This window comes from Aeromonas sp. SE22 (assembly GCF_038739755.1).
In the GTDB taxonomy this organism is placed as follows: Bacteria; Pseudomonadota; Gammaproteobacteria; order Enterobacterales; family Aeromonadaceae; genus Aeromonas; species Aeromonas jandaei.
In genome coordinates, this window is the sequence record NZ_JBCGFD010000001.1 from 572,102 (window position 1) to 629,634 (window position 57,533).

Here is a 57,533-nt window from a genome sequence, read left to right on the forward strand (position 1 = left end):
CAGGGTGGCCATATTGAGCAGCACCTTCTGCTGGCGCACGGTGGCGATGACCGGCACCGGCAGTTCGCGCAAATCATCGAGCAGCTGCTGGGCCGGACGCGGGTCGGTGCACTCCAGCGCAGGGGCCGGGTAAAACTCGTCCGGCAAGGTGCCACCGCCCACCACCAGCTGGGCTGGGACGGGCACAAAACAGCCGGGCAGGGCTTCCATCAGCTGGGAGGCTCTCGCCTGCATGGCGGCCGGGTTGCTCAAGGTGCGCTGGGCGATACCCTCGCCGACGGGAGATTTGTTGAGCTTGTGGATGAGCAGGCGTTCCAGCAGGGAGTAGATGATGCGGCTCGGGCGGAAGGTGCGCATCATGGGGTGTTTTTCCAGCCGCTTGATAAGGTCGCTGCGGCCACTGATGATGCCCGATTGCGGGCCACCCAGCAGCTTGTCGCCTGAGTAGCAGACCAGATCCGCCCCCGCCTTGATGTACTGGCGCACCGAGGTTTCATCCGGTGCAAACTCTTCGCTGGTCAAGCCCGACCCCTGATCCACCGCCAGCACTACGTGCTCGGGCAGGGCGCGGGCCACCTCGCCGATATCGGGGGACTCGGTAAAGCCGCGAATGGCGAAATTGGATCTGTGCACCATCAGTACCAGCGCGGTCTGATCGGTGATGGCATCGAGGTAATCTTTGGCGGTAGTGATATTGGTAGTGCCCACCTCCACCAGTTTGGCACCGGAGAGCGCCAGAATATCGGGAATGCGAAAGCCGCCGCCAATCTGGATCTGCTCGCCGCGCGAGACGATCACCTCGCGCCCCTTGGCCACCTCCTGCAGCAGCAAAAAGAGCGACGCGGCGTTGTTGTTGACCACCAGCGAATCCTCGGCCTGGGTGAGGCAACGGAGCAGGGGGGCGATCAACCCCTTGCGCCCGCCGCGCTTGCCGGTGGCGAGATCCAGCTCCAGATTGTTGTAGCCGGTGTTGAGGTCACGCACCTCGTCCCACAGATCGGCACTTAATGGCGAACGCCCCAGATTGGTATGCACCAGGGTGCCGGTGGCGTTGATCACCCGGGTTTGACGCTGGCGCAACTGCTGTCGGCAGCGCTTGGCAATCAGCGCCTCGATCTGCTCGGGGGCAACGCCATGCTGGCGAAAATCATCGCTCTGGCGCAGTTCGCTCAGGGTGTCGCGCACCGCCTGAGTCACCAGCGGGCGGCTCAGCGTTTCGATAAAACCGGCGAGAAAGGGTTGCTGCAGCAGCTGTTCCACTTGTGGCAGACGGCGGGTTTGTTGCTGTGAATCTGGCAGTGAATCGTCGGCAGCCGTACCTGATGCGGGCTGGCGGTGGGGGATGGCTGGCGCGTGAGACGAGTTCGGCATGGGATTACCAGTGCAGTGCGTGGGTTCGGGATGCGCACCGGTTTGCCGATAGAGAGGCCGAGCTGACGGGTTATGGCACTGCTGGCGATTTGCGGATGACTGCAAACTGGGTGCATCAATGAGCGGGTATAAATTAATGCTGCATCGATGCTGATAAATTAATTTTTGGCCAGCGAGATAACCTGAGTTCGGATTATATTGGCAAGCGGCAAGCACCTTTTTTAAGGTATTACTTCAAACATATTGAACAAACAATGGAAATAACATCCAGGCCGAAAAATTCAGCGGGAGAGTATTTGTTCAATAGATGAATTTGGCGGAAGAGGCAGGAATCGAACCTGCCAAAGCCTTCTCGGCTCACATCGGTTTTGAAGACCGAGGAGGCCACCAGACCCCATCAACTTCCATAACGGTCGCCATTTTGTGGCAAATTTCTGTGACTGGCAACGCTTTTTTTGTCATAAAAAAGCGAGAGTTAGCGATTTTTTGAAAAAATCAAAGAACCTTGTTTTATATCAAGTTCAGCACAATTAGCCCGATGTTTTTAATTTAACATCGGGCCTCGATCACATTGCCGTAACCGTTGGTCAATAACGGTCGTTAACAACTCGATAAATAATCACCGGTTGGCGTTGGCAATATTCCACTGATCCAGTTTATCTATTAACAGACTGGTGTCACTGGCGGCATCAAGATGCTGATAAAGATAATCCATCGCCTCGCTCACCATCTCGGTCATCGGGAAGGAGAACGCCACGATGGCCGGTTGTACCCCGACAAAGATCACCTCGGGGACAAAGGTCTTGAGCTCGTCGATCAGGAAATTGAGCGGCATATTGTGGGTCGAGAAGATAAACATCTCGGCGATGGTCTCGGGAGGGATCACCTGCAGGGTTCCCGCCTTCTCGCCGATCTCGGCGGCATCCACCAGCACCACCCGCTCAGGTTGCAGCTCCCGCACCTTGTAGACCACATTTTCCGGCGCGATGCCGCCGTCGATATGGATCCAGCCGGGCAGGGGGGCGGCCTGCAGTTTGTCGGCAAGATAGGGGCCGGCACCGTCGTCCCCCATCATGGCATTGCCCACGGTCAACACGAGATTGCAGCCCATCAGCGGCTCCTTACCATCAGGTACATATGGGGGTCGTTAAAGAGGGCGGTGAGCTGATCCATAAAGGTGTTGGTCCAGCCCAGCTCCTGCTCATCGAGTAGATTGTCGGCTTTGCGCAGTCGGTCGAAGGCGCAGGCCAGCATGTGGCAGTGCTCGCGATAGATGGTGATCTCGCCAAAGGTGAGAAACCCCTCCATCTTGCGGCGTGCTTCGCTCCCCTCTGGCAGCTTGGCTACCCAGTCGCGATAACCGGTCAGCGAGCAGACCAGGTCTGCTCGCAGGCAATCGACAATGCCGAGGTGGTGGCCGATGGCGAGGCTGTAGTACATCACCTCTTTGGCTTCCTCGGGGACGTTGAACTGCTCGTCGACGAACTTGCGCGAGAGGCGGTAGAAAAAAACCTCGTCAGCCATGCACCGCCTCTCCCTTGCCGGCCGCCCGGTTGAGGCAGGCGTTTGCGAGGTTGTTGACGATCTCCGAGAGGCGCGGATCGTCGTGCTGATCGAGGTAGCTCTGGATGCGCAGATCCACATCCTGCTGGGTCGCACCTTCGAGCAGGGCCATGAATTCGTCGGCGATGATCCGCCCCTGCCGGTAACCGGCCATGCGGCGCGCTTCGCGTTCGATCATCACCCGGATTTCATTGGGGATGCCGGTGTGGCGCAGTTCGACCCGCTCACCCGGTTGCACCTCGTGGCTGGTGGTTTTGAGTTTCTGCTCAAGCAGACCGAGCGCCACGGCAAAGCCATAAATGGTAGCCGCCGGTGTCGGAGGGCAGCCCGGGATATAGACATCCACTGGCACGATTTTGTCGGTGCCGCCCCAGACGCAGTAGAGGTCGTGGAAGATGCCGCCGTCACAGCCGCAGGCGCCGTAGGCGATGCAGATCTTGGGATCGGGCGCCGCCTCGTAGGCGCGCAGGGCCGGTACCCGCATTGCCCGGGTCACAGCGCCGGTAAAGAGCAGGATGTCGGCGTGGCGGGGGGAGGCGACCACCTTGATGCCGAAACGCTCGGCATCGAACAGTGGGGTGATGGTGGCGAAGATCTCTATTTCGCAGGCGTTGCAGCCGCCGCAATCGACCCGGTAGACATAGGCCGAGCGGCGAATGTCCTTGAGCAGGGTCTTCTTGAGTTTGGTGATCTCGGGATCCTGTGCCAGCGGCACGGCACGGGTATGGGCATGCCCGACAACCGGTTCTATGCCTTTGATCTTGCTCATCACATCCACTCCTTTTGTGCGGCCATCGGTGTGGCTATCGGTGTGATCAGGGCCGAGTCAGGCTGGCTCAGCATGCTCTGTTTTCGTTTGCAGTCGGGGCAGTGGTGCAGTCGCTCCGGGGTGGCCAGCGGTGTGCCCGCCTGCTTGAGGGTATCCTCCACCAGCGCCACCAGCTTGCTCGGGGCAAAGTAGGTGCCGCAAAGGGTGCAGGGGGCCAGCGCGAAGCGGGCCTCCTCATAGAGATCCGCCTTGTTGGTCACCGCCAGCTCGAACTCGGTGGAGAGGGCGATGGCGCGGGTCGGGCAGACCTCCTCGCAGCGGCCGCAGAAGATGCAGCGCGCCATGGAGATCTCCCAGCGCCGTTCGCCGGTCTCCATGTCCACTTCCATCACCAGCGCGTTGGCCGGGCAGGCCTTGGTGCAGGCGGCGCAGGCGATGCACTGATCCGCCTGATATTTGGGTTTGCCGCGAAAATCCCGGTTCACCTCGTAAGGGGCGAAGGGGTACTTGGCGGTCGGGGTGCCAGCCTTGAGGATGGTCTTGAACAGCTTGATCATGATGACCCCTTATTTCAGCGGAGAGTTTTTGCGATCGATGCCGTAGCGCTCGATCTCCTTGTAGGAGACCACGGTGGATTTGCCCTTCTTGGGGTCGACCAGGGTGACCCGGTCGGTACAGGAGTAGCAGGGATCCAGACTGCCGATGATGAGCGGCGCATCCGCCACGGTATTGCCGCGCAGCATGTAGCGCAGGGCGGGCCAGTTGGCGTAGGTAGCGGCGCGGCAGCGCCAGCGGAACAGCTTCTGGTTGTCTCCGGTCATGCTCCAGTGGACGTTCTCGCCGCGGGGCGCCTCGGTAAAGCCCAGCGCAAACTTGCCCGGCTGGTAGGTGAAGCCTTCGGTCAACAGCGGCCCCTCCGGCAGGTGCTCCAGGCCGAACTCAATCATGTCGAGGGAGTCGTAGAGCTCGTGGATGCGCACCAGCACCCGGGATTGCACATCGCAACCCGCCTTGGTCTGGATCTCCATCGGCAGCTCGCGGTAGCCGGCAAAGTCGTGGACCCGGCGCACGTCGCGCTTGAAGCCGCTCGCCCGCACCATGGGGCCGACGCAGCTGAAATCGCGGGCAATTTGCGGGTCGAGCTTGCCGATACCGATGAGGCGGGAGGAGATGTTGGCGGTATCCAGCAGCATGGCCACCAGGGGTTTGAGCTCATCACGCAACTCCCGTACCAGCTGAGCACCCTTGATGCGATCTTCCTTGAAGATATCGCGGCGTACCCCGCCAATCAGGTTGAGGCCGTAGGTCTTGCGGGCGCCGGTCAGCAGCTCGGCCAGGGTCATGGATTTCTCCCGCACCCGGAAGAACTGCATAAAGCCGGTGTCGAAACCGGTGAAGTGGCTCGACAGGCCGATGTTGAGGATATGGCTGTGCAGGCGCTCCACCTCCAGCAGCACGGCGCGGATCATCTTGGCCCGCTCCGGCACCGGAATACCCATGGCGTTCTCCACCGAGGTGGTGTAGGCGACGCTGTGGGTAAAGCCGCAGATGCCGCAGACCCGGTCGGTCAGAAACGCCACTTCGTTGTAGCCCATCCGGGTTTCCGCCAGCTTCTCCATGCCGCGATGGACATAGAAGAGGCGGTAGTCGGCATCGATGATGTCTTCGCCATCGACGAACAGACGAAAGTGGCCCGGTTCATCGGAGGTGATGTGCAGCGGGCCGACCGGCACGATGCGGTTGGCATCACTGCCCAGCTCGTTGACGAAGGGGTAGGTCTCGGTGTCGGTGGTGGGCATAGGGCGCTGGCGATAATCCATGGCGTCCTTGCGTAGCGGGTGGATATCCTCCGGCCAGTCGTCCGGCAGTACCAGACGGCGTTCGTCCGGCAAACCGATGGCGCGCAGGCCGTACATGTCGCGGATCTCCCGCTCGCCCCACACTGCCGCCGGAATGGTCGGGGTGATGGAGGGGTACTCCTGGGTATCGGCATCCACCAGCACCTTGACGGTGATCCAGCACTTGGTGTCGCCCTCCATGGAGAAGACGTGGTAGACGGCGAAGTGGCCGTTGAGGCTGCGCTCGTCATTGGCAAAGGAGAGAGGAAGCCAGCCCCCCAGCTGATGGAAGATCAGGCTGGCCGTCTCGACCAGACTGGTGGGTTTGACGGTGATGGTGGCCTGATCGGCGGTTTGCCACTCCTCGTCGACGATGGCGTGGGGCAGTTGGGCTCGCACCTGCTGGATGTAGTCGCAGCCGATGCGATCCGAAATGGCGATGGTCATGCAGTTCTCACTTTAATGTTCGGGAATGAGCATTCACAAATGATGAAATCGAAAAAAGGTGCTGTGCTGGCGGGCATGGTTCAGACCCCGACCAGATAGGCGAGCAGCGCCAGCAGGGCCAGCCCCAACCCGTAGCGGGTGAGCTTGTGGGTGCGCACGAACTGGGTACGGGCCATGGCGTTTTCGATGATGCCGGCTAGCAAAAATGCCACCAGCAGCTTGCAGGCGAGGATCAGCGCCGCGCCGATGAGCGCAGGCAGACTCCAGTTGGCCGCCTTGCCGAAGGGGAGGAAAATCACCAGAAAGAGCTGCACCACCACCAGTTGCTTGAGGCCGATGGAGAGCTTGAGCAGGGCCAGCCCCGCACCGGAATACTCGGTGAGCGGCCCCTCCTGCAGCTCCTGCTCGGCTTCGGCGCAGTCAAAGGGCAGCTTGCCCATCTCGACAAACACCGCAAAGGCACAGGCGGCGCCGGCCAGCAGGGTGGCGATGGGGGCGGCCAGTGGCTGGGTCGCCACATAGCTGCTGATGTTGCCCAGATCCGAGCTGCCCACCATCATCGCCATGATGAAGCAGGCGAGCACCAGAATGGGCTCTACCAGAATGCCGAGGGTCAGTTCGCGGCGGGCACCGATCCCTGCAAACATGCTGCCGCTGTCGAGCCCCGAGAGGGAGAAGAAGAAGCGGAAGATGGCGAACAGATAGATGTCGGTGATGAGATCCCCGGCGATGGGGAAGGGGGACTCGTGAGTCAGGGTCGGCAGCGCCATCCCTACCAGCAAGAGGGCGGCGATGAGCAGCGCAGGCATCAGGTTGAAGATGATGCCAGCAGGCTCGGGAGTTACCTCCTGACGGCGCAGGAGCTTGGCGATATCCCGGTAATCCTGCAGCAGGCCCGGCCCCTGACGGGAGTGCATCTTGGCCCGCAGCACCCGGTTGAAACCGGTGGCGAGCGGCGCCAGCGCCAGCATGGCGATGGCCTGGGTCAGGGCGAGGGCAACCATGCCCCAGCTCGGCATTTCAAGAACAGGCATATCAGACTCCTACAGCCATCAGGATAAAGAGCGCCAGCACAACACCGTGCAGCAGCCAGCCGGTTGTCCCGCTGGTATCGCTCACCCCGTGCAGGGCGCTGGCCAGATCGAGCTGCGGCTGCTTGCGATAGAGTGGCGCGCAGAGTTGGCGCAAGGTGTGGGTGACACCGCCGGAGGTGAGGCTCATGCGCTCCTCGTAGGCGTAACCACAAGCCCACGGGGTGCCAGCGTGACGACGACCGAGCTTAGGTCCCTTGAAGATGGCGAGTACCAGCAGCGGAATCAGGAACAGCCCCAGCAGGGTGATGGCGATAACGGGCGGGGAGAGGATCGCTTGTGAGCTGTCGAGTGGCAGCAGGGTGGCGCCGGTGGCGACACTCATTTGGCTGGCAACCAAGGCTTGGCCATAGCTGGCGATATGGGGGGCAATCCAGGGGGCGCCCAGACCCAGCACCAGACAGACCGCGGCCAGCAGCAGGGTGCCTGCCACCATGGCGCCCGGCACTTCGCGGGCGTGGCTCGCGTGTTCGCTGCGCGGGGCGCCGCAGAAGCAGATGCCGTAGACCTTGACGAAACACATCACCGCCATGGCGCCGGTCACCGCCAGCATCACTACCGCGAGCGGCGCGACGACAGAGGTGCCGAGTTTGGTCATGGAGAGCAAGGATTGATAGATAAACCACTCGCTGACAAAGCCGTTGAGCGGCGGCAGCGCCGAGATGGCCATGGCACCGATGAGGAACGCCAGCGCAGTCCAGGGCATCAGTTTGGCGAGGCCCCCCATCTTGTCCATGTCACGGGTGTGCAGACGGAACATCACAGAGCCGGTGCCCATAAAGAGCAGGCTCTTGAAGATGGCGTGGTTGAGCAGGTGATAGAGCGCGCCGAGCAGCCCCAGCACCACCAGTGCCGGTTGCTGGTTGGCGATGCCGATCATGCCGATCCCCATCCCCATCAGGATGATGCCGATGTTCTCCACCGTGTGGTAGGCGAGCAGCCGTTTGAGATCATGCTCGGCCAGCGCAAACAGCACCCCGAGCACTGCCGAGCAGGCGCCGAAGATCAGTACCACATAGCCCCACCAGAGCTGGCTGGCGCCGAGAAAATCGATGCTGATCCGCAAGATGCCAAAGAGACCCAGCTTCACCATCACGCCGGACATCAGCGCCGAGATATGGGAGGGTGCAACGGGCTCGGCCACCGGCAGCCAGCCGTGCAGCGGCACGAAACCGGCGCGCAGGCCAAAACCGCAGAAGCTGAGCAGGAACACCAGAGAGGCCAGGGCGCCCGCCAGATGGTGCTCGCGCAGCGCGGCGAACTCCAGCGAGCCGCTTTCGCGGCAGAGCAGCCAGAAGGCGATCAGCACCAGAGCCATGCCGATATGGTTCATCACCAGATAGAGGCGGCTCTGTTTGGCGGCCTCGGGGTTGGTCTTGACCAGCCAGTAGGTGGTGAGGGTCACCAGCTCGTAGCAGAGCAAGAAACCGAGCGCATTGTCGGCCAGTACCATGCCCACCATGGCAAAGAGGAAGAGGTTCATCAGCGCGCCGATGGCCACATCCCCCTTGCCCTGATATTCGCGGATATAGGCAAAGGAGTAGAGGGCGACGGCGACGCCGACGGTGCTAATCACCAGCAGCATCAGTGCGGCCAGCATGTCGAGGTGCACCGAGCCCAGCAGCCAGAGCTGGCCGTCGACGGGGGCGCCCTGGGCAAAGATCTGGATGGCGGCGACCAGACCCGCGAGTGAGCCCAACAGGGCAAAGCCGCTATTGAGGCGGTTGGCCAGTGCGGGCAGCTTTTGCAGGAGCAAACCGGCGGCAGCGCCCAGCAAAAAGAGCAGGAGCGTGGCCATAACAAGGGGGGACAACATCAGCGAACTCCCTCTGTGGTGGATAAATCGGATGCAGGGAGCGCCGTGGCAGGCGCCGAGAAGGCAGAGGCCCCTTGCGGGTTGGTGTCGGCCGCTTGCTGACGACGGATACGGGCGGCGCGTTCGGTGTCGCCGTCATTGACCAGCTTCAGTGCCTGGGAGGGGCAGGCACCGACACAGGCCGGGCCATCGGCGCGAAACTCGCACAGGTCACATTTGACGGCGATGCTGCGCACCCCCGGCTCCCAGCTCAGCAGATCCTCGCCAAAGCAGCGCAGGCCGGCGGAGGTGGAGGGGTTGCTGGAGCGGATGGAGCAGGGGATATAGGTGTCGTAACTGGTGGCCACGGCCACCGGACGGCTGCCGCCGCTCTGGATAGCGCCAAAGGGGCAGGCCACGGCGCAGAGATTGCAGCCGATGCAGAGCGACTCATTGAGTTGCACGCAATCGCCGGTCTGGCGAATTGCCTCGACCGGGCACACCTTGATGCAGGGGGCATCGTCACAGTGACGGCACTGAACCGGCATGGTCGCCTGCTCGTGTCGCATAACGGTTAAACGGGGGGCTTGCTGCAAACCTTGCGCCTTGTGTACCTCGCTGCAGGCCGCCATACAGGTGCCACAGCCGATACAAAGCTTGGGGTCAGCGATAACGAAGCGGTTCATAGCCTACCTTGTCGTGTCGCGAACGGAGAAAGTAGGGGCAGGTTGGCAAGATACGGGCCAAAATGGTTTTTGCAGATAAATTGGTTTTAAGTGGCTGTTTTTAAATGAATAAAAATATTGATGTGGTTGGGTGAAAGGGCTGGCATGGCTGTCGAACTGTGACGTTCGTCACTTGTGACGAAGCCATCGGGAGGGTTCGTCACCTTGGAAAACGCAGCATGAGTAGGGTGCAAAGAACGCAGTGAATTGCACCGTTTGCAGCATATGGTCGCCGTGGTTTGCCCCCTTCTCCCCTTGCGGGAGAAGGGCTGGGGATGAGGGGCCGGTAATGGGGGTTAACGGAAACAAGAGAGGGAGGCCAATGCCTCCCTCTCTCTTGCTGACGTTTTCTATGCCATTAAAGGCCATCAACCCGCCATCAGATATCCACCTGCGAACCCAGTTCGATGACCCGGTTGGGCGGGATCTCGAATTGATCCGGGGCCCGCAGGGCGTTGCGCTGCAGCAGCATAAAGAGCTTGCCGCGCAGATAGAGATACCAGGGGCGGTCTTTCATGATGAGCGACTCGTGGGCCATAAAGAACGAGGTCTCCATCATCCGGCAGCTCAGCCCCTCGGCGTTGCAGCGGTGGAAGATCTCCTCCACGTTCGGAGTCTCGCGCCAGCCGTAGCTGGCCACCACCCGCCAGAAGGTAGGGGAGAGCTGCTCGATGCAGACCCGGCGCACATTGTGGACGTAGGGCACATCCTCCACCCGCAGGGTGAGCAGGATGATCCGCTCGTGCAGCACCTTGTTGTGCTTGAGGTTGTGCAGGAGCGCATGGGGGATCACATTGACCACCCGTGACATATAGACGGCAGTGCCGGCCACCCGAGTCGGCGGGGACTTTTCCAGCGAGGCGATCATCGGCTCAAGGGAGTTGCCGTGCTCGTTCAGGCGACGAATAAGCTGGAAACGCTCGCTCTTCCAGCTGGTCATCACGGTGAACATCACCGCGCCCAGAGTGAGCGGCAGCCAGCCGCCGGAGAAGATCTTGGCGAGGTTGGCGGCAAACAGCGGCACGTCGATACAGAGCAGTGCGGCAAACAGGATGGCCACCAGATACTTGTTCCAGTGCCAGCTGTTCTTGGCCACCGAGCAAGAGAGGATGGAGGTGAGCACCATGGTGCCGGTCACAGCGATGCCGTAGGCCGCCGCCAGATTGCTGGAGTGCTCGAAGCTCATGATGACGATCACCACTGAGATATAGAGCATCCAGTTGATGACCGGAATATAGATCTGGCCGGACTCCTGCTCGGAGGTGTGAACGATGCGAATGGGTGAGAGGTAACCGAGGCGCACCGCCTGTCGGGTCAGCGAAAAGACCCCGGAGATCACCGCCTGGGAGGCGATCACCGTCGCCATGGTTGCCAGCAGCAGCAGCGGCACCAGCGCCCATTTCGGCGCGAGCAGGAAGAAGGGGTTGGCAATGGCGGCAGGATTGCTCAGCAGCAGCGCCCCCTGACCGAAGTAGTTGAGCACCAGCGACGGCAACACCACGAAAAACCAGGCGAGGCGAATGGGATTTTTGCCAAAGTGGCCCATATCCGCGTAGAGCGCCTCCACCCCGGTGATGGCCAGCACCACGGCGCCGAGGGCAAAGAAGGAGGTGGTCTGGTACTGGATAAAGAATCGCACCGCCCAGATGGGGTTGAGTGCCCCCAGCACCTCGGGGTTGTGGATGATGCCGCGCAGCCCCAGCACCGCCAGCGTCATAAACCAGATCAGCATGATGGGGGCAAACAGCTTGCCCACCATGGCGGTGCCATGTTTCTGGATGGCGAACAGCAGGGTCAGCACCAGCACCGAAAGGGTGACGATATAGGGGTCGAGGGCGGGTGTGAGAATGCTCAGACCCTCGATGGCCGACATCACCGACATCGCCGGGGTGATCACCACCTCGCCATAGAAGAAGCTGCCACCAATCAGGCCGAGGATGATCAGCAGCGGCGTCCAGCGGGTGGAGGCGTTGCGGGTCGCCAGCGACATCAGGGTGAGAATGCCGCCCTCGCCGGCGTTGTCGGCCCGCATCACAAAGGAGAGGTACTTGACCGACACCACCAGGATCAGCAGCCAGAAGATCAGCGAGAGAAAGCCGAGAATGGAGGCCGGCTCGACGCCGAACCCGAATTGACCTGACAGGCACTCGCGCAAGGTATAGAGCGGGCTGGTGCCGATATCGCCATAGACTACGCCAATCGCCGCCAGCATGACGCCGGACATGGCTTGTTGTTTATCACAGTTCATGAGTTCATCTTGTCAGTTTGATGTTTACACGTTTGCCACAGCAGATCGCCCCGAACACATCAGGTATGTGTGGATACAACATCGGGGGAAATCAAAGGATTGCGATGGGAAGGGAGCTAATCGGATATAAAGATGCGTTTCATGGGACACAGTCTGTTCATCTGTCGTTAAGCTTATAATGACACACACTCTGCGGGTTCATGCTCAGGTATAAATAATCAAAACGCCCTTTTGAGTAAGGTTATTAATTGGCCATTGATTGAAATATTCACGCGCTCTGCGGGCAACCGTTTGTTTTATCTGGGGAAGTGGTTTGGCCACTATTTTTTATCGGGTTGAGTGAAAAACAGACGATAAAATAATGACTAATTAATTGCTGGCAGGGTGGCAAAGATGAGGAGCTTGGGTAGCAATGGAGTCTTTATTTGGGGAGGAGGGTGCAATGAACGAAGTGAATTGCACCAAGTATTAAAAGAGGCAAGAGGTGCAATGCGCTGCGCTTATTGCACCCTACGGAACTACATTAATATGTAGCGGCGTAGATTTTAATTATTTAGCTTTGCAGGCTTTATATTCGCGACATTGATTTTTGTAATCATAGAAACTAATTACAGCATCAAAGTAACTTGCGATGTAATATGAATATACTTCCACTGGTAGTTTTACATTATTTTCTACTGCTTTGGTATTGTGGTTATTAGAGAGGACATTTAGCAATTTCTCCAATGAAAAAGTTACTTCAGTCCAATATCTTGCTAAAGACTTATCTGCTGAATAGGTTACAGGTAAAAGTGATTTATATATCTCATAATGATTGGTAAGAGTTTTGCTCAAACTTGGATAGAAATCCATTGTGTCAATAATTTGCTGCTTGTTTAATGGCGGACGATAATAATCTCTGATTTTTATCGTAGTTTCATAGCTTACTGAGTGTAATGATTTAGCTGTTCCCCTGTAAGATGTAAAATCTACACCAGATAATCCCTGAAAATAATAAATGGTATTGCCAAGGACTTCATCTAATAAGTCTAGCTTATCTAAAGTGTCGAGCTCTTTCGCTCGCTCTCTTTGATAATCAATAAATATTGTAAATACGACACCATTGAGAAATAAACCCAACAGCGTGGGTAAAATAATACTTAGGTAACCATTTGGTGACTTTATAGATAGCCATAATAAAATAGCTGAAATAAATAGGAATACTATAAACTTGCCTGAGCCAACGACATTTAAAAAATGTCTAATTTGATATCTGTGTCTACTTATTAGTCCGAGAGTTACAGCGCTAGAAATTATGATTCCTATCAAGATAACCATATGCATATTTATATTTACCACCATCAAAGCGCACATTTATCGCAAAACATGCTGTTATCTTAATTTCTTTCTTAGGCCATCTTTGGCTTTTAGTTTTCATCTTGGCATGTTCAAAGTTCCCAGTTCTCGCTGATTTTGTGCGATCTTGTCGCTTATCAGCATGAAAACGCCCCAGCGGAGCTGGTTGCCAACTGGCACATATTAACCGGAGGGATAGAAAACTGAAGGGGCAGGGGCCCAAAACCGGCTCTGGCTCAACAAATTAGTCAATAATTGGCCTATTTTTGTTCGGTTTGACTTAATGATGGCTTGCCAGTTCGATAGCAAAACCAAACAACTTGTCATCGCTGCAAGCGGCGTTAGCGTGCTGCACAGCCCATTTTTGGCCCTTGGTATGGTTTTTCTCCCGGTTTCCCTTCCTCCGCTTGCCCGGTTTGGGGCGGCCGATCCTGGCTGCAAACTCCTCTGAACGTCTCCGCCACGCTGTTGGGGCAGAGGCTGGTCAGCCGGTGTCGAGCTCGTCACTTTTGTCGTGTCGATCACACTTCCCACCCCGTCGTCACCCTCGTCAGTAGCGGTAAACAGCAAGCTACTATTGCTGATTAATCCTTTATTTTCAGATGGTTGTGAATTTTTATCGCACCCTTGGCCCGTTTTGGTCTGATAAATGCTTTGTGGGGGGCTGGCCGCCTCTTTGCCTGTCGGCGGGCGGCCCGGTGTAACGAACCATTTAGGATCCCTCTCTATGAACAGCTTCGTGATTGCAGATCCCAGTCTCTGTATTGGGTGTCGTACCTGTGAGGTGGCCTGCGCCGTTTCACACCAGTCAGGGTCTTGCAGCGGGACCCTTGAGCGGGAGGGCGGCCTGCATCTTGCCATCGAGGATGGACATCTGGTCTCCAAGGACAGCTACTTTCAGCCGCGCCTGAAGGTGATCGTGGGCAGCAAGGTGACCACGCCGGTGCTCTGCCGCCAGTGTGAAGACAAGCCGTGCGCCATGGCCTGCCCGAACAATGCCATCGTCAGTGAGGATGGTTGCGTCAAGGTGTTGCAGGAGCGCTGCATCGGCTGCAAGTCCTGCGTGGTGGCCTGTCCTTACGGCGCCATGGCGGTGGTGCTCAAAGAGGTGGCCCCGGCTGCCGATTCGCTCTTCAAGCGTCCGCAGACCAAGGCGCAGGCGCTCAAGTGCGATCTCTGCCGTCACCGCGAGGCGGGCCCGGCCTGTGTCGAGGTGTGTCCGACCCAGGCGCTGCGGCTGGTCACGCCGGAGCATCTTGAAAACCTGAACCGGCAGAAGCAGCTGGCCAGTGCCGAGGCACTGCTGGCGATGCCGGCGCGGGTGTGAGCGGGCTTGCCGAGCCGTTTTTCGTTAACAAACAAGAGTGTGAGTCATGAAAAAAGTCATTACCGTGTGCCCCTATTGCGGCACCGGTTGCAAAATCAACCTGCTGGTTGAAAACGACAAGGTGGTGGGGGCCGAGGGCGCCAACGGCCGGACCAACGAGGGGCAGCTCTGCCTCAAGGGCTATTACGGTTGGGATTTTTTGAACGACACCAACCTGCTGACCCCCCGTCTCAAGAGCCCGATGATCCGCCGCGAGCGCGGTGGCAAGTTCGAGGCCGTCTCCTGGGACGAAGCGATCGCGTTCGCCAGCAGCCGTCTCTCTGCCATCAAGGCGAAATATGGCCCGGACGCCATCATGACCACCGGCTCTGCCCGTGGCCCGGGCAATGAAGCCAACTATGTGATGCAGAAATTTGCCCGTGCGGTGATTGGGACGAACAACGTCGACCACTGCGCGAGGGTGTGACACGCACCCTCAGTCTCCGGTCTGGAGACAACTGTAGGCAACGGCGCCATGAGCAACGCCATTCCCGAAATTCAAGAGACCAAGTGCCTGCTGGTGTTTGGTTACAACGCTGCTGACTCTCACCCCATCGTCGCCCGCCATATCCTCAAGGCGAAGGCAAACGGGGCCAAGGTGATTGTGTGTGATCCCCGCATGGTGGAGACCGCCCGCATCGCCGATCAGTGGCTGCCGCTCAAAAACGGTTCCAACATGGCGCTGGTTAACGCTTTCGCCAACGTGTTGATCAATGAAGGGCTCTACAACAAGGCATTTGTCGCCAACTACACCGAAGGGTTCGAGACCTTCAAGGCGACGGTGGCCAAGTACACCCCGGAATATGTCGAGGGGATCACTGGCCTCAAAGCCGCCGATATCCGCGCCGCCATTCGCACCTATGCCGAGTCGCCTGCGTCCATGATCCTGTGGGGCATGGGGGTGACCCAGTACGGTCAGGCGGTGGACGTGGTCAAGGGGCTGGCGGGTCTGGCGCTGCTGACCGGCAACTTTGGTCGCCGCGGCACCGGTTGCGGGCCGGTGCGCGGTCAGAACAACGTGCAGGGCACCTGTGACATGGGGATGCTGCCGCACCAGTTCCCGGGTTATCAGTCGGTGGCCGATCCCGCCATCAGCGCCAAGTTCGCCAAGGCGTGGGGCGTGGAGTCGCTCTCCCAAAAGCCCGGCTATCGCCTGACCGAGCTTGGCCACAAGGTGGAGGAGGGCAAGTGCAAGGCTTTCTACATCTTTGGTGAAGATCCGGCCCAGACCGAGGCTGACTTGGGTCAGTTCCGCCGCACTCTGGCGGGGATGGAGCTGGTGATCGTGCAGGATATCTTCATGACCCAGACTGCCGAGATGGCCGACGTCATTTTGCCCGCCACCAGTTGGGGCGAGCATGAAGGGGTCTACAGCTCGGCGGATCGCGGCTTCCAGCGCTTCTACAAGGCGGTGACGCCCCCCGAGAACGTGAAACCGGACTGGGCCATCTTCTCGTTGATGGCGACCGCCATGGGTTATCCCATGGAGTACCACAACACTGAAGAGATCTGGGACGAGATGCGTGCGCTCTGCCCGCTCTACGCCGGGGTCAGCTACGACAAGATGGCCGATCTCAAGAGCGTGCAGTGGCCTTGCCCGACCGAGGATCACCCGGGCACCAGCACTCTGTTCGAGGGGAATGTGTTCACCACCCCGAGCGGCAAGGGTCAGCTGATTGCCTCCGAGTGGCGGCCGCCGCTGGAGCAGCCCTGTGCCGAGTACCCGCTGGTACTCTCCACCGTGCGCGAGGTAGGTCACTACTCCTGCCGCTCCATGACCGGCAACTGCTCGGCGCTGCAAACCCTGGCCGATGAGCCCGGTTATGTGCAGATCCACCCGAGCGATGCCAAAAAGCTCGGGGTGAAGGATCAGGCGCTGGTCTGGATCTCGTCGCGCCGTGGCAAGGTGATCACTCGCGCCAACTACAACGACCGGGTCAACGCCGGGGTGGTCTACATGACCTACCAGTGGTGGATCGGGGCCTGCAACGAGCTCACCATCGAGCACGTCGATCCCATATCCCACACGCCGGAGTACAAGTACTGCGCGGTGAAAATTGAGCGTATCGACAATCAGCCTGAGGCGGAAGTGTACGTCCAGACTGAATACAGCGCGCTCAAGGCGAAATTGCGCAGCGCAGCCAAAGGCTGACCCGCCCTAAAAAAGGACGTTCTGCACAAATAAGGGAACCCGACTCGGATTTATCGAGTCGGGCACCCTTTTATTACCCAAAAACAGGGGATAAATGATGCAACATGAAATTGGTCGCTTATTCGGAATTTTCTATATTGGCACCTATCTGGCGGCGATATTGCTGGGAATAGGTTGCTATATTTGGCGCGACGAGATGATATTTCTGCTCGGCTTCGGTTTTTTCGGCTGTTTTATGGCAGCACGACTCGCCATGGGCAGCGTATTTTCCGCCTTGAGTATTTCCAGTGCCTGGCTGATCGGGTTTATCTCCACCACCTTGATCAACTGCCTGCTGCTGGGGGTGATCACCCTGCTGGTCTACCTCACTCACCAGTGCGTCTCGGTTGAGCTTGCCGACAACGCCAGCTGGCTGCTGCTCTCCTTTCAGGGCTTCTCCGCGCTCTTTATTCTGGGCGGTTTGAAGTGCTGCCACACCCGACTTGTCACCTCGTGAGTGACCACCGAGCGGTGTTTCGAATGATGCCTTTATTGCACAGCAAAGGGGAGGCAACAGCGAGATCTGACAGTTGACAATGGCCCCTTGTGCGGCCACCAATCCATTATTCAATCCGCGATGTAATTATTGCCTGAATATGGCAACCAGATATATTAAATCGGATTGTAATGAAATTTGAGCTCATCTATGATGAGTCGCCATTCCAATAATAATCACCCGATGACAATGTTATTTTTTGTTATCGTTCGTTAATAACAACGGTGGAATTGCAACATGCGACAAGTGTCGTCACCGCCTTCCTTTTGGCAGCGTGGATAGTGCGCTGCGGCTATTAATTCTGGTGAAACGCTTGTGTCGCGATGCGATGGCATGGACAGCCTGACTGGTGACTGAAATTGATATAACGTGAGGCCGCAATGCTTACTGTGAGTGCCATCCCCCTGGACGAGATCTCTCCCATCTGGGACGACGGTTTCCTCCTGCTCTCCAAATCCCTCCTGTCGGCCGTGACGCTCGATGACTTTATCCACAAACTCAACAAGATAGATGCCGGCTTTGGCGGCGTAACCCGGGTCAACCTGATCCTCAACCGGGGATCCGGCGAGGAGGCCACTTTCTGTTATATGGGAGAGAGCGGCCCAAAGCACCTTGTCTGCCGCAAGGCAGACCTGCACGCTCCCACTGATGGTACCGAGCAGGCGATCATCCTGCCTGCCGCCCGTTTTGCCAACCGCTGTGCCCCCCTTGCAGCCGAAGGGATTTATGAGGGGCTGCGCTCCTACTGCCAGCTCCCCATCACCACCGCCCGCAGCCATCTGGGTGGGGTCGAGTTCATCAATACCCGCCTCGACAGCTTCACCATGGAGACGCTCGCCAAGCTGACCCAGCTGGCCGCCATCATCGCCATTGCGCTGGAGAATGTGCAGGACAAGGAGCGCACTCTGGAGCAGGCCAACTCCCTGCGCCTTGAGCGCGACAGCTGCAAAATTCTGGTGGATGTGACCAATGCGGTGATTAAATTAGTGCGCATCGCCGAGCTGCCCAAGAGCCTGTTTGCCATCCTGCACCACCACTTTGGCATCAGCAGCCTCTGTCTGGCCGAGTACAACGCCACTTCCGACAGCTTCAAGAGCTATCTGGTCAACCAGCAGCAGAGCGAGCAGCCGGGGATCATCGATCATTCGTGTTTTGAGAAGAACTGCCTGCAGGGTGCGCTGCGCCACAGCGAGCCCTTCTTCGTCTATCGTGAGCAGGGTCACGGCTGCCAGTCGAGCTGCCGCTTTACCTCCCAGATCCTGCCCCCCGATGCAGATAGCTCCTGCATTTTGCCGCTGCGCTATCAGGGTAATCTGCTGGGGGTACTGATCCTCTCCCATCCAGAGGCCAACTTCTTCGCCGATATCGACATCTCCCTGCTGGAGCAGGTGGCAGCGCGCACGGCCATTGCCATGAACAACGTGCAGGCGCAGCAGGAGATCTCCAACACCAACGGTGCCAAAGAGAAGACCATTCGCATCAACGAGCCGCAGATGCAGGGGGAGTTCCCCCACATCATCTACCAGAGCGCGGTGATGGCGAACGTGCTGGAGAAGGTGCGGCTGGTGGCCGAGAGCGACAGCACCGTGCTGATCCTCGGCGAGACCGGCACCGGCAAGGAGCTGATCGCCCAGGCCATTCACGCCCTGAGTGCCCGCCACGATCACGACATGGTGAAGGTGAACTGCGCCGCCATCCCGACCGGCCTTATCGAGAGCGATCTGTTTGGCCATGAGAAGGGGGCCTTTACCGGCGCCCTGACCCAGCGCATCGGCCGCTTCGAGCGGGCCCACAAGGGCACCCTGTTCCTCGACGAAGTGGGGGATATGCCGCTGGATTTGCAGCCCAAACTGTTGCGGGTATTGCAGGAGCACGAGCTGGAGCGGGTGGGCAACAGCAACCCCATCGCGGTGGATGTGCGGCTGGTGGCCGCCACCAACTGCGATCTGCTCTCCATGGTCAAGAACAAGCGCTTTCGCAGTGACCTCTACTACCGCCTCAATGTCTTTCCCATCGAGCTGCCGCCCCTGCGCGAGCGGCGCGAGGATATTCCGCTCTTGGTCAACTTCTTCGTCAGAAAGATTGCCAAGCGGATGCGCCGCACCATCACCGCCATCCCCGCCGATGCGATGAAGATGCTGGTGTCGCTGCCGTGGTACGGCAATATCCGCGAGCTGGAGAACGTCATCGAGCGCGCAGTGGTGATGACCCGCGGTCACGTGCTCAACCTCTCGCCGGAGGAGCTGATGCCCCTCAAGGGCTATCACAAGATTGAGACCCTGGTTTATGACGAGCCCGCTACACCGCTCTTTGCCGAGGGGCCGGAGGATGAGCGCGAAGCGATCATCGCCGCCCTGCGCGACTGCAACGGCATCGTGGCCGGCGAGCGGGGGGCGGCCAACCGCCTCGGCATGAAGCGCACGACCTTGCTTTCGAAAATGAAGCGGCTCGGCATCTCGGCCAGAGATCCCGAGATCATTGACGGGGTCGCACCATGAGAGAGGCCATAGAGCTTGAGGCGCGGAGCGAGCAGAGAGAACACAACGAGCAGAGAGAACAGAACGAGCTGGCACGCTGCGCCATCCACCGCGAGGTAGTACACTACCGCGCCGATACCTTGACCTGCGACAGCGAAATGGCGCTGCCCTCCGAGACGCCTGTGGCGCTGGTCTATAACGGCATCGCCCACAGCGTGATGATGTGCTCGGCCTCCGATCTGGAGGATTTCGCTATCGGTTTTTCGCTATCCGAGGGGATCATCGACAGCCTGCTCGATATCCACGACATCGAGCAGATTGACGGCTGTCAGGGGATTGAGCTGCATATCACGTTGGCCAATCGCTGCGTCCATCGCCTCAAAGAGAAGCGGCGCACCATGGCGGGGCGCACCGGTTGCGGCATCTGCGGCAGCGAGAGTCTGGAGCAGGTGATCCGCACCCAGCCACTGCTGCCCGATAGTCAGCGTCTGGCGGTAGGGCATATCGACAAGGTGCTGAGCGCGCTGCGCCCGCTCCAGCTGCTGGGCCAGCGCACCGGCGCCACCCATGCGGCAGTGCATCTGGATGGTGAGGGCAACATTCTCGCCATTCGCGAGGATGTGGGGCGCCATATTGCGCTGGACAAGCTGGTAGGCCATCTGTGCCGCACTGGTCGGCGTGACGGCGCCATTCTGGTGACCAGCCGCGCCAGCTTCGAGATGGTGCAAAAGTGCGCCAGCGCCGGGGTCGAGATCTTGCTCGCCATCTCGGCCGCTACTGAGCTTGCAGTCGAGCGGGCCGAGCAAACCGGGCTCACTTTGGTGGGCTTTTGCCGCCCCGGGCGGGCCGAGATCTATAGCGGCTGTCAGCGTATTCTGCTCAAGTAATGGCAAGGCCGTGAGCCCGCTAAACGGGTCATGAAAACAGGCAATAAAAAAGGGCGGGGAGTGTGACTCCCCGCCCTTTTTGTATCTGCTTCTGTGGCGGATTAACGCGCCAGCAGGATACGCAGCATGCGGCGCAGCGGCTCGGCGGCGCCCCACAGCAGCTGGTCACCCACGGTAAAGGCGGCCAGATACTCGGGGCCCATATTGAGTTTGCGCAGACGGCCCACCGGAATGCTGAGGGTGCCGGTGACGGCCGCCGGGGTCAGCTCGCGGGCGGTGATGTCGCGATCGTTGGGGATTACTTTCACCCAGTCGTTGTGGGCGGCCAGCAGGGCTTCGATCTCCGCCAGCGGCACATCCTTTTTCAGCTTGATGGTGAACGCCTGGCTGTGGCAGCGCAGGGCGCCGATCCGCACGCAGAGACCATCCACCGGAATGACGGCGTTCTCGATACCCAAAATCTTGTTGGTCTCGGCCTGACCCTTCCACTCTTCACGGCTCTGGCCGTTGTCGAGCTTGGTGTCGATCCAGGGGATAAGGCCACCGGCCAGCGGTACGCCGAAGTTGTCCACCGGCAGGGTGCCGGAGCGGGTCTTCTCGGTGATCTTGCGCTCGATGTCGAGAATGGCGGAGGCGGGATCCGCCAGCTCGACCGCCACTTCGTCACGCAGCATCCCCATCTGGGTAACCAGCTCGCGCATATGGCGGGCACCGCCACCGGAGGCTGCCTGATAGGTGGCTACGCTCACCCACTCCACCAGATCGGCCTTGAACAGGCCGCCGAGGGCCAGCAGCATCAGGCTGACGGTGCAGTTGCCGCCAACGAAGGTCTTGATGCCGTTGTTCAGAGCTTGCTCGATGACGTCGCCGTTGACCGGATCCAGAATGATGACGGCGTCTTTCTCCATCCGCAGGGCGGAGGCGGCGTCAATCCAGTAACCCTGCCACCCAGCGGCTTTCAGGCGCGGATAGACATCCTTGGTGTAGTCGCCGCCTTGGGCGGTGATGATGATATCCTGCCTGGCCAGCGCCTCGATATCGAAGGCATCCTGCAGAGTACCGGCATCGACGCCGAAGTTGGGGGCGGCCTCACCGGCCTGGGAGGTGGTGAAGAAGGTGGGTTGAATATGGGCGAAATCCTGCTCTTCCTGCATCCGGCTCATCAGAACCGATCCCACCATGCCACGCCAACCGACCAAACCTACTTTTTTCATAATGTCCTACCCTGGATTGCTGCTAATGAAAGGGGTGTTGCACGCCTGCGTCCCTGCTGGCGAAGGCCATTTACAAGGTTTTTACAAGCCATTTAAAAAATATGCGCTGCGAAAAATGCGTCTATCCACATTACGGATTGTGGCGGCGGGCGCAAGTCGAATTGCGCAATATTCTGTGCCGTTCGCTGCAATAAGCGGCAACGGCGGAGCGAGGGATAAAACGGGGCGCAGTAACGATTAAAAGGCCACCGCTTATGGCGGTGGCCTATCAATAAAAGGGGGGAAACAGCCCGACCGCGTGGGCGCTCAGGCGTAACGGGCCAGGGTCAACCCTTCATCGCTGATGGCGGGTTCGCTGCCGCTGATAAGATCGCACAACAGCTGACCCGAACCGGCCGCCATGGTCCAGCCCAGGGTGCCGTGGCCGGTATTGAGCCAGAGACCGGGAATGGGGCTCGGCCCCACCAGCGGGGTGCCATCCGGTGTCATGGGGCGCAGGCCGGTCCAGAACTCTGCCTGACTGATATCGCCCCCCTCGGGGAAGAGATCCCCCACCACCATCGCCAGGGTGTCGTGGCGCCTCGGGTTGAGGGCGAGGTTGTAGCCCGACAGCTCCGCCATGCCGCCGACACGGATCCGCTCGTCAAAACGGGTGATGGCCACCTTGTAGGTCTCGTCGAGCACGGTACTGCGCGGCGCGGCCTCGGCGTTGATCATCGGCAGGGTGAGGGAGTAGCCCTTGACCGGATAGACCGGCAGCTCCAGCCCGAGCGGGCGCAGCAGCGGCCGCAGAAAACCGGTGGCATAGCTGCCCAGCGCACAGACGATGGCATCGGCGCGATAGCGCTGCTCGCCCGCCCGCACCGCCACGGCGCGGCCGCGGGCTTGCTCAATCTCGTCGATATCGCAGTTGAAGACGAACCTGACCCCGAGCTTCTCGGCTTCAAGGGCAAGGGCCTTGGTGAAGCGGAAGCAGTCGCCGGTCTCGTCGCCGGGCAGACGCAGGCCGCCGACGATTTTGCCGCGTACCCGCGCCAGCGCAGGCTCTGCCGCTTCGCAGCCGCTGGCATCCAGCGACTGGTAGGGGACGCCATACTCCTCCAGCACCTCGATATCGCGCTGACTGGCATCGAGCTGGGACTGGCTGCGAAACAGTTGCAGGGTGCCGAGCTGGCGCCCTTCGTAATCGATGCTCAGCTCGTCGCGCAGTGCCTTCATACAGTCGCGGCTGTATTCGGCCAGACGCACCATGCGCCCCTTGTTGGTGGCATAGGCGGTCGGAGTGCAGTTGGCGAGCATCTTCAGCATCCAGCGCAGCTGGAAGGGATCGGCAGTGGGGCGCACGGTGAAGGGGGCATGCTTTTGCAGCATCCATTTGGCCGCCTTGAGGGGGATGCCGGGAGCCGCCCAAGGGGCTGCATAGCCCGGGGATATCTGCCCGGCGTTGGCATGGCTGGTTTCAAGGGCGACGCCCCCTTGTCGCTCTAGCAAGGTCACCTTGTGACCCGCTTTGGCCAGATACCAGGCGCTGGTTACCCCAATTACGCCGCCACCGAGAACCACTATCTCCATATCGTCTTTCCTTAGACTCGTTTTTCTGATGTTTGGTTGATGGAAACCTTGATGTGGCCACCACCATAATCAGCCGCCACAGGATATTCAACCGCTCTGCGCAGGATTGGGATTTCCGTCTGCCTGCCAGTCACGGGGCGGTGTTTGGTGCGATGGCATGCCTGATTGCCAGCGTAAATCGCTGCGCTGTTGTCAGGGGTATGTGTCAGGGGGCATGGCCCGCTTACAGCTGCTCAAGATGGATGAGATAGTGCTCCGCCGTCGCCAGAATGGCGTGCTGCTGTTCGGCGGCTTGGCCATCCCAGTTGGCATAGGGGAGGGCGAGGCGGGGATTGCCGCCCAGTTTGTCCCGGTTGCGCCAAAGAAAGTGCCAGTAGAGGCTGTTAAAGGGGCAACTCCCGTCGCCGTGGCGGGCTTTGACCTGATAGTGGCACCCCTTGCAGTAGTGGCCCATCCGATCGAGATAGGCGCCGCTGCTGGCGTAGGGCTTGCTGCCCATCAGGCCGCCATCGGCAAACTGGCTCATGCCGCGGGTGTTGGGCAGCTCCACCCACTCGATGGCATCCACATAGATGCCGAGATACCACTGATCAACCTCATCGGGGTCAATCCCCGCCAGCAGGGCAAAGTTGCCGGTCACCATCAGCCGCTGGATATGGTGGGCGTAACCGTGCTCAAGGGATTGGTTGATGGCGTGGCGCACGCAGGCCATCCTGGTTTCTCCATTCCAGAAGAAACCGGGCAGCGGCCGGTTGGCCACGAGAAAATTGGTGCGCTGATAGTCGGGCATCTTCTCCCAGTAGAGGGCACGGACAAACTCGCGCCAGCCGAGGATCTGGCGGATAAAGCCCTCCACTTGCGCCAAGGTGATAGTGCCCTGATTGGCCTGCCAGTGGGCTTCGGCGGCACGGATCACCTCAAGCGGATGAAGCATTTTGCTGTTGAGGGAAAACGACAAACGGCTGTGAAACAGGCTCCAGCCCCGCTCGCTCAGGGCATCCTGATAGCGGCCAAAATGAGGCAGGCAGTGGGTGAGAAAATGGGCCAGCAGCTCGCGACTCTGGCGCCTTGTGATGGGCCACGGCAGCTTGCTGGCATCCGCCTCGCCGATGGTGCTGACCCGGTGGCGGGTCAGCATGGCGTCAATCTCGCTCACCTCGTTGGCAAAGGTGAGGGGGGCCGGGATTGGCTGGCGATCAGGCAGTTTGGCGCGGTTCTCATCATCAAAATTCCAGCGCCCGCCAAGAGGTTGGCCGCGCTCATCGAGCAGCACTTGATATTGCTTGCGCAGGGCGCGGTAGAAGAACTCCATCCGGCTGTGGGGGTAGTACTGCCAGCCATCACGGGGGGTGAGAAAATGCTCGCTCTCCACCTCGGTGGCAGGGATGGCAAGGCCCGCCGCCCAGCTTTTCAACTGGCTGGCGAGGCGCCACTCATCCGGGCTCTGCCAGGCAAAGCTGTCGGCCTGATGCGCCGCGATTTGGGCTGCCAGCAGGCTGGGCAAGTCGGGCCAGCGGGCACTCTCATCAAGAGTCAGGTAACAGACTCGGTGGCCCGCCTTGCCAAGGGCCGCCGCGAAGGCGCGCATGGCGGCAAAGAAGGCCAGCACCTTCTGACGGTGGTGGCGGCAGTAGTCGGTCTCTTGGCGGAGCTCCGCCATCAGATAGCAGATTGCCGGATCCGGGGGGCGAAACCAGCTGTGACCGGCGTTCAGCTGATCGCCGAGAACAAGGCGTAGCTCCATCAGACTCGATCCTCCTCAGGTTGCTGGCTGCTGTGACGAGCGTGGCGGCAGCGCTCGCTGCAGTAGCGAACTTCCTCCCAACTGCGCGCCCACTTGCGTCGCCAGCTGAAGGGGCGCTGGCAGACGGGGCAGATCTTCTCGGGCAGATGGGGTTTGCGATGCATGATGGCTTCCGGCCTTGGCTGATGGGGGATGTGGCGTGTGGATAGGGAGAATAACGAACCGGGGGCGTGGACGGATCAACCTCACTGCCGGTTTGTTGCGCAGATGCGCGCTTTGTGAGCGGGCGCACAGCCCGTCAGTGCACTCCTTGTTTGCAAATTAACCAGCCGTTAACGTGGCGAGGCTGCCCGTTGGCAGCATCCATCAATGGATCTTGTTGGCCATCGACTGTCTACAACCGATATGGAGGGGAGTGATGCCAATCATGACAGCTACGCCCCGGGCAGCTTGCCTGCTCGCCCACTGGTATACCCGGGATCCCATTCTCACCTTCGACTTTCCTCACCGCTGATTGGCGGCACCTGCCGTTTGAATTTGTCAGCCGGACGACCCTGATCGCCCCGGCCTCTTTGCCAATCCCGATTTCAAACACACTGGCCTTGCGCCGGTGAGGAGTCTTTTATGCGTCGTATACCCGAGCCGTTTCGTATCAAGATGGTCGAGCCCATCAAACAGACCACTGGCGCCGAGCGCCGTGCCGCCCTCGAGGCCGCTGGCTGGAACCCCTTCCTGCTGCTGGCCGAAGATGTCTATATCGATCTGCTGACCGACAGTGGCACAGGTGCCATGTCCGATCGTCAGTGGGCCGGCATCATGATGGGGGATGAGGCCTATGCGGGCAGCCGCAACTTCGTCGAGTTGGAGCGCGCGGTGCGCGACATTTTTGGTTACCAGCATGTGATGCCCACTCACCAGGGGCGCGGGGCGGAGCAGATCCTCTTCCCCGAGCTGGTCAAACGCTGCAAGGGCAAGGCGCCGGTGTTTATCTCCAACTACCACTTCGACACCACCAAGGCCCATGTGGAGTTGGCTGGCGCGCGGGCCATCAACCTGCTCACCCCGAAAGCCCTCGACACCACGGCCCCCTACGCCTGGAAGGGGGATTTTGATCTTCCTCGCCTGACCGATACCATCGAGACTATGGGGGCCGACAACGTGGCCGGTGTCATCATCACGGTGACCTGCAACAGCGCCGGTGGTCAGCCGGTCTCCATGACCAATATGGAGGCGGTCGCCGCGCTGGCCCGTCGCCACCATATTCCGGTGGTGATCGATGCCGCCCGCTTTGCCGAGAACGCCTGGTTTATCAAGGAGCGGGATCCGGCTTATGCCAAGTGCAGCATCAAGGAGATAGTGCGCCAGATGTTCGCGCTGGGGGACATCTTCACCATGTCGGCCAAGAAGGATGGGTTGGTCAATATCGGCGGGTTGTGTTGCTTTAAAGAGGATCTCGAGCTGTTCCGTGCGGTGCAGGTGCGCTGCGTGGCGATGGAGGGGTTTGTCACCTACGGTGGCCTTGCCGGACGGGACATGGCGGCGCTCGCCATTGGCCTGCGCGAGGGGATGGATGAGGAGTATCTCACCTATCGTATCAGTCAGGTGGCCTATCTCGGCGAGCGGCTGGCCGAGGCGGGGATCCCGATCCAGACCCCCACTGGCGGCCATGCGGTGTTTGTGGATGCCAAAAAGCTGCTGCCCCATATTCCGGCCGAGCAGTTCCCCGCCCATGCGCTTGCCTGCGAGCTCTATCTGGAAGGAGGCGTGCGCGGGGTGGAGATAGGCTCCCTGCTGCTCGGTCGCGATCCCGCCACCGGCAAGCAGGAGGCGGCGGACTTCGAGCTGTTGCGTCTGACCATTCCGCGCCGGGTCTACACCCAGGATCACATGGACTATGTGGCCGACTGCCTGATCGCGGTGAAAGCGCGGGCCAGCGACATTCGCGGGCTCACCTTTGACTACGAGCCGCCGCTGCTGCGCCATTTCACCGCGCGGCTAAAACCTGTCTGATCAGCAACCGGTTAGACGGGGTGATCAACCGCGCCAAGCAGTGAGATCAAGGGCTGCCCCCGATTAAACGGCCAAGTAAAAAGCCCCCGCACCAAGGTGCGGGGGCTTTCGTTTATCGAAGCAAGGCCGGGATCAGACCGCCTGATACTCCAGCTCGACCGAGCCCAGCGCCTTAAGAGTTGACTGGGCGGAGTCACGCTGGCTGATCTGGCCGTTTTTATTCTCCAGCAGCACGGCGCGGCGGATGGTGGCGAGATCTTCGCCGTTAAGCACCGCATGGGCGCAGGCCATCTGCATCGGCGGCAGGCTGGGGTTGAAGGCGGCATTCTCGGCGTAGCGGCCAGAGAAGATGCGGCCATCGGCAAACAGCAACGCCACCGCGGCATAGCCCTGGCTATAGGGGGCATAGCTTTGACGGGCAGCGGCCAGCGCGGCCTGCCACAGCGGGTCTTCGCTTTCAAGCGTGAGTTCTGCGTGATCCTGCGGGCTCATCAGCGCATCCGTGATGTCGAGGTCCGCTGGGCCAAACGAGTGGGGCAGGAAGGATTGCAGGGCACTCAGGTCATCGGGCAGAGAGACTTTCAGGATCTTGGCGGTGCTCAGCTCGTTCATGAACTGACGGCAGTGGCCGCAGGGGGTGTAGTTGACGGTGATTTCAGAGATCCCGGTCTCGCCACCCAGCCAGGCGTTGGAGATGGCGGACTGCTCGGCGTGAACCGAGTGGAACAGACCTTGCCCTGCAAACTCCATGTTGGCGCCGAAGTACCAGCTGCCGCTCAGGCCGCAGGCGATGGCACCGACGTAAAACTTGGAAATGGGTGCCACCGAGCAGGCAGCAGCCAGCGGCAACAGGGCGAGGCGCAGGGCGCGATCATCGAGACCTGTGGCGGCTTTCAGGGTGGCGACTTGCTCCGGCGTGAAGCGGGCGTTGAAGTCGGCACTATCCAGCATGGGCTGCACGGCTGCTTTGAGCGGGGCAGAGAGGGTATCGAATGGCTTGGCAAAACGGGGATGCATAGTGTGTCCTCAAAGGCCAATTGGGCGGCCATTGTAGGGAGCAAGCTCGGGTAAATGTGTGAGCAGGCTCACGCCCTGATGGGCAAACAGAGGGGGATGGTAATGGAAACGTTTGTCTTGTGCAAATTGTGCGGCAGGTCGCATCCCGACAGCGCTGCAGAGCCGTCGGGGTGGTTAATCATCGGTCAGGTGAGCCAGTGATAGACGGCAAAAAGGAGGGGAGCGACGGCCGCGGTGAGGATCCCGCACACCACCATGGCGAGCGATGCAAAGGCCCCCTGGGTGATCCCCTTCTCGGCGGAGGTGGCGGTGCCGATGGCGTGGGCACAGGCCCCCATGGCGAGCCCTTGCGCTTCCGGGTCGGTCACTTTGAACAGTTTGAGCAGCGGGTAGCCGATCAGGGCGCCGACAATTCCCACCACCACCACCACGGCGGCCGCGATGGCGGGAATGCCGCCGATGGACTGGCTGACGCTCATTGCGAGCGGGGTGGTGATGGATTTGGTCGCCAATGAGGCGAGCAGCGCCGGATCTGTGCCCATAAAATGACCGATCAGCAGGGTTGTGCACACCGAGATCAAGACGGAGGCGAGGGTACAGATTAGGATGGGCTTGAGCTTGGCCTGGATCTGGCGCGCTTGCTGATAGAGCGGCAGCGCCAGCGCCACCACGGCGGGCTCCAGCAGCATGGTAATGGGGCTGCTGCCGCGCTCGTACTGCTCAAGGGGCAGATCGAGCCAGAGCAGCAGGCCAATGATCACCGCGGTCGGCACCAGCACCGGATTGATGATGGGCCAGGGCAGGCGTCGATAGAGGGCGCGGGTGGCGAAATAGAGCGCGAGCGTTAAGGGAATGGCGAGCCAGAAGATCATTTGTTCATCCTCTGGTAGAGCCGACCGACGGTAGCGAGGATCAGCACGATCCCGAGCACGATGCAGAGCATGATGACGCCGAAGGACTGGCGCAGGGGCTCTAGCCAGGCCACCAGTCCGACCGCGACCGGCACGAACAAAACGCCCATGTGGCGCAGCAGTAAGCCAGCGCCCAACTCGACCCAGTGCAGCTTGATCAGTTGCAGGGAGAGCAGCACAAACAGCAGCAGCATGCCGATGATGCTGCCGGGAAAGGCAAACGGCAGGATGGCTGCCACGGATTTGCCTGCCAGCAGGCAGGCGACGATGACCATAAAGTCACGAAAGTACAGCAAGGCGCGTTGCGCGATCACGTGAACCTCATCGACTGGGAAGAAAAATCGCAGTTTACCAGAGAGGCCGGGTCGCGGCATTAAAACAATAACAACTGAAATCAGTTCATTTGAAGCTGATTTGATTGGCATTTTTTGAAAAGTGCCCGATAGAACCCTTTTCGAACTACAAGGAGTAGTGATGACATCCCTCTTGTCCCGAGTTCGCCAGCTGGCGAACGATAGTGCGTTGCCACCCCATCTGCTGCAAACCCGTCAGTGGGAAGGGCCCCTGTGCCGGGTGCGACTCGACAACACCGGCGCTGTTGCCACCCCGGTTGAGCGCTGGGTACTGTTTGACGGCAAGCTTGGCCTGCCGGTGGAGAGCGCCATCTATGGCGAAGGATTCCAGATGCTGGCCCAGACCATGGGTAGCTGGCAATCACCACAACATGTCGGCCGTTGCCCCGATTCCAGCGTCTATCGTATTACCGATGACAATGGCTATCACACCATTCACAACCTGTTGCTGGTAGAGCATAACAAGGGGTGGCTGCTGCTCGCCTTTGCCAGCTGTCACCGTTTTGGCGGGGAGTTTCGCCTTTACCCTGATGGTCGCTTGCAGATCCTGATGAACTGCGAAGGGCGAAAACTTGCGGCCGGTGGGCACTGGCAGAGCGAGTCGCTGATCTGCCTCGAAGGGGCTGAGCGTGAGGATCTGCTGGCCGAGCTGGCGCGGATGATCGAGGTCGAGCACGGCTCGCTGATCGGCAAGGTGAGTGAGCGCCCGAGCGGCTGGTGCTCCTGGTATCACTACTACGCCGAGGTAAGTGCCGCCGACATTCGCGAGAATCTGCAGGTGCGCGCCGAGCGCTTCCCTGCGCTGCGCTATGTGCAGATAGACGACGGCTATCAGGCCAAGATGGGCGATTGGCTGACCCCGTCGGCCAAGTTCGAGCAGGGCGTTGCGGCACTGGCTGCGGAGATCAAACAGGCTGGCTGCGAGCCTGCCCTCTGGGTCGCCCCCTTTATTGCAGAGCCCGGTTCACAGGTGTTTCAGGATCATCCCGACTGGTTTGTGAAGGGGGATGACGGCCTGCCGCTCCCCTCCGAGCGGGTCACCTATGGCGGTTGGCGTTGTACCCCTTGGTATGTGCTGGATGGTACCCACCCCGAGGTGCAGGCGCACCTTGAGCAGGTGTTCCGCACCCTGCGCGAACAGTGGGGCATCCACTACTTCAAGCTCGATGCCAACTTCTGGGGCGCCATCCACGGTGGCCGTTTTCACGATCCGGCTGCCACCCGGGTTGAAGCCTATCGGCGCGGCATGGCCGCCATTCTGCGCGGTGCTGGCGATGGTGCCTTCCTGCTCGGTTGCAATGCGCCCATCTGGCCAAGTCTTGGCCTGGTGCACGGCATGCGGGTGAGCGATGACGTGGAGCGCAATGGCCACCGCTATCGCCAGATCGCTCGCGAAGCCTTCTGCCGCGCTTGGCAAAATGACAAGCTCTGGGCCCTCGACCCCGACTGCATCTGTCTGCGTGATCTGCCTAGCCAGCAGGCAAGCAAGGTGGATTACAGCTTCCATCTGGCAGCTCTGGTGGCGAGCGGCGGGATGATGCTGGCGGGTGATCGACTGCAAGATCTCGATGAGGAGCAGGCAGCGCAACTGCGCAAGCTGCTGGCGCTTTGCGCTGCCCGGGCACCCTCTGCCCGTTTCGAGTCGATGGACTTTGCCTGTGGCGAAGTAAGCCTGCCCGAGGGCGGCACGCTGCTCTGCCTCTTCAACTGGGAGGGGCAACCACAGGAGTTTCTGCTGCCAGAAGGGGGAACCGATTTTTGGCATGGGCAGGCAGTCGGTACGGCTGTGACCCTGCAAGGGGGCGAAGGGCGGGTGATCCGTTACGTCTGATAAGGCTCGTCTCTCAAACAATTCAGGCTCCTTCGGGAGCCTGAATTGTTTGCTATTTAGGGGGCCTGTGTCAGTAACGCCACTCGACGCCAGCCGCGTATTTGGCGGAACCATAGCCCGGGATATCGCTGCCCGAGGTGATGGCCTTGAGGGTGAGATTAGGGGTGATTGGCATACCAAAGCCAAAACCGATAGCCAGCCGATCGTTGGGGTTACCCATCACATCGACCCGCATCACCCGGTAAAGCGACATATCTTCGCTCAGGTGCATATAGGCCTGAGACGCGCGGTTATAGGCCTGGCCAAACACCTCCAGCTGAAAGCCGGACTGGGCGGAGATGACCAGCGGTACCCCGACAAACTTGTAGAGGTTGGAGCTGTTGAAGTAGCTGTTGGTGACCTGAGGCGTGAAGTCGGTCTGCTGGTACAGGGTGCTGAAGCTGTGCTCAACGATGTGATAGGTCTGCTCTGGCAACAGCGCAAGGTAGTCCGGCATATCGAACCGGTATGCGGCGTTGGCTGCCAGCGGCAGCAGGGCCAGTAATCCAAGCAGAGCGTGGTGACGAGGCATCAGCAAATGGCTTCCGTTCGATAGAGGCAAGACAGAGGGATGCAACACATTGGTTTTTGAGAAGATCCCCTTCGTCATTATGACTTGAAGAAGGGGATTGGCGAGGAGGATTTAGTGTGAAATCACTCACAACTCATAAATCTTCCAGATAGTGGTAGAGACTCTTAAGAATCGCAAAGTTTCGTTCGTTACCCTGATTCTGCTCTGCCAGCGCTTCGAGACGCGGTACATAGTCAGGCAGACGGTTGCTGAAGTAGTCGCTGCAGTGCAGGCGCCAACGTTTCTGCTCCGCTTCGCTCAGAGTGTGCGGCCAGTTGCGGGCGCGGTAGCGAAACAGCATCTCCGGCAGCCGTGCGTCGGTGAAGGCAAACTCCCGCTCGCCCAGCAGATCTGCCGGGGTGGCGCGCACCAGATCCATGGTGGACTTGTCGCCGTGACCGAAGAAGCCGGCGTAGAGCTGGGTATCAGGATCGCCGTCACTGCTGCCCGCAAACTCCTGATTGAACACTTCCACCAGCTTTTCCCGCACTTCGGGGTGGGCGCGCAGCAGATCCAGGCTCTTGCGGCACTGCTCCCGATCGATGCCCAGCTGGTCGGCCCGCTCTGCCGTAAGGGTGGCGGCCGGTGCAAGTACCGGACACTTGTTGATGTGCACCAGTTTGACCGGAATGCCCGCCAGATCCCCCAGCTCCTCTTTCTTGGTGTAGAGGCGCTCGCGGATCTCTTCGCTGGTGAGCTCGATAAGCGGGGTGGGGTCGCGGGTCAGATCTACCATGATCACCGCGTTCTGGTTGGTGGGGTGCCAGGCGAGGGGCGAGACCCAGCTTGCACACCCCTGCCAAGGGGAGAACATGCCGGAGACGTGCACCAGCGGTTTCATGGTCACCACGTCGATCAGTGCCTTCACCTTGTTCTTGTTGCGAAGGCCAAACAGGTACCCGAACAGCTTGGGTTGGGCCTTTTTCACCAGCTTGGCCATCTCGATGGTGGCCAGCACGTCAGAGAGTGCATCGTGGGCATTGGCATGGGCGACGCCGTTGGCGACCGTCAGCTTCTCCAGCCGGAAGCTCGGCTTGCCCTCATCATCAAAGGCCCACTCGATCCCCTCCGGGCGCAGGGCGTAGCAGGCCCGCAGCATGTCGAGAATGTCCCAGCGGGAGTTACCGTTCTGCCAGCTGTAGGCATAGGGGTCATAGAAGTTGCGATAGAGGGTGTAGCGGGTCACCTCGTCATCGAAGCGGATGCTGTTGTAGCCCAGCACACAGGTATTCGGAGTGGCGAACTGCTCGTGGATCTGGCGAATGAAATCCGCCTCGCACAGCCCGTCCTTCATCGCCTTTTGTGGCGTGATACCGGTAATCAGGCACGCCTCCGGATCTGGCAGGTAGTCCGCTGGCGGTTTGCAATAAATGACCAGCGGCTCGCCAATTATGTTGAAATCCGCATCGGTACGAATACCGGCAAACTGCGACGGCCTGTCCTTGGCGGGGCTGATGCCGAAGGTTTCGTAGTCGTGGAAATAGAAGGTAGGATTTGTCTGCTGGTTCATTTCGTGGTTCTGAATTGTGTCTATATGCTTGAAAAACAAGTCGTTATACGGAGTGTTATCTCAGATTGTCTCACTTTGTCCGATCTTGATTCAGTCCGTTTCAGACCAGTTTGGTACATATCTGTGTACACGTTAGGACGCGTTAATGTGTCAGTGAAAAATCAGATGACCAGTCACAGGAGAGTCATATGCCACTTACTGATATGAAGCTACGGGCCCTCTATGGTAAGCCCTACTTTGGCAAGACGGAATTGTCAGACCGTGATGGACTGTCAGCTCGGGTCACCGAGCGAGGCACCATCTCGTGGCAATATCGCTATCGCTGGCAAGGAAAAGCAGCGAGACTCAAAATTGGACGCTATCCCGACCTTAAACTCGCTGATGCCAGGGCGTTGATCCCTGCTATCCGTGGTGCACTTGAGCGTAATGAACATCCCAGAGTTTTCTGGGATAAGCTCCACCAGAAGCATGATGTCACACTGAAACAGTGCTGCGAGCATTTTCGTGAGCACCATCTGCCCAAGCTGCGGCCCCGTACTGTCGTGCTCTATGAGCATACCATGCAGCGCTATTTCGAACCTCTGTTTATTGGTATTCCGGTTGAACAGATCCCGTTTTCGAGCTGGCTGGAGTGGTTTGATAAGATAGGCAAGAAAAAGCCGAAAAACGCTGGGCATTTATTGCGCAGGTTGAAATCCATTCTTAGTTTTTGTATTCGGCGTAATCTCATTGGTGGCTCCCCGGTGCTGCAATTACGCACCGAAGATGTGGGCTCTCAACCTGAGAGAGGTACTCGTGTGCTGACCATGCGAGAACTCGCTCAAATTTGGATTGCCTTTGAACAGAGCAGGGCCAGCCGCGGATTAAAATTGGCAGCCAAATTGGTGATCCTGCTTGGCTGTCGTAGCGGCGAGGCATTGGGTGCACAGTGGAGTGAGTTCAATATGGAGGAGCAAATTTGGACGGCTCCCGCTGCTCGAGCCAAATGTGGTGCGCCAATACGTCGGCCTATTCCTGGCAGGGTGATGATGTTGCTGCAAGAAGCGGCAGCGAGATCTCGGCTAAGGGGAGGGCCAGTATGTCGCTCGCCAGTGAATCCAAAAAGATCGTTGAGCAGTGCGTCTCTGATCCAGTTAGCAGAGCGTGTTCGAGATAAACTGGATCTGCCGTATTGGCGTATGCACGACATGCGTCGAACGTTGAGTACGCGTTTATCGGAAGAGCGAGTTCTACCACAGGTCACAGAAAAAATGCTTGGTCACAGGATGGCGGGTGTCATGGCTATATACAATCTACATGACTGGATTGATGAGCAACGTGAGGCATATGAATTATGGGATAAAAAATTAATGGAGGCAGTAAAATCATTGCGGGAACTCTAAATATAACCGAACCAAAGTTGATGTAATTCATCATCTAAGATGAGTGATTTCCCCTTGATATCCAATTATTTACCGCTGCGGTAGAATAAAATCCTTTATTGATAGGTGGTGGAAATTTGTCTTCTTTAATCCACCTGTACAGCGTCGATCTGGATATTTCAAGTTTTTTTAATAGCGTTTTGGTTTTTATTAGTGCTGGTTCATTGTTGTTCATATATCCTCCTATTTTTTTAGGAGGTTAAACATGATTGGTATATGTGTCAATTTACCATATTTTTAGACAGCTTGCTTTTATGATATAGAAAACATTCATACTGCGAAAATCAATTTAATAATTGTTTTTGTGTATTATAAAAGCAATGGGAATGGCTATGGAACAATATGGATTATGGTCATGATATGTAAATTTCAATAACATTTTTGACTCCTTTTAGCTCTCGATGGTTGGGTATGGAGTGTGTTCGTGTTGTTAAGTCAACGGGTGGCTCTATTCATTATTGGTAGAGTTGAAAAAGCGATTGAATAGGTTAGCCACGAGGGGGTAATAAAAGTGGGGGTTAAGCAGAGAGTTAATAAAGTTTTTGTGTTTTAAAGGATTGTGAATTCGTTCACAAATCATGATGTATGTTTTTTAAAAAAACATGTAGCTCATTGTGGTTGGGATTCAATGGTGTATTGTCTGCGGTTTCATATGGTTATACTAGTTCCGGAGAAACTATTGATGTCAAAGCTACTCTTTATGGCTGCAACCTTGGTTGCAAGCAATGCGGTGATAGCCACTACGGTTATCGATGTAAACGTAATGGTGCCCAAGTCCATCGTTGCTCAGGATGGTGCTGAGAAGGTATTTAACACTATTCACCAGCGCGTAGCGGCTATGGACGACTATTACACTAGTCAACGTACCGGCATCGTCAAAAATGGCAATCCTGAGAACCTGCATTTCGAGGTAAAGCAGATCCTCGTTATGAGCGATACCGTCCTGAACCCGACGTGTAAAACAGGCTACTCAGCCGCGGTTGTTCTGCTCAACGAAAAGGTTATCGGTGTTCGTAGCTCTTATGGCCCGAACTTCGGCATCATGGCGCCTCCGCTGTGGGACGGTGTATGCACCAACGAGCAGGACATTCAAGACCTGACCTTCGCTGCGCACAGCTCTGGTGCCGATATGTGGATCACCACCAAGGGCGGCCCAGATGGCAAGTTTGATGGGATGGCTACTTCCGGCGCTGATTTTATGGTGAGTCGTTATGACACCACCCCTGATACCTACGCACATGAAGCATTCCACCTGTTCGGCGCAGAAGATCTTTACAACCGTAAAGGTGCAGAAGGATTCTGCGACCAAGGGGGCATCTGGGCTGGTCGTCTGATGTGTGGTTACGGTGATCTGACCAAGAACAACATGTTCGGTGGCAGTCCTTCTGCCATTGACCAAGGGGATATTTACCCTTACGGTCCAAGCGAGAGGTATTTACTCCAAAACTTCTACAACAACCCTGACAGCCCTGATGCCGCTCGCCTGTTGACGATGCCTGATGGCAACCTCCGCGCTTACTACGGATGGACAAAAGGCACTGGTGCAGGCGTCATGCCGAGTGCAGACGTTGCTGATCGCACTTTCACAATGAAAGTAGACAGCACTACCCTGACTAATGCGAAGCCGTACATCGATGTTACCATCACTGCCTCTGGCACTGATGCTGCCGGTAAGCGTCTCTCTGTAGAGCTGTATAGCGAGTCTGGCAGCGCGGTTGTGGGCCAGCACTACAACGATGGTATCTCGCAACTGGTGCGCTTTGACCCGACGACTGGACAGACTGCTCTGGATGCTACGGGCAACCCGACCTACACAGTGCGCGTGACAGCGCGTGACCTGGCGTTCGTCGGTGCCAAGAGCTTTACCCTCGGCCTGCGTAGCGGTACTGGCGGTAATGTGATTACCCAGCCAATCGTTATCACTGTACAAGGTGCCAACACTGATGATGGTCGCAACGATGGTGGTGACAACGGTGGCGGTGGTTCGACAGGACCGATCTCATTGCTGACTTTGGTTATCTGCGGGTTGGTTCGCCGGCTTAAAATGTGTTGATAAGCCTTGTACCAATACCTTTTTCATCATTATGGCAAGGTGGTCAAGCTGCGTTGGCATGGTAGGTCGCCAAAGCACCCAGATGTTATGAGTGTTGCCGAGAATAATTACGGGCGTCCCCAAAACACGAATTCCGATTAAACGATTTATTACAGTCAAGGCTCCCACCATGTCGGGAGCCTTTCTTATTTCTATCTCTCTTTGCCGGATGTGCGGAGAAGTCGGACATCATGGCGCAGGGTTAACTTGGTCGCATTTGTAGGTCTGCACTCTTGAGCTTGAAGGTACAGCCTTGCTGGATGAGCTCCTCCCGATTTGCCAGCACCAGCGGGTAGAGCAGGGGATGTTGTTGATGTTCTCCGTTATAGCTCACTTGCATCCGTTCCAGTGCGTAATGCACCAAGGGGATCCGTTGGCTGATCAACAGCTGGTTCCCTGTCATGGCATAGTCTCTGGCAATGATGGCCTGTTGTCCTTCACTGAGCCCGGGATTGGGAACGACTACCGCAGTCACCTGGGTGTTCCACTCCAGATCCTGCTCCCGGCCGTGAGGAGAGGCATCCAGCAGATCCGGTTCGCCCAGAAAACGACTCATCACAAAATCCAGATATTCCCCTTTCTTCTCGCAGTAGGCACGTACGTGCCAGCGGATCCCGTCATAGACCAGGGTGTGGGGCACGATATTGCGGCCACTCTGCTCCTCTGAACTGAGGGATACGTAATCGACATCGACCCGCAGTTGGCCGCGCGCCGCCTGCACCAAACCCCGCACAATCTTGGGGTCGATATGGCGGTTCGGCACATCCAGGATCTCGATATGGCCGTAGCGCAAATCCATCAGCGGCAGCGTTAACAGGCCCGCTTCATGTTGGCGCTGGTGCTGCTTTTCACGGTGTAGCAGCATCAGGTACTCATCCACTTTTCCCTCACTAAAGCGCGGGACAAAGTGCTCTGTGGGTTTGTATCCCTTCAGGCTTCTGTCATAGACCAGCCCCTCCGGTGAGTAGTGGGTCAGGTAGTGGTTGATATCCCGTGACGCCTGTTGGCGACCGATATTGAAGGCGGTCATCAAATGATTGGTAGTCAGCCGTCCCTCCCACTGCAAGACGATCTCCAACAGACGAAAGCGCAGGGTTTGATCCCAGGTGAGCTCTTTGGGTGCCATACGTGCTCCAAAATGCGACATGTTTATGTAACCAGTATCGGCATGAGTATACAGGCTACATATAATGAGTCCATCGAAATGAGCGCCAAAGGAGCATGTCATGAACGGGAAGCTGGATAGTGCTTACAGCCATCACGCCGCGTGCCGGATGCAGCAGCGCGGTATTGCTCCCGAGTTGGTAGAGCTGCTGCTGAGCATCGGACGTTCTTCTTATCACCAGGGGCGCGAACTGGTTTATCTCGATCGCAAAGGAGTTGCCATGCTGCAAGCCGAGTACGGATTGCCAGCGGAATGCTGCCAGCGGCTGCGCCGTCACTATCTGGTCCTGCAAAACGGCGAGATTGTCACCGTCGGTCATAAAACCACTCACTTCAAACGCGATCGTCACTGAGGCGCTATGAACTCAAGTCTGTTATCAGGTCAGGCGGCCATGCCCCTGATCAGGGGGATCTATTGCTTGCTGTCAGCCGAGCGGGCCAAGGCGTTGACCGCTTTGCTTGCCCAAGGCGCGTGTCACCAAAGGGGTGAGACTTCACCACTGGCGGTGGTGACGGCATTGGCTATCCATGTCGAGCAACATCGACTGGATTGCACGTCACAGCCCATCTATCTGGGGCGTGAGCAACTGATGACCGGTGCAGCCGATTTGCTGGGGGAGGATGCCAGCTTTGAAGATCAGGATGCGTTTCGTCTGTTGGCGCTGCTACTCGACAAATTGCTGCGAGGAGGGCGTGGCAGCCGTCAGGCCAAGCTGGATGGACTCACGCCAAGCGTGATGGAGCAGCGGATGCTGGCGGCCAGATCCCCGAATACTGGTTTGGTGGTGCGTGGTAGCTGGCGGCGCAAGTCTCGTAATCAGCTGGGCCATGCCAGTTGGCTGGATGTAGTGGAGGCTGCCCTCTGGTGCTTCTGGCATGGTGACGATTTGGCAAGCGGCGAAGTGCTACTCGGTGTGCTGCTGGGCAGGGATGAGCGAGTGCGGCTTGTTTATGGTCTGCTGGTGGGTGCTTTCTACATGGGGGAGCCTTTCAGGCTCGAGTGAGTTTGTTTGAATTATTCAGCAAGTGATTTAAATATAACAGGAAAATGAACTTCTGCAGTTTATGTCCACGAACTTCTGCATGTGGTGTTTCAAATATGAAACAACTGGACAGGTCTGGCTTGGCTCTATTACGGACATTGTTTCCCAGATCGATACCGTTTGAATGGAACTAACTGAGGACTTGGTGATCCATCCTCTTCAAGTCTGCATCATGGGCACGTCGCTTCATCCCATCACCAACTGGCCTCAATACAACAAGTTTTTGATTAATCGTGGTTCACTCACCTTCTGGGTTGATACCGATGCCATGCACAACTGGTTTAATCAAGACCATCACGGGCTACGGGACCGCAGCCAGCTCTACAGCGACCAGAGCATCTGCACCTTAGATGCTCAAGGGGAATTTCAACCTCACTCTGCTGGCCACTCAGGGAATACTCTACTCCTTGTTCGCGTTGATGAATGTGCCGCTATGTCGGTCGGACTATAGCGGTGCCAGCAAGCGGGTAAGCACGGTGACGGTGGCGTATCGGCAGCCATTTAAAGCGAAGGTTACCGACCAGGTATCGACTCAACTGGGCTGAAGGTGTTTGGTGAAGGCGATTGGAAGGTCAGAAAACACGGCACCGAGAAGCGGCGAGTCAGGCGCAAGCTGCATCTGGCGCTAGAGCCGGCCACTCACAATATCGTGGCAGCACAAGTCTCGTTGGAAAATGTCCATGATACCGAGGTGTTGCCCACCTTGCTCAACCCACTGCGGCGCAAGCTAGGACGTGTTTATGAGGATGACGCCTATGACAGCAAAGCCAGCCATCAGCTTATCTCGCGCAAAGGGCCGACAGCAGCCTGTATCCCGTCTCGCAAGAACGCTGGACTCTGGAAAAAGGGGCACCCAAGAAATGAGGCCGTGCTGGTGATGCGTAAGGAAGGGCTGGCGCACTGGAAGAAGATATTGGGGTATCACCGTCGCTCGCTGGCAGAGACGGCGATGTATCGGTTCAAACAGTTGCTGGCTGGGAAAATCAGTCTGCGTAACTACAACGGCCAAGTGGGAGAAGTAATGACGTATGTAAGCGCCATAAACAAACTGAACACTCAGGGTTTTGCCCGTTAGACAGCCCCGAATGTAGCAGTCACCAAAGGCTGGGGCAGTTGCTGCTTGGTTTGGGAAACAACGCCTATGATTGTTTTGACTTGTCTATCTGATGCTCTCGGAGACAGTTCTATAGGATCAAACACCGAAGTTGAAGTTAGTTCATCTGATTATAATTTCAGGTTTATTTTAATGTTTTTCAACTAAATTATGGTGTTATTGTTGTTTTATGGCGTCATTATTGGCATTTTTGTAGAGCATATGTTGCTCTCATTGTCTCCTGGAAGCTTCTCTCTTATCCGATTTGTTATGAAGGCGCTCACAAAATTGAGCAATCGTTTGGCTTTTGATGAAATCTATGCTGTATTATTTATTCAAAATAATGAAGATAAAGACGATGACAAACGCATACATCAGTAAAGAAGGCATGGCAGTGATATGTCTTGCAAAGTATCTCATGACGACACGGCCTGACGACCGTCTGAGGACCATAGATTCCTTGTCAGAGGAGATTGGTGTATCGGTTGGATTTATACAGAAGGCGTTTACCACGCTGGAAAATGACAAGGCGGTCAGCTTGAGTAAGCAGGGGCGTAATGGCACTTATATTCGGCAACTCGATTATCAAAAGCTTGTCCGTTACTCCGGCATCAGCCATGTGGTGTGTGCCATGCCGCTGCCTTATACAAAGCACTACGAGGGCCTGGCCAGTGGATTGAAGGCACAACTTGGCAGCCTGCCACTCTACTTTGCTCATATGCGTGGCGCTGATGTCCGTGCCGAATGCTTGAAAAAGGGTGTCTATGACCTAGCCATTATGTCCAAGCTTGCTGCTGGAACATTGGGTAGTAGCGTTAAGATCTTAGCGGATCTGGGGGTAGAGTCCTATTCACTCGAGCATCGCTTGATTTATCGGGAAAACGAATATGAGACTATCAAACGCGTGGGGGTCGATCCGGCATCTCCTGATCAGCGAATTCTGACCGAGAAGGCGTTTGCAGAAAAAGAAATTGAAATTGTCGAGATCAACTATTCCAACAGCTTGAGTTATCTCGTTTCCGGGCAGATAGATGCGGTCGTGTGGTTGCCCGAGGCCATCGATATGAATGTATCGGGGCTGTGCGAAAAATCGCTCCAGCATATTGATGAATGTCGCCAAGCATCACAGGCGGTCATTCTTGTCGGTCGCCAGAGCCAGCATGTCAGCGAGCTAATTAGTAAGTTACTTGATGTTCATCAACTATTGGTCCATCAGCGTTTAGTAATTGAAGGGAAGTTGATACCAAGTTATTAATATTTGAATATGGAGATATGCAGTGATAGCGCGATTACAGTTACTCCGGTCAGCCGATGTGATCAGTCATGATGCATTAAAAGCATGTTTAGTGGTAATGGAAGACCTCAGGGAGAGTTTTCCAGTTGGTGATGATAACGAACAATTCCAGATGATGATTGTCCATCTGGCCAGGGCATTTGATCGGATTAAGTCAGGAACACCAATAGAGCAAGGCATGGATCCAACCCTGTTTGATGAAGTGCAGGAAGATCCATTCTTCCATGATATTGATGTGCTCAACAAAAGACTGCTTGATAAAATTGATCTTGCGACAGCTCCGGAGAGTGAAAAGTCATTTATGTTGAGTAATCTTTTATCACTGCACTACTCATGTCAGGAGGGTATGTAATGTCGATTAGCCTCGATGGTTACACCTATTGTCATGAACATCTGCACATTGACCTATCTTCACAGAAAAGGGATGAAGATTGTCTTCTTGATAGTTATGCGTCGATCCTGGATGAGCTTATTGCACTCAAACAGTATGGCGTGCTTAATATCATCGAGATGACAAATCGTTTTATGGGGAGAAATCCTCATTTTATTGAAAATATAATGCAGGATACCGGCATGAATATCCTGATGTCGACAGGTTATTACATCGAAGGTTTCTTCCCCGAGAAGCTATACCGTATGTCAGCTCGCGAGATATGCGGTGAGATAGTGCATGAAATCACGGTGGGTATCGATGACAGTGCACTTAAAGCTAGTGTCATTGGGGAAATTGGTAGTAGCGAGAACGCATTTACCGAAACGGAGCGAAAAGTCTTTGAAGCTGCAGCAATGGCGCATTATGAGACCGGCCGCCCAATCTCGACCCACCTTTCCATGAGCACCATGGCAAGAGAACAGGTGAAGTTATTCAAGTCGTATGCGGTCGCAATGGAAAGGGTCACTATCGGTCATTGCGATCTTAAAAATAATCTGGATGACATCTTGTGGTTGATCGAACAGGGTTGTCATGTTCAGTTTGACACTATCGGCAAGAACAGTTACTTCCCTGATTCGTCGAGAATCAACATGCTGAAAGAATTGGCTAGCAGGAATTTGTTGGATAGAGTCATGCTGTCTATGGATATAACTAGAAAATCACACCTTAAAAAAAATGGAGGCCTTGGATTTTGTTATCTGGTGGAAAGTTTTATTCCACAGTTACTTGAGTCAGGTATTAGTAAAACTCAAATAGAACAAATGTTACGTCTTACCCCTTACCACTTTTTTAAATGAGGCTGGATATAAAAATGAAAAAAATAGGGATTGCTGGATTGCAACGTGAGCAGATAAAGGCGCAGATTGAACACGCTGCACCGGGGGAGTTTGAATGTCATATTCTCAATGACATGGATGCCGCCATGAAGGTAAAAGCGGGAGTCCTGGATTATTACATCGGGTGTTGTAATACCGGTGCTGGGGCTGCACTATCAATCGCTATCGCCATTATCGGTTATCCGAAAAGTTGCACTATTGCTAAACCTTCCATCAAAGCTAAGCCCGAAGAGGTGGAGAAGTTTATTCAAGAGGGCAAGGTGGCGTTTGGTCTTTCAGTGGAACATGTCGAACATGCCATTCCTTTATTAATTACCAAGCTTGCCGCCAATTGAGGGCACAAAAATGGACATTATTCAATTAGGGTTAGTCACTCTGTTGTGTGCCATGACAGCTCTGTTGGCCAATATGAGTGCATCGGTATTTCATGACGGAATCAGGCCGATTCTACCCCAAGTCGTCGAAGGAAATATGTCGCGGCGTGATGCGGGATCCGTGGCGTTTGGCTTGTCGATTGGTTTCGTCGCCTCAGTCGGTATTTCGTTTACGCTTTCCACAGGTCTTCTAAACCCTTGGTTGCTCTTTTTACCGACCGACATTCTTGGTGTGATGATGGCTCGGCGCTGGCAAGCCGCATTAGCTGGCGGTTTGTGGGGGATTCTGGTTGTTACCTCTCTTTCCGGTGTGAATGCTGTATTGACAGGCTTGCCTGTCGATGCGGTTGGCGCGTTAGGTGAATTGGGTACGCCAGTGATGACCGCTTTTGCACTGTTTCCGCTGCTCGCCATCTTTTATCAGTTCGGTTGGAAAGCTGGTGCTATTTCGGCTGCAGTTATTGTGCTGGCTCGGCTGGCCACGATGAAATTTACCACTATTTATCCTGAGTCCCTGCAAATTTTCGTTGGGATGATGATGCTGGTGGGGACTGCCATATACAAAGACATCAACGATAAGAAAAATGGTATCGCGCCGCCTGATATGTCGGGTATGCACAGTTTGTTTGAAGAACGCACCAAGCGCATCATGAAAAACCTGCCGTTCCTAGCTGCAACCGGTGCGCTGGTTGCTGTGGTTGTCAACGCTGGTTATTTTGCTGGTTCTGAAGTCTCTATCTATCCGCTTGCCGATGCCTACAAGTTGACCGATCCTGTCGCGCAGCAGACGGCAATCAACCAGGTTGCTCTTTCAGAATTCATGCGCGGGCTTGGGTTTGTGCCTCTGATTGCCACCACTGCACTAGCCACTGGTGTATATGGTGTGGTCGGGATGACTTTTGTGTTTGTGGTCGGTTATCTCTCACCTAACGTACCTGTTGCAGCGGTGCTGGGGGCCCTGACCATTTGTGCGGAAGTATTCTTGCTGCGTCGGATTGGCCATTTCCTGGAACAATTCCCGTCTATTCGTAATGCCTCGGATAATATCCGTAATTCGATGAACACGCTGATGGAATTTGCACTCCTGATCGGTGGGGTACTGGCGGTGATGAAAATGGGTGGGACCACCGGGATTACCATTTTCACTATCTTGTTCTTCCTCAATGAGGTGATGGGCCGTCCTGTACTAAAAATTGCGGCTCCAGCTCTCGCTGCCATATTAACTGGTGTTGCGCTCAATATTTTCCATATCGTCGGAATTTTTAATATCTGACCCCAGGGTCACCCGGTTTGACAGCCTGAAAACTATTGGGCCGGGTAAGCTATATTTATAAGGTGAGCGAAGATGTTTCTTGATGCTTTGAAAAGACAAAATCCGAGATTTATAGAGTGTGCAGCTGAATTATTAAAATCCAACCAAATTCTTCCTGATACTTATATTATTGATGTCGACCAGTTTGTTGAAAATGCGAGGGTGATCAAAAAAACTGCAGATGAGTATGGGGTCACACTCTATGCGATGACGAAGCAATTTGGACGCAATCCCGTTTTAGCAAAATTGCTGATCGATGAGTTAGGTTATGATGGTATTGTCTGTGTTGATTTCAAAGAAGCACGCCATTATTCAGATCTGGGAATAAATGTTAGTCATGTTGGGCATTTGGTTCAACCACCTACTGGGATAGTCCATGAATTGGTGAGTGTTACCAAACCAGAGATTATCACCGTTTATTCTATTGAAAAGGCCAAGGAGATTTCATCTGCTGCAGTTAACGCGAATGTAGTTCAAAAGATTATGGTCAAGTTTTATCAGCATGGTGACATTATTTATCCTAGTCAGGAGTCTGGGTTTTTACTAAGTGAGCTGGATGAGGTTATCCAATTATTGTCAGCACTACCGAATATCGCTATAGCGGGGGTCACTCATTTTCCCTGCTTTCTCTATGATGAAGATAAAGATGTGACCGTGGCCACGCATAATTTCAGGACAACGATGATTGCCAAAGAGCAGGCTGAGCGAATGGGTTGCCGGATAACACAGGTCAATGTTCCGTCTTCAACTAGTTGTGAAACGATACCGCTAATGGCCTCTCGAGGTGGGACGCATGGCGAACCGGGACATGCCTTGACCGGTACGATTCCATCAAATCAGAATGGGGAACAGCCAGAAAAAATTGCAATGCTTTATTTGAGTGAGATATCTCATCAGCATAACGGAAATAGTTATTGCTATGGTGGTGGATATTATCGGCGTGGACGTATTCGTGGCGCACTGGCAATGGATGGCTCAGATCCACACGGACGCTTCATGCCTTTTGTGGCAGGTGATGATGGCAGCATCGATTACCACATCCAGTTGGCGGGAACGTGTCCCGTCGGCACACCCGTTATTATGGCTTTCCGCTCTCAGGTGTTTGTGACCAGAAGTGATGTTGCGCTGGTTTCAGGAATATCGACCGGGACCCCGAAAATCATCGGACTCTATGATTCGCAAGGGCGAGAGTTGTAAGGGAGGGATTATGGCAAGGTTTATTGTTGTCGTCCTCGATGGCTTTGGTATCGGCGAAATGCCGGATGTACTGGCCGAGCGACCACAGGATCACGGTGCCAATACAGCAAGAAAGCTCATTGAGCATTTTTCAGATAAACATCTGCCGACGTTGGCACGGCTTGGATTGTTGAATACGGTGTATCCCGTCAACTCAGTGATGCAACGTAGCCAGGCTGCAAACTGGGGTAAGTCAATGTTGGGCCATGAAGGGTGTGACACCTTTATGGGGCATCAAGAGATCATGGGGACCAAACCGAGAGCACCGCTACAAGCCCCCTTTAGTACATATATCGACAAGATAGAGGCGGGGTTGATTGCCGCAGGATACCAGGTCAACCGAATATATCGCGATGCGCTTGCCCTACTGGAGGTCAACAGCTGTGTCGTGATTGGGGATAACCTTGAGGCCGAGTTGGGACAGGTTTATAACATTACAGCCAATTTTAATTTAATATCATTCGATGACGTCGTGAAAATCGGGAGAGTAGTCAGAAAATATAATGACGCTGGACGAAACATAGCGTTTGGTGGACTGGTTGATTCAATGGATGACATCTATTCAGCCATAGAAACCAAACCAGACAAAAACGGAAATATAGCATTTATTGGGGTCAATGCTCCACGTTCCGGAGCCTATAATAACGGATTTAAGGTTATTCACCTTGGCTATGGAGTTGATCCATCGACACAAGTGCCACACTGTCTTAATCAGGTTGGAATCAAGACGTTCTTATATGGTAAAGTCGCCGATATCGTAGAGAATGAACACGGTGTTTCATATCCAGGAGTAGTCGATACCAATACACTGTTTGATTTATTGCTGCGGGATGTTATTCGGGAAGATAATGCATTTTTCTGCCTCAATGTTCAGGAAACGGATCTTTCCGGTCACCAACAAAATGCTGGACGTTACTGGAATACGCTCGAGAGAGCTGATGCCGGATTGTCAAAGATCTTGGACGTTATGTCCATAAGCGACCTCTTGATTGTTATGGCTGATCATGGCAACGATCCCTTTATCGGACATTCTCTTCATACAAGAGAAATGGTGCCAATATTGTTATTCAGCCATAAATCCAAGGGGCTTGAGTTAGGTGTTCGTGATACCCTATCTGATGTGGGGGCCAGTGTTGCCAAATTCTTTAATGCTCCCATGCCAGAATTTGGTTCGCCTATAAAGATCTAGTTCGACGATATATAAACACTAATTATGTTCTTTACACCTCACTTTTTATGCTGGTGAGATAGGCTTATATCATTAATCAGGAGTTGCTAGATGAAACATGGATTAAGTATTCCGTTATTAGGGTGCATATTTTTTGCAACCACGGCATCAGCCTCAACTGGAGGAATGCAGGAGTTTCTCGATAGTCTCAGAAATTTTGAGTCCGGTATCAATCCAGCACAGAGCCAGTTTTACCTCGATAATCTGGATAACCCCGTTTATGCCTACGCCAAGGTCACCAAACCTGGTCGACTGGTCAGGGACTGCGCCACAGGGACTATGGTGCAAGAACCCACCACGATAAAACAGTATTTTACCAAGCTGGGTCTTGGCAGCATCTATAACGAAAATACCCCGCATGACCCGGGCATGTTCAAGTTGATGCAGTATAGCTCGATGAACGCGTGGGGATTTGTCGGGTATCAACTGGGTGAGGCGGTAATGATAGATGCTGGCTATTACAGTCCGCCGACAGTACAGATTGCAGGTAAGGAATACGACAGCTTTTATATGTTTGTGCCCGATTCGACCTGGATCGGTTGTAAAACTGAGGCGCTGGCTGAAATCCCGGGATCAGGCGGTAATCAGGTGTACGTAACGGATATTAACCGCTGGCAAGGGCATTTTATCGGCAAGAACGGGGTCAACAATTTCACCGATTTCATCAAGCCCGATAAACAGGAGCTGGTGATCCGGGATGTCATGCACTTCAACTACAAGGTCATCAGCAAGCTCCTACAAGATGCCAATATGACCTGGGCACAGGCCTTGTCGAAAAGCTGGACCGATACGAATGATAACGGGCAACAGGTAACGGTCAAGGCAACTATGTCCGGTATCCTGGCCGCAGCTCACTTGCGTGGAGCGTGGGGAACCGCCGAGCTGTTGACCAAAGACAAGATCACGTGTGACGAGCAGGGAACTTGTATCACCAAATATGTGCATAAGTTTGGCGGTTACAACACGCTGTTTGATGTACCGGGTGACAGCGTCACTCAAGGCTCCCCTTACGATGAAGTACTGATGGCGGGGTGGGGGAATGACACCGTGATCTTGGGGGGTGGCAAAAACCAGTTGCTACTCAATGAGCAGAGGGGCTCTATCACCACGGTTACCGACTTTGTTATCGGCAAGGATAAGATCGTACTACGTGGGTGGTCCAGCGAATTACCTCTGGCGTCCATGATGGTCACTCAAGGGAAAAATGGCGCTGAAATCGATGTTTCTGGGCAAAAAATTATTTTGAACAACATCAATGTTGGCGATGTACTGGCCAATCCTTCACAAGTGATCATTCAGTCCATGGTGTACACGCTGGCGTGGAATTCAGGCAAGCAGGTCGTCGCCCAGTTTGACCCCAAGGTGGATCGTATCGAGGGTTCGTCGGGGATTGGGTTCAAACATCTCAAAGCTTATGAGACCAGTTCCTCGGTGGTGATTGGTCCCCAAGCCGATGACGGTGGCATTTATGCTTCGTATGAGCTGATGGGGTTGACGTTGGCCGACCTGTCGCCTGACATGTTCCTCAACGTGACCGGCAGCTTTGATCGTCTGGGTTTTATCGTGCCGCTTGACCACAAAACCTGGGGCTGGAATATGTCGCTGGTGGTGAACAGCTTCAATCCGCAAAAAACGGTGCTGACAGTTCCGAGCAATCAGCCAGTGCCATTTTCTGCTGTAAAGTTGACTCAAAATGGCGCCAACACCGAGCTGACCTTGCTCGAGCCGTTTGCCAAGGGTGACAAGAAGATCGTTATCCTGCGCAATGCCGATGTGAAGAGTCTCTCTGAACGGAACTTCTCCGGCTTCAGCGGTCAGTACAAAGAGGTGACGATCGATATTCCCGTGATGTTTGACATTCGTGCCAGTGTCGTCGGCACCGGTGGCACTATCTCTCCTGCACCGGATACTGCAGGTATTATTCAGGCAAAAGGGGGAAGTGCACTGACACTCGCGTTCATTCCTGATCCCGGATATCGAGTGAAGAGTATCACCGTCGATGGCGCGGCCCAACCGGTGGCGAGCGCTTATACCTTCCCCAGCTTGGCGGCCAATCACCGCCTTGAAGTGAGCTTCGAGAAGGGTAGTGCCTGTCCGGCCTCCTGGAACAGCACCCAAGTGTACAACACCGGTGACAAGGCGACCTATGTCGGCAACATCTATGAGGCCAAGTGGTGGAACACCAATAACCAGCCGGACCAAGGTGGTCCCTGGAAGCTGCTAGGGGCTTGTCAGTAAAGTGTGTGCTGACACGTGACCCTAATGCGGTCGCTTCTTATCTAAAAATTCCCGAGCATTGCTCGGGAATTTTTCTTTTGAATTTCATTCCCTTTACCCGTTGTTACTTTTGTGTCTGTCAGACGAGCTGAGTTGTGTCAGCAAATCCGCACTCTTGAGCTTGAAGGTACAGCTTTGCTGGATGAGCTCCTCCCGGTTGGCCAGTACCAGCGGGTAGAGCAGGGGATGTCGTTGATGTTCTCCGTTATAGCTCACCTGCATCCGCTCCAATGCGTAGTGCATCAAAGGGATGCGCTGGTTAATCAACTGCTGGTTCCCTGTCATGGTATTGTCTCTGGCAATGATTGCCTGCTGACCCTCGCTGAGGCCTGGATTGGGAACGACTACAGCTGTCACCTGAGTGTTCCACTCTAGCTCCTGCTCCCGGCCGTGAGGGGAGGCATCCAGCGGATCCCGTCATAGACCAGAGTGTGAGGCACGATATTGCGGCCACATCCCCGAATAGCTGCCCCGTGGTGCGTGGTAGCTGGCTGCGCAAGTCACGCAATCAGCTGGGCCATGCCAGCTGGCTGGATGTAGTGGAGGCAGCCCTCTGGTGCTTCTGGCATGGTGACGACTTGGCAAGCGGCGAAGTGCTACTCGGTGTGCAGCTGGGCAGGGATGAGCGGGTGCGGTTGGTCTATGGTCTGTTAGCCGGGGCTTTCTATCTGTCAGATCGGACGGATTGAAGCCGCGGGGCCATCGCAGCCCGCCATCTTGCGGATGATTAACCAGCCAGCTCAACCACCGGATAACAGGCATCTCCCCACAGGGTATCGGGATGGGTCATCATCAACTCGATGATCACCGGCACCAGTTTGCCGAGCAGGTTGGCACAATCCTTCAATTGTTTGCGATTGACCGAGCTGTTCCAGGTCGCACCGCCATGAATTAGCTGGTTGCGCAGGGTATAGAGGCGGTTAAACACCACGCCCAGCAACTGTGGGGTGTTGCTGCTGGCGAGGGCCTGGTTTGCCATCTTCTTGCCTTGTGCCAGCCGCTCCTTCCACTGGGCTTCGCTTATTTTGCCGCTGTGATAATCCCAGAAGCCTTGCAGTACAAACGGGGTATCCAGCAGTATGCGGATACTGCCAGAGAACTCCTGCCAAACCAGATGCTCGATCTTTTTGTGCTCATCCAAGTCGCACAGTTTCTCCAGAAAGCCTTTGAAGGTCTCCTGTTCCGAGAGGCGACGATCGTCATCGATTTCAGTGGCATAAGCCGCATTGAATGCAATCCAGAGAAAGATAAAGCGGCCATCTTCATCTTCGGCCATTTCAGCACGTTGCAGCCAGCTTAAGGCACGATGAACTCGCAGGTTGAGATTGCTGGGAGAGTGTTCACGCAGAGTCCGTTGACGAGTTTTCAACTGTTCAAAATTCAACGACGATCTCCTTCTCGATCAGATGAATAGCCAGCTTTGACAACCATACTCTCTGTCCTGCTGCTTGATCATCAGGTTGATGAAGAACTGGCTGGAATAGCAATGTGGTGATAGCAGCGGTTACTTGCGGATGACACCCTTCAGCGTTGCAATGGCCAGCTCCACCATGGTGGCCGACGATTGTTCCAGTGGGGCATGGTGGCACTCTGGACAGGCCTCAAACCAGGTGTGGCCACGTACCATAACATCGCTCTTGGGAACAACCGTCTTGTGCCAGCCACAGGTTGGACAGCGATAAGTAGAAGGGGGTGGTTGTATCGGCATGATATCCCTCAGGCAAGTTCCATTTGGCCTAGAGTAACACGGCTCAAATTATTGCAGTGAGCTCCTTGTTCACACTCTTTAGAGTCAAAGTTGTATCCGCCTGAAAACACGACATGTGCAAAACCCCAGTATCGAAGCTGTGCGGTTGGCCCGGTATAGTCAGCCGAGTTCACATCAGAGGGGATATGCGATGAGTAACCAACCCGGCTTTTGGTTAGCGACACGCCCGTTGTCATTAATCGCCCTGTTGCTGGGCCTAACGCCTGCACCTATCGGGAGAATGCGCTGGGCAACACTATCTACCAGTGTGATGATGGCAAACAGGGCACTCTGCGTGAGGATGCACTGGGCAACATCAACGACTCGGGTTCCGGCATCACCTGGCGCACCGATCCGTTGGGCAACCTCAAGGGCAGCGATGGCACCACCTACCGCAAAGACGCACTGGGCCATGTGCGTGGCAGCAATGCCAAAACCGGCGAACGGGTGACGTGGCGTGAGGATAGTCTCGGTAACCTGCGTGCCTCCGATGGCACCGTCTGCCGAACCAACTCGCTGGGGCAACTCAAATGCCGTGGCGAGAGTACACCGCCACCCTTGCTTGAAGGCAAATGATGGCTTTTGCAGCAAACGGTCGGCGATCACACTCTGATGTGATATCAGGCATGGTTGTAACGGGGCCAAATGGGTAAACTCGTCGGCAATTTCTGGCTCCGTAACCGGCAAGGTTGTGAATCTCTGCCTCTTTTCGTTTTACAGGCCCCTTGGTGTACACAGACTCTTATCGGAATACCTGACTCATGGCTATCAAGAAGAACGAACTCTACTCCTCCCTCCTGAAACAGGGGCTGATGCAGTGGTTGTTGACCGGCTGCATCCGCCTACAGCAGGAGGCATGATGGAGAGCATCAATAATCAGGTGCGGTCGGTACGCCAGTTGCTGGCCATTCCCCAACTGGCTATCCCAAGCTATCAGCGGCCGTACCGCTGGGGCGCCAAGAATATCTCGGATCTCTTCAGTGATCTGGCGACCCATCAGGACAAGAGCGCCTACCGGCTGGGCTCGGTGGTGTTTCATCAGCACACCGATAGCAAGCTGGGCGAGATGCTTGATATCGTCGATGGTCAGCAACGCACACTGACCCTGATGTTGACCGTCAAGGCGCTTATCGGGGGGCTGGATAACGAAACTCGCAATGGCAAAGAGAAGAGTATCCGGTTTCAACGTCAGGATCTGCGTGAGCAATTGCAGGCCTTGCGGGGACCTATCGATGCGTTTATGCAGCGCCAGCACTTCCCCAGCCGTGATTCGGAGTTAAACCTCAGACGCAACTATCTGGAACTGCGTCGGCTGGTGGCCCGCCCTGAGTTTGACGAGCAGCAAATCGACTTTCTGCTCAACCGCTGTCAGGTAGTCTGCTTTGTGCTGCAGGATATCTCGGAGGCGTTCCAGTTCTTCGATTCACAAAATGCCCGGGGGCGCGATTTGGCCCCCCACGATCTGCTCAAGGCATTTCACCTGCGCGAGTTTGCTGACCATGAGGCCAACCTCAAGGCCGAGGCGGTTGCCCATTGGGAGCGCCTGCCAAGCGATGAGCTGGCCAATCTGTTCGCCCTCTATCTCTATCGGGTACGCCAGTGGGCCGAGGGCAAGTCGGCCCGTTATTTTGGCAAGGGGGAGGTAGATCTCTTCAAGGGGGTCAACCTCGACCGGGTGGGGCATTATCCCTATGTGGAGTCGCTGCGTATCGCCCACCACTTTGTCGATGAGTACAACAGCCAGTACCAGCGCAAGATAGATGGCCAGCGAATGACGTTTCCCTTTCATCTCGACCAGATGATCATCAATGGTCGGCGCTTTTTCGAGATGGCCGAGTACTACCAGACGCGGGTGGCCGCCATCGTGGTCGAGGAATCTGATTTCGGTAAGGCGCAATCTGCCACCCTGCTCGGCGAAGCGCTGACGCCGATGGCTAGCAAAGTTCTGTTTACCTTGGGCAGTTATGCAAAGCGCCACCGCACTGGGGATCGTTATGTGCGGGCCATGTTCGACTGCGCCCTGATCTTCTATATCGACAAGTTCGGCAGCCAGGGGCTGTCACTGGCCATCGAGAAGTGCTTTATCTGGGCCTATCGTTGCCGTATTCGCCAGCAGGTGGTGCAACTGGCGACCATGGATAACTACGTGCTGGAGCACAATCTGATCCGTGCCATTCGTGATGCCCGTTTGCCGGGAGACCTGCATGGTTTCCCTTTGCCGAGCATGAGCAAGAAAGAGAACCAGAACAATATTCGAAGTGGCACCGAAGATGAGCTGGTCGGACTGTTTCGGGAGATGAAATATTATGAGTGATGCAGACGTTCGCCCCTTTTCCATCCGTGCACTGCTCGAAGACAGCGCCCGCTATCTGGTGCCCATGTACCAGCGTAACTATGCCTGGGGCGAGGGAGAGATCACCCAGCTGCTGCAGGATGTGCTGGATTATCAGCAAAAATCGGTCGGTGCCAAGGGACCGCAAACCTACTATATCGGCACCTTGGTGGTGTTTGCCCGGGACGATAGTAGCTTCGAGGTAATCGATGGTCAGCAGCGCTTTACTACCCTCTCTCTGCTGGCCAATTGGCTCAAACACCCCCCTAAAGATGCGGTCGGTGCGGTGGATATGAGCTGGTATCAGACCATCAACCTCGCTTTTGAAAGTCGCCCGATATCGAGGCATACCTTCGAGCGCTTATGGCTGGGGGTAGCTCCCCACGATTTGCGGGGGAGTGCCTTCAATGAAGGTCTTGTGAACGGTTTTGAACTGATTGGCAAGGCAATGGCGGATCTTGGTTTGGTGGGGGCTAAACTGACGGCCTTTTGTGACTACCTCTTCACGCATGTGCAGATCTCTCGTATCGAGGTACCCAAGGATACCGATCTCAATCACTTCTTCGAGGCGATGAACAATCGCGGTGAACAGCTGGAAAAGCATGAGGTGATCAAGGCGAAGCTGATGGCTGTGCTAAACGACAAGATACCCGAGGAGGAGACTCGTCGCCAAAGCATTTATGCACTGACCCGGGTATGGGATGCCTGCGCCAATATGGAGCGCTATATCCAGTACGGTTTTACCCCAGAGGAGCGTCATCGCCTGTTCGGTGAGAAAGACTGGGGTCAGTTTGTTCCCCGGGATTTTGCCCATCTACTTGATCTGCTGGCACCCTCTTATTGCCCCCCTTCTGCAGATAAAAGCGATGATGATGTGATTGACGCCAGCCAGGGGCGCACCTTGTTGGCCATTTTGCAGGATGACAATCTCGATGGAGAGCAGAAGGTGGAGGAGGAGAGTGCAGGCTCCGAGCGCTTTAATAGCGTCATCAACTTCTCCAACTTTTTGCTCCATGTACTGCGACTCGTTAGCCGCGACCCCATGAATACAGAAGGGGTGCCGCTCGATGATAAACAACTGGTCGATCAGTTTGAGCTGCGGGTGATCGGGCAGACGGACCCAGTGGCGGCAGTTCAGCGTTTTATCTATGGCCTGTTGAAGAGCAAGTATCTGTTTGATCAGTTCATCATCAAGCGCGAGTTTGCCGATGGCAAGGATGGTTGGAGTCTGAAGCGGCTGCACTGGTATTCGGAAAAGAGCGTCAGTTACATCAATACCTTTGACAAGGATGAAAATGAGAATGGTTTCTCTGGTGTTAACCGGCGGATCCTGATGTTGCTGTCGGCGTTTCATGTGTCGACCCCGACCCTGGTTTACAAACATTGGCTGAATGGTGCACTGAGATATCTGTTCGACAATTGTCACCCTGATCAACCGGTGGAGGCCGGGGCTTATCTGTCCTATCTGGAAAGTCAGGCTCGCCGCTTTGTCTTCCAGCGCTTTTTGGCGCCGAGTGAAGGGGCTTCCTATTATCAGATGCTCTACCTAGATAACGCCCTGTTGCCCGCCATCAATGTGGATGAGAGCTGGCACGAGGTGATTACATCCAAACTTCGCTTCGGTCATATCGAGAACAACTTTGTCTTCAATTTCCTCGACTACCTGCTGTGGGTTACGAATCGAAATCAAGATAAAGATCGTGATATGGAGTTGTATCGCCGTTTCGAGTTTACATTCCGCAGTTCGGTGGAACACTTCTCACCCCAGCATCCGATGGATGGTTATAAACCGGTCGAGCAGAGTGCACTTCATTCGTTTGGCAACCTTTGCCTTATCAGCCACAGCAAGAACTCGCGCCTGAGTAACTTCCAGCCGCAACAGAAGCAGGAGCACTTTGAAGCGAGCCTTGCCAACAACCAGATTGATAGCCTCAAGTTGCTCGCAATGATCAGGCTTATGAAAAAGAAGGGTCGCTGGCAGGAGGATGAGATAGCTGAGCATCAAAAGCAGATGTTGCAAGTGTTGTTATCCAGCCAGATTGTGCAATAAGAGGCTATTTGGCCGACTATCAACTAGTGATAGCTAAGCCGCTAGCATGATGGGTGTCTAGCGTTAAAATAGGTTTACACAATTTCAACTAGCATTTCTCCACTCAAAATCCCCGATGTTCCACATCGGGGATTCTGTATTTCAACATATGATACGCTCGCCCCACGTTGTAGAGACTCACCGCCTCACGCACCATCTCCCGCGTGACTAATAACATCCAGATTCGCCAAGTTGAATAGGTCTGTATATTATAATTACCAGAATTAGATATTGATGGAATCGTTGTTTCATTATATTTCAGATGCAGGATTATTCAATTCCCACTCTGGGCAACAATGCGTAATTTATTGGTTTTTTTCGCCAGCAGATAAATTTCATAGTCATATCACTTACCTTAATCAAATAATAAAATATATCATCACAGCGTGACACTAAGTGAGATGATATATGTGATCACTCAGCATTCATCTTGTTTAAGATGGTGTTCTATATAGATCGTATTTCATTTTGAAATACAGGAGATGTAAATGAAGGTCAGAATGAAAAGGTATAATTCTTGAACATCTACAAGATAGCGTCGAAGGTATACATGAAATGAATAATAAGCCATCCTTTGGTTGGGGTTCGATTGGGTGCAAAAGGGCGGCTTGGTTATAATTAATGGTATCCCATTGTACTATCTTGGAACAAGATGCTGAGATGAGTATGGAGGGGTTGGTTATTGCATATCCAGTCGCTTTATCTTCATAATTTGATGGTTTTTCTGAGTTGTCTGTATGGTGAACAGGCTCAGCAAGTCGTTGGGTAGAAGTGTCTGCCACCATATAGCAGCGTAAAAATGTTCATTGCCATATAGTGGCACGGATTTTTGGCATTGAGATAGTAGTTTCATTAGCTTAAGGCCTTGTTTTATAAAGCGCCATTTTTTAATGATTAGGGTTTGTGTACATGATAAAACCATAACGATTTGCATGCAAAAATCTGGGGGGATTTTCGATAAAAATTGCCATAATATGGCAATTGGCCCTTTATATGCCATCAAACAAGTCTTGGAATTAACCGGCATGAAGAATGGTATTTTAATGGTGGTGGCTTGGTTTGTTGATGTCCCTTGCGGCATAACAGCTTGTTGAACTAAATAGCTGTACCGAATAGTAGATCACTGTAACTTGCTGTTCCGAATAGTAGATCACTGCACTCGTACCGATTCTACAGGTGACATGAATCACACATCGTCGCTGAACCTTGTCATTTCAGGCGTTGCCGTCAGATTGCACAAATTCCTTACGCTAAAGGCTTTCGGCAAGATGTAGCACTCCATTAAGAACAGTTGTTTAGGGCGTGACATTAAATTTTTTCATGTAGGCAAGGTTAATATTTTCTTGTGGGTGATTATTGCTTAACACATCAAGGATGTTATGTTGAATTTTAGAGGAAGCCATGCTGTAGTGTTGAGACGCGGCTACTTTTTGTTAAGGCTTAAATGGTTTAACAATCGAGAAATTTATTTTAAAGGTAGGTGGCTGCGTTCTTTTTTATTGAGCGGCATCATATTATCCTCCAATGAGGCCGAGCACTATCGATGCGTCATTGATAGTGCTCGACACATGTATGCTATTTATTGAGATCTAGCTTCTTTGCTGACAATGGCGAGAGCAACGACAACAACGCTGAGCATGACAACTTTGTCAGTTTCAAGCTCTTTGGCTTGCTCCAACAATTTTTCAAACAGTTCGAACATGATGGGCTCCTTTGTTTTTCAACCCTGTTAGGGAACAGCTATATTATGGACGTTGAATAGGGGGCTTGTGGTGTGACCAATTGGTGTTGTTGGCAAATGATTGGGCTGGGTGAACGTGCCAAGATATTATTCGATGGCAATGATGTCGTAGTTCCTGATGGCGTTGCCTATACAGACCTGATATTCCTCGCCGACAGTCAGTCCCATGGCGGGGGAGACAACAGGGGTATCTGGTGTAATACAGATAACCTTGCCCTGTGTGCATTCGTGCGGCTTGCCAAGGCTGGCAGGTGCAATAAAGAGTTGCACTCTCTCTTGCCCCTCCTCGAGCAGGGTGATAAGGGCTCCAAGCTGAATGTGCTGGTAGGGGCGTTGCTGTTTTGCTAGCAGGCTATGCAAGCGAACGCACTCTTGCAGTTGTCCCTGAAGTGTCAGGAGTCGCAATTTTTGGGCTTCAGTCAGATATTGTGCTTCCTCTTTGAACGTGTC

52 protein-coding genes, 1 tRNA gene and 1 pseudogene (2 of these 54 running past the window's edge) are annotated in these 57,533 nt (G+C 55.4%); 26 read left to right on the plus strand and 28 right to left on the minus strand.

Annotated elements, in window-relative coordinates; genetic code table 11:
* The 12 genes from selA to AAHA39_RS02540 all read right to left on the minus strand — a co-directional run.
* Window positions 1-1,371: the 5' portion of an L-seryl-tRNA(Sec) selenium transferase gene (gene selA, locus AAHA39_RS02485; RefSeq protein WP_320656845.1), read on the minus strand. The gene continues 93 nt to the left of window position 1, outside the view; the window shows 1,371 of its 1,464 coding nt (coding positions 1-1,371); its start codon is at window positions 1,369-1,371; its stop codon lies off the left edge, out of view.
* A gap of 314 nt (window positions 1,372-1,685) precedes the next feature.
* Window positions 1,686-1,777: transfer RNA gene (locus tag AAHA39_RS02490), tRNA-Sec, on the minus strand.
* 213 nt (window positions 1,778-1,990) lie between these two features.
* Window positions 1,991-2,482, minus strand: coding sequence for a hydrogenase maturation peptidase HycI (gene hycI, locus AAHA39_RS02495; protein WP_042029432.1), 492 nt, complete (start codon window positions 2,480-2,482; stop codon window positions 1,991-1,993).
* Entirely contained in the window at window positions 2,482-2,895 is a 414-nt protein-coding gene (locus AAHA39_RS02500; protein ID WP_041207575.1) for a formate hydrogenlyase maturation HycH family protein, read from the minus strand. Before AAHA39_RS02500 ends, hycI begins: the two co-directional genes overlap by 1 nt.
* Entirely contained in the window at window positions 2,888-3,703 is an 816-nt protein-coding gene (locus AAHA39_RS02505) for an NADH-quinone oxidoreductase subunit B family protein (protein WP_252476069.1), read from the minus strand. Before AAHA39_RS02505 ends, AAHA39_RS02500 begins: the two co-directional genes overlap by 8 nt.
* A complete protein-coding gene (locus tag AAHA39_RS02510; RefSeq protein ID WP_320656844.1) occupies window positions 3,703-4,260 on the minus strand; it encodes a formate hydrogenlyase complex iron-sulfur subunit in 558 nt (185 codons plus the stop codon). Before AAHA39_RS02510 ends, AAHA39_RS02505 begins: the two co-directional genes overlap by 1 nt.
* Window positions 4,261-4,269: 9 nt before the next feature.
* Window positions 4,270-5,988 (minus strand): hydrogenase large subunit, encoded by a 1,719-nt coding sequence (locus tag AAHA39_RS02515; protein ID WP_017784116.1) that lies wholly within the window; start codon window positions 5,986-5,988, stop codon window positions 4,270-4,272.
* An 80-nt stretch (window positions 5,989-6,068) separates the two neighbouring features.
* Entirely contained in the window at window positions 6,069-7,022 is a 954-nt protein-coding gene (locus tag AAHA39_RS02520; RefSeq protein WP_104014703.1) for a respiratory chain complex I subunit 1 family protein, read from the minus strand.
* Window position 7,023: 1 nt separating this feature from the next.
* Complete coding sequence (gene hyfB, locus AAHA39_RS02525) at window positions 7,024-8,895, minus strand: hydrogenase 4 subunit B (RefSeq protein ID WP_320656843.1); 1,872 nt, start codon at window positions 8,893-8,895, stop codon at window positions 7,024-7,026.
* A complete protein-coding gene (locus AAHA39_RS02530) occupies window positions 8,895-9,560 on the minus strand; it encodes a 4Fe-4S dicluster domain-containing protein (RefSeq protein WP_005351526.1) in 666 nt (221 codons plus the stop codon). Before AAHA39_RS02530 ends, hyfB begins: the two co-directional genes overlap by 1 nt.
* Window positions 9,561-9,978: 418 nt before the next feature.
* Entirely contained in the window at window positions 9,979-11,847 is a 1,869-nt protein-coding gene (kup, locus tag AAHA39_RS02535; RefSeq protein WP_320656842.1) for a low affinity potassium transporter Kup, read from the minus strand.
* A gap of 549 nt (window positions 11,848-12,396) precedes the next feature.
* Complete coding sequence (locus AAHA39_RS02540) at window positions 12,397-13,170, minus strand: hypothetical protein (RefSeq protein ID WP_320656841.1); 774 nt, start codon at window positions 13,168-13,170, stop codon at window positions 12,397-12,399.
* Between the two features lie 739 nt (window positions 13,171-13,909).
* Here AAHA39_RS02540 and AAHA39_RS02545 point away from each other — a divergent pair.
* From AAHA39_RS02545 to fdhD, 5 genes are all read left to right on the plus strand, one after another.
* A complete protein-coding gene (locus AAHA39_RS02545; protein WP_033112617.1) occupies window positions 13,910-14,509 on the plus strand; it encodes a 4Fe-4S dicluster domain-containing protein in 600 nt (199 codons plus the stop codon).
* A gap of 46 nt (window positions 14,510-14,555) precedes the next feature.
* Window positions 14,556-16,700 (plus strand): formate dehydrogenase subunit alpha, encoded by a 2,145-nt coding sequence (fdhF, locus tag AAHA39_RS02550; RefSeq protein WP_320656840.1) that lies wholly within the window; start codon window positions 14,556-14,558, stop codon window positions 16,698-16,700.
* 97 nt (window positions 16,701-16,797) lie between these two features.
* A complete protein-coding gene (locus tag AAHA39_RS02555; protein ID WP_320656859.1) occupies window positions 16,798-17,196 on the plus strand; it encodes a hypothetical protein in 399 nt (132 codons plus the stop codon).
* Between the two features lie 419 nt (window positions 17,197-17,615).
* Complete coding sequence (locus AAHA39_RS02560; RefSeq protein WP_320656839.1) at window positions 17,616-19,733, plus strand: sigma 54-interacting transcriptional regulator; 2,118 nt, start codon at window positions 17,616-17,618, stop codon at window positions 19,731-19,733.
* Window positions 19,730-20,599 (plus strand): formate dehydrogenase accessory sulfurtransferase FdhD, encoded by an 870-nt coding sequence (fdhD, locus tag AAHA39_RS02565; protein ID WP_320656838.1) that lies wholly within the window; start codon window positions 19,730-19,732, stop codon window positions 20,597-20,599. The genes AAHA39_RS02560 and fdhD overlap by 4 nt, the downstream gene beginning before the upstream one ends.
* A 101-nt stretch (window positions 20,600-20,700) precedes the next feature.
* On the opposite strand, the gene asd is transcribed toward fdhD, so the two are convergent.
* Window positions 20,701-21,813: an aspartate-semialdehyde dehydrogenase gene (gene asd, locus AAHA39_RS02570; RefSeq protein WP_320656837.1), complete on the minus strand. Its 1,113-nt coding sequence runs from the start codon at window positions 21,811-21,813 to the stop codon at window positions 20,701-20,703.
* 25 nt (window positions 21,814-21,838) lie between these two features.
* Between asd and AAHA39_RS02575 the strand changes: the two genes are divergently transcribed.
* Window positions 21,839-22,054 carry a hypothetical protein gene (locus AAHA39_RS02575; RefSeq protein ID WP_320656836.1) on the plus strand — a complete coding sequence of 72 codons (216 nt, stop codon included), beginning with the start codon at window positions 21,839-21,841 and terminating at the stop codon, window positions 22,052-22,054.
* 65 nt (window positions 22,055-22,119) lie between these two features.
* Here AAHA39_RS02575 and AAHA39_RS02580 read toward each other — a convergent pair whose 3' ends face one another.
* The 3 genes from AAHA39_RS02580 to AAHA39_RS02590 form a co-directional block, all read right to left on the minus strand.
* The gene (locus AAHA39_RS02580) at window positions 22,120-23,415 is read right to left on the minus strand and encodes a D-amino acid dehydrogenase (RefSeq protein ID WP_320656858.1); all 1,296 of its coding nucleotides are present in this window, start codon (window positions 23,413-23,415) and stop codon (window positions 22,120-22,122) included.
* 193 nt (window positions 23,416-23,608) lie between these two features.
* Window positions 23,609-25,129: a cryptochrome/photolyase family protein gene (locus AAHA39_RS02585; protein ID WP_320656835.1), complete on the minus strand. Its 1,521-nt coding sequence runs from the start codon at window positions 25,127-25,129 to the stop codon at window positions 23,609-23,611.
* A complete protein-coding gene (locus tag AAHA39_RS02590) occupies window positions 25,129-25,293 on the minus strand; it encodes a DUF2256 domain-containing protein (RefSeq protein ID WP_080973154.1) in 165 nt (54 codons plus the stop codon). Before AAHA39_RS02590 ends, AAHA39_RS02585 begins: the two co-directional genes overlap by 1 nt.
* A gap of 460 nt (window positions 25,294-25,753) precedes the next feature.
* Between AAHA39_RS02590 and AAHA39_RS02595 the strand changes: the two genes are divergently transcribed.
* Complete coding sequence (locus AAHA39_RS02595) at window positions 25,754-27,139, plus strand: tryptophanase (RefSeq protein WP_320656834.1); 1,386 nt, start codon at window positions 25,754-25,756, stop codon at window positions 27,137-27,139.
* A gap of 132 nt (window positions 27,140-27,271) precedes the next feature.
* Here AAHA39_RS02595 and cdd read toward each other — a convergent pair whose 3' ends face one another.
* From cdd to AAHA39_RS02610, 3 genes are all read right to left on the minus strand, one after another.
* Complete coding sequence (gene cdd / locus AAHA39_RS02600) at window positions 27,272-28,156, minus strand: cytidine deaminase (protein WP_320656833.1); 885 nt, start codon at window positions 28,154-28,156, stop codon at window positions 27,272-27,274.
* 185 nt (window positions 28,157-28,341) lie between these two features.
* A complete protein-coding gene (locus AAHA39_RS02605; protein ID WP_320656832.1) occupies window positions 28,342-29,028 on the minus strand; it encodes an LrgB family protein in 687 nt (228 codons plus the stop codon).
* Window positions 29,025-29,381 (minus strand): CidA/LrgA family protein, encoded by a 357-nt coding sequence (locus tag AAHA39_RS02610; protein ID WP_005333279.1) that lies wholly within the window; start codon window positions 29,379-29,381, stop codon window positions 29,025-29,027. The genes AAHA39_RS02605 and AAHA39_RS02610 overlap by 4 nt, the downstream gene beginning before the upstream one ends.
* A gap of 160 nt (window positions 29,382-29,541) precedes the next feature.
* Between AAHA39_RS02610 and AAHA39_RS02615 the strand changes: the two genes are divergently transcribed.
* Window positions 29,542-31,251, plus strand: coding sequence for a glycoside hydrolase family 36 protein (locus tag AAHA39_RS02615; protein ID WP_320656831.1), 1,710 nt, complete (start codon window positions 29,542-29,544; stop codon window positions 31,249-31,251).
* Between the two features lie 70 nt (window positions 31,252-31,321).
* Here the strand turns inward: AAHA39_RS02615 and AAHA39_RS02620 are convergent, their stop codons facing one another.
* A complete protein-coding gene (locus AAHA39_RS02620; protein WP_041207893.1) occupies window positions 31,322-31,822 on the minus strand; it encodes a hypothetical protein in 501 nt (166 codons plus the stop codon).
* A gap of 133 nt (window positions 31,823-31,955) precedes the next feature.
* Window positions 31,956-33,371 (minus strand): exodeoxyribonuclease I, encoded by a 1,416-nt coding sequence (sbcB, locus tag AAHA39_RS02625; RefSeq protein WP_320656830.1) that lies wholly within the window; start codon window positions 33,369-33,371, stop codon window positions 31,956-31,958.
* A 188-nt stretch (window positions 33,372-33,559) separates the two neighbouring features.
* Here sbcB and AAHA39_RS02630 point away from each other — a divergent pair, with 188 nt between their 5' ends.
* Window positions 33,560-34,753, plus strand: a complete 1,194-nt coding sequence (locus AAHA39_RS02630; RefSeq protein WP_320656829.1) for a tyrosine-type recombinase/integrase — start codon at window positions 33,560-33,562, stop codon at window positions 34,751-34,753.
* Window positions 34,754-34,787: 34 nt separating this feature from the next.
* On the opposite strand, the gene AAHA39_RS20560 is transcribed toward AAHA39_RS02630, so the two are convergent.
* Entirely contained in the window at window positions 34,788-34,967 is a 180-nt protein-coding gene (locus AAHA39_RS20560) for a helix-turn-helix transcriptional regulator (protein WP_407707139.1), read from the minus strand.
* A 507-nt stretch (window positions 34,968-35,474) separates the two neighbouring features.
* On the opposite strand from AAHA39_RS20560, the gene AAHA39_RS02635 reads away from it, so the two are divergent.
* The gene (locus tag AAHA39_RS02635) at window positions 35,475-36,845 is read left to right on the plus strand and encodes an SVAGG family GlyGly-CTERM protein (protein WP_320656828.1); all 1,371 of its coding nucleotides are present in this window, start codon (window positions 35,475-35,477) and stop codon (window positions 36,843-36,845) included.
* Window positions 36,846-37,086: 241 nt separating this feature from the next.
* Here AAHA39_RS02635 and AAHA39_RS02640 read toward each other — a convergent pair whose 3' ends face one another.
* A complete protein-coding gene (locus AAHA39_RS02640; RefSeq protein WP_320656827.1) occupies window positions 37,087-38,010 on the minus strand; it encodes a WYL domain-containing protein in 924 nt (307 codons plus the stop codon).
* 100 nt (window positions 38,011-38,110) lie between these two features.
* On the opposite strand from AAHA39_RS02640, the gene AAHA39_RS02645 reads away from it, so the two are divergent.
* The 11 genes and pseudogenes from AAHA39_RS02645 to AAHA39_RS02695 all read left to right on the plus strand — a co-directional run bounded on the left by AAHA39_RS02645 (window position 38,111) and on the right by AAHA39_RS02695 (window position 49,135).
* Window positions 38,111-38,401 carry a DUF4258 domain-containing protein gene (locus AAHA39_RS02645; protein ID WP_320656826.1) on the plus strand — a complete coding sequence of 97 codons (291 nt, stop codon included), beginning with the start codon at window positions 38,111-38,113 and terminating at the stop codon, window positions 38,399-38,401.
* 6 nt (window positions 38,402-38,407) lie between these two features.
* Window positions 38,408-39,052, plus strand: coding sequence for an ADP-ribosylglycohydrolase (locus tag AAHA39_RS02650; RefSeq protein WP_320656825.1), 645 nt, complete (start codon window positions 38,408-38,410; stop codon window positions 39,050-39,052).
* A gap of 211 nt (window positions 39,053-39,263) precedes the next feature.
* A pseudogene (locus AAHA39_RS02655) lies at window positions 39,264-40,182 on the plus strand (IS5 family transposase).
* A gap of 312 nt (window positions 40,183-40,494) precedes the next feature.
* Window positions 40,495-41,439 carry a GntR family transcriptional regulator YhfZ gene (yhfZ, locus tag AAHA39_RS02660; protein WP_320656824.1) on the plus strand — a complete coding sequence of 315 codons (945 nt, stop codon included), beginning with the start codon at window positions 40,495-40,497 and terminating at the stop codon, window positions 41,437-41,439.
* A gap of 22 nt (window positions 41,440-41,461) precedes the next feature.
* The gene (locus AAHA39_RS02665) at window positions 41,462-41,830 is read left to right on the plus strand and encodes a hypothetical protein (RefSeq protein WP_320656823.1); all 369 of its coding nucleotides are present in this window, start codon (window positions 41,462-41,464) and stop codon (window positions 41,828-41,830) included.
* Window positions 41,830-42,708, plus strand: coding sequence for a phosphotriesterase family protein (locus tag AAHA39_RS02670; protein ID WP_320656822.1), 879 nt, complete (start codon window positions 41,830-41,832; stop codon window positions 42,706-42,708). The genes AAHA39_RS02665 and AAHA39_RS02670 overlap by 1 nt, the downstream gene beginning before the upstream one ends.
* A gap of 14 nt (window positions 42,709-42,722) precedes the next feature.
* On the plus strand, window positions 42,723-43,082 hold the full coding sequence (locus AAHA39_RS02675; RefSeq protein WP_320656821.1) for a DUF2620 domain-containing protein: 360 nt from the start codon (window positions 42,723-42,725) through the stop codon (window positions 43,080-43,082).
* A 10-nt stretch (window positions 43,083-43,092) separates the two neighbouring features.
* On the plus strand, window positions 43,093-44,394 hold the full coding sequence (locus AAHA39_RS02680) for a YhfT family protein (protein WP_113739467.1): 1,302 nt from the start codon (window positions 43,093-43,095) through the stop codon (window positions 44,392-44,394).
* A gap of 72 nt (window positions 44,395-44,466) precedes the next feature.
* Window positions 44,467-45,630, plus strand: a complete 1,164-nt coding sequence (locus AAHA39_RS02685; RefSeq protein WP_320656820.1) for an alanine racemase — start codon at window positions 44,467-44,469, stop codon at window positions 45,628-45,630.
* Between the two features lie 10 nt (window positions 45,631-45,640).
* A complete protein-coding gene (locus AAHA39_RS02690; RefSeq protein WP_320656819.1) occupies window positions 45,641-46,858 on the plus strand; it encodes a phosphopentomutase in 1,218 nt (405 codons plus the stop codon).
* 90 nt (window positions 46,859-46,948) lie between these two features.
* Window positions 46,949-49,135: a carbohydrate-binding protein gene (locus AAHA39_RS02695; RefSeq protein WP_320656818.1), complete on the plus strand. Its 2,187-nt coding sequence runs from the start codon at window positions 46,949-46,951 to the stop codon at window positions 49,133-49,135.
* A 93-nt stretch (window positions 49,136-49,228) separates the two neighbouring features.
* Here AAHA39_RS02695 and AAHA39_RS02700 read toward each other — a convergent pair whose 3' ends face one another.
* Window positions 49,229-49,459, minus strand: a complete 231-nt coding sequence (locus tag AAHA39_RS02700; protein WP_320656817.1) for a hypothetical protein — start codon at window positions 49,457-49,459, stop codon at window positions 49,229-49,231.
* A gap of 146 nt (window positions 49,460-49,605) precedes the next feature.
* Between AAHA39_RS02700 and AAHA39_RS02705 the strand changes: the two genes are divergently transcribed.
* Window positions 49,606-49,863: an ADP-ribosylglycohydrolase gene (locus AAHA39_RS02705; protein ID WP_320656816.1), complete on the plus strand. Its 258-nt coding sequence runs from the start codon at window positions 49,606-49,608 to the stop codon at window positions 49,861-49,863.
* A 38-nt stretch (window positions 49,864-49,901) separates the two neighbouring features.
* Here AAHA39_RS02705 and AAHA39_RS02710 read toward each other — a convergent pair whose 3' ends face one another.
* On the minus strand, window positions 49,902-50,558 hold the full coding sequence (locus tag AAHA39_RS02710) for a HEPN domain-containing protein (RefSeq protein ID WP_320656815.1): 657 nt from the start codon (window positions 50,556-50,558) through the stop codon (window positions 49,902-49,904).
* A gap of 120 nt (window positions 50,559-50,678) precedes the next feature.
* Window positions 50,679-50,882, minus strand: coding sequence for a hypothetical protein (locus tag AAHA39_RS02715; protein ID WP_139443821.1), 204 nt, complete (start codon window positions 50,880-50,882; stop codon window positions 50,679-50,681).
* Between the two features lie 210 nt (window positions 50,883-51,092).
* On the opposite strand from AAHA39_RS02715, the gene AAHA39_RS02720 reads away from it, so the two are divergent.
* From AAHA39_RS02720 to AAHA39_RS02735, 4 genes are all read left to right on the plus strand, one after another.
* Window positions 51,093-51,497, plus strand: coding sequence for a hypothetical protein (locus AAHA39_RS02720; RefSeq protein WP_320656814.1), 405 nt, complete (start codon window positions 51,093-51,095; stop codon window positions 51,495-51,497).
* 280 nt (window positions 51,498-51,777) lie between these two features.
* Window positions 51,778-53,235, plus strand: coding sequence for a DUF262 domain-containing protein (locus tag AAHA39_RS02725; RefSeq protein WP_320656813.1), 1,458 nt, complete (start codon window positions 51,778-51,780; stop codon window positions 53,233-53,235).
* On the plus strand, window positions 53,228-55,303 hold the full coding sequence (locus AAHA39_RS02730) for a DUF262 domain-containing protein (RefSeq protein ID WP_320656812.1): 2,076 nt from the start codon (window positions 53,228-53,230) through the stop codon (window positions 55,301-55,303). Before AAHA39_RS02725 ends, AAHA39_RS02730 begins: the two co-directional genes overlap by 8 nt.
* Window positions 55,304-56,274: 971 nt before the next feature.
* A complete protein-coding gene (locus tag AAHA39_RS02735; protein WP_320656811.1) occupies window positions 56,275-56,436 on the plus strand; it encodes a hypothetical protein in 162 nt (53 codons plus the stop codon).
* Window positions 56,437-56,921: 485 nt separating this feature from the next.
* Here the strand turns inward: AAHA39_RS02735 and AAHA39_RS02740 are convergent, their stop codons facing one another.
* Window positions 56,922-57,044: a hypothetical protein gene (locus AAHA39_RS02740; RefSeq protein WP_320656810.1), complete on the minus strand. Its 123-nt coding sequence runs from the start codon at window positions 57,042-57,044 to the stop codon at window positions 56,922-56,924.
* Window positions 57,045-57,170: 126 nt separating this feature from the next.
* Window positions 57,171-57,533, minus strand: the 3' portion of a protein-coding gene (locus tag AAHA39_RS02745; protein ID WP_320656809.1) for a hypothetical protein. 138 nt of this gene lie beyond the right edge of the window; the window shows 363 of its 501 coding nt (coding positions 139-501); its start codon lies off the right edge, out of view; its stop codon occupies window positions 57,171-57,173.

Excerpts from the sequence above, each read along its gene's own strand:
- AAHA39_RS02520 (WP_104014703.1), bottom strand. The coding sequence starts at position 7,022 with ATGCCTGTTCTTGAAATGCCGAGCTGGGGCATGGTTGCCCTCGCCCTG.
- AAHA39_RS02545 (WP_033112617.1), top strand. The coding sequence starts at position 13,910 with ATGAACAGCTTCGTGATTGCAGATCCCAGTCTCTGTATTGGGTGTCGT.
- AAHA39_RS02735 (WP_320656811.1), top strand. The coding sequence starts at position 56,275 with ATGCAAAAATCTGGGGGGATTTTCGATAAAAATTGCCATAATATGGCA.
- AAHA39_RS02635 (WP_320656828.1), top strand. The coding sequence starts at position 35,475 with ATGTCAAAGCTACTCTTTATGGCTGCAACCTTGGTTGCAAGCAATGCG.
- AAHA39_RS02685 (WP_320656820.1), top strand. The coding sequence starts at position 44,467 with ATGTTTCTTGATGCTTTGAAAAGACAAAATCCGAGATTTATAGAGTGT.
- cdd (WP_320656833.1), bottom strand. The coding sequence starts at position 28,156 with ATGCATCCCCGTTTTGCCAAGCCATTCGATACCCTCTCTGCCCCGCTC.
- AAHA39_RS02585 (WP_320656835.1), bottom strand. The coding sequence starts at position 25,129 with ATGGAGCTACGCCTTGTTCTCGGCGATCAGCTGAACGCCGGTCACAGC.
- AAHA39_RS02530 (WP_005351526.1), bottom strand. The coding sequence starts at position 9,560 with ATGAACCGCTTCGTTATCGCTGACCCCAAGCTTTGTATCGGCTGTGGC.
- hycI (WP_042029432.1), bottom strand. The coding sequence starts at position 2,482 with ATGGGCTGCAATCTCGTGTTGACCGTGGGCAATGCCATGATGGGGGAC.
- AAHA39_RS02740 (WP_320656810.1), bottom strand. The coding sequence starts at position 57,044 with ATGTTCGAACTGTTTGAAAAATTGTTGGAGCAAGCCAAAGAGCTTGAA.
- AAHA39_RS02680 (WP_113739467.1), top strand. The coding sequence starts at position 43,093 with ATGGACATTATTCAATTAGGGTTAGTCACTCTGTTGTGTGCCATGACA.
- AAHA39_RS02505 (WP_252476069.1), bottom strand. The coding sequence starts at position 3,703 with ATGAGCAAGATCAAAGGCATAGAACCGGTTGTCGGGCATGCCCATACC.
- AAHA39_RS02500 (WP_041207575.1), bottom strand. The coding sequence starts at position 2,895 with ATGGCTGACGAGGTTTTTTTCTACCGCCTCTCGCGCAAGTTCGTCGAC.
- kup (WP_320656842.1), bottom strand. The coding sequence starts at position 11,847 with ATGAACTGTGATAAACAACAAGCCATGTCCGGCGTCATGCTGGCGGCG.
- AAHA39_RS02615 (WP_320656831.1), top strand. The coding sequence starts at position 29,542 with ATGACATCCCTCTTGTCCCGAGTTCGCCAGCTGGCGAACGATAGTGCG.
- AAHA39_RS02645 (WP_320656826.1), top strand. The coding sequence starts at position 38,111 with ATGAACGGGAAGCTGGATAGTGCTTACAGCCATCACGCCGCGTGCCGG.
- AAHA39_RS02540 (WP_320656841.1), bottom strand. The coding sequence starts at position 13,170 with ATGCATATGGTTATCTTGATAGGAATCATAATTTCTAGCGCTGTAACT.
- AAHA39_RS02595 (WP_320656834.1), top strand. The coding sequence starts at position 25,754 with ATGCGTCGTATACCCGAGCCGTTTCGTATCAAGATGGTCGAGCCCATC.
- AAHA39_RS20560 (WP_407707139.1), bottom strand. The coding sequence starts at position 34,967 with ATGAACAACAATGAACCAGCACTAATAAAAACCAAAACGCTATTAAAA.
- AAHA39_RS02575 (WP_320656836.1), top strand. The coding sequence starts at position 21,839 with ATGAAAGGGGTGTTGCACGCCTGCGTCCCTGCTGGCGAAGGCCATTTA.
- sbcB (WP_320656830.1), bottom strand. The coding sequence starts at position 33,371 with ATGAACCAGCAGACAAATCCTACCTTCTATTTCCACGACTACGAAACC.
- hyfB (WP_320656843.1), bottom strand. The coding sequence starts at position 8,895 with ATGTTGTCCCCCCTTGTTATGGCCACGCTCCTGCTCTTTTTGCTGGGC.
- AAHA39_RS02690 (WP_320656819.1), top strand. The coding sequence starts at position 45,641 with ATGGCAAGGTTTATTGTTGTCGTCCTCGATGGCTTTGGTATCGGCGAA.
- AAHA39_RS02715 (WP_139443821.1), bottom strand. The coding sequence starts at position 50,882 with ATGCCGATACAACCACCCCCTTCTACTTATCGCTGTCCAACCTGTGGC.
- AAHA39_RS02605 (WP_320656832.1), bottom strand. The coding sequence starts at position 29,028 with ATGATCTTCTGGCTCGCCATTCCCTTAACGCTCGCGCTCTATTTCGCC.
- AAHA39_RS02515 (WP_017784116.1), bottom strand. The coding sequence starts at position 5,988 with ATGACCATCGCCATTTCGGATCGCATCGGCTGCGACTACATCCAGCAG.
- AAHA39_RS02700 (WP_320656817.1), bottom strand. The coding sequence starts at position 49,459 with ATGACAGGGAACCAGCAGTTGATTAACCAGCGCATCCCTTTGATGCAC.
- asd (WP_320656837.1), bottom strand. The coding sequence starts at position 21,813 with ATGAAAAAAGTAGGTTTGGTCGGTTGGCGTGGCATGGTGGGATCGGTT.
- AAHA39_RS02510 (WP_320656844.1), bottom strand. The coding sequence starts at position 4,260 with ATGATCAAGCTGTTCAAGACCATCCTCAAGGCTGGCACCCCGACCGCC.
- AAHA39_RS02675 (WP_320656821.1), top strand. The coding sequence starts at position 42,723 with ATGAAAAAAATAGGGATTGCTGGATTGCAACGTGAGCAGATAAAGGCG.
- yhfZ (WP_320656824.1), top strand. The coding sequence starts at position 40,495 with ATGAAATCTATGCTGTATTATTTATTCAAAATAATGAAGATAAAGACG.
- AAHA39_RS02590 (WP_080973154.1), bottom strand. The coding sequence starts at position 25,293 with ATGCATCGCAAACCCCATCTGCCCGAGAAGATCTGCCCCGTCTGCCAG.
- AAHA39_RS02650 (WP_320656825.1), top strand. The coding sequence starts at position 38,408 with ATGAACTCAAGTCTGTTATCAGGTCAGGCGGCCATGCCCCTGATCAGG.
- AAHA39_RS02560 (WP_320656839.1), top strand. The coding sequence starts at position 17,616 with ATGCTTACTGTGAGTGCCATCCCCCTGGACGAGATCTCTCCCATCTGG.
- AAHA39_RS02725 (WP_320656813.1), top strand. The coding sequence starts at position 51,778 with ATGATGGAGAGCATCAATAATCAGGTGCGGTCGGTACGCCAGTTGCTG.
- AAHA39_RS02695 (WP_320656818.1), top strand. The coding sequence starts at position 46,949 with ATGAAACATGGATTAAGTATTCCGTTATTAGGGTGCATATTTTTTGCA.
- AAHA39_RS02555 (WP_320656859.1), top strand. The coding sequence starts at position 16,798 with ATGCAACATGAAATTGGTCGCTTATTCGGAATTTTCTATATTGGCACC.
- AAHA39_RS02630 (WP_320656829.1), top strand. The coding sequence starts at position 33,560 with ATGCCACTTACTGATATGAAGCTACGGGCCCTCTATGGTAAGCCCTAC.
- AAHA39_RS02670 (WP_320656822.1), top strand. The coding sequence starts at position 41,830 with ATGTCGATTAGCCTCGATGGTTACACCTATTGTCATGAACATCTGCAC.
- AAHA39_RS02620 (WP_041207893.1), bottom strand. The coding sequence starts at position 31,822 with ATGCCTCGTCACCACGCTCTGCTTGGATTACTGGCCCTGCTGCCGCTG.
- AAHA39_RS02640 (WP_320656827.1), bottom strand. The coding sequence starts at position 38,010 with ATGGCACCCAAAGAGCTCACCTGGGATCAAACCCTGCGCTTTCGTCTG.
- AAHA39_RS02730 (WP_320656812.1), top strand. The coding sequence starts at position 53,228 with ATGAGTGATGCAGACGTTCGCCCCTTTTCCATCCGTGCACTGCTCGAA.
- fdhD (WP_320656838.1), top strand. The coding sequence starts at position 19,730 with ATGAGAGAGGCCATAGAGCTTGAGGCGCGGAGCGAGCAGAGAGAACAC.